A 57,671-nucleotide genomic window follows, 5' to 3' on the forward strand; every position below is an offset into this window, starting at 1 on the left:
TATCGCAACCATCTTAATTGACGCAAGTGGTGCCATGCATAAACGGGGATATCGTTACCTACATGGAGAAGCCCCTCTTAGAGAAACTCTTGCAGCCGCTCTTATCTATTTAACAAAATGGACACCAGACCGTCCGTTTGTAGACCCGTTTTGCGGTTCTGGAACATTACCGATCGAAGCAGCCTTAATCGGTCAAAATATTGCGCCAGGTTTTAATCGCGAGTATATTTCAGAAGATTGGCCATGGATTCCAAAGTCAGATTGGGATGAAGCACGCTTGGAAGTAGAAGATTTAGCTCGCTATGATCAACAACTCAACATTTTAGGAAGCGATATTGATCATAAGATGGTTGAATTGGCCTCACATAATGCAATGGAGGCGGGGTTTGGTGATTTGATTAAGTTTAAGCAAATGCAGGCAGCGGATTTTACTACACGCGAGGAGTACGGCTGTATGGTAGGGAATCCCCCTTATGGTGAAAGAATGAGCGATATTGAAACCATTCGTAAAGTATGCGGTCAATTAGGCCAAATTTATAAAGAGAATCCTACTTGGTCGTTTTATTTTATCTCTTCATTCGCTGAATTTGAAACTTGTTTTGGAAAAAAAGCATCAAAAAAACGTAAACTCTATAACGGTCGTATACGAACGGACTATTATCAATATTATGGTAAACGACCGCCTAGACAATCTGAATTTGAACACAACGAATAACTTTCTTCTTAAGCAAAGCAGGAATTAGAGGTCATACCGTCGAACGCTTTTTAAAGTAACATTTACATTAATAAAAAGGGTGTGTTTGTAAATGCCTATCCAAGAAGTGGAAAAAGCTTATTTTGAGTATGTAAAGAAAATGATGGACTTTAACGAAGCAATCGCGCTTGCTGCTTGGGACATGCGGACGGGTGCCCCAAAGAATGGAATTGGACAAAGATCAGAAGTTGTAGGTACTTTATCTGACGAAGTTTTTAAACGGTCGATTTCTGATGAAATGAAAGGATACATAGATGCTTTATCTGATCCTGCTGTTCAAGATTCACTAAGTGAGAGAACGAGGAGATCAGTTGAAAAATCACGAGAAGAATACAATCGCAACGTAAATATTCCTCCAGAGGAAAATAAAGCCTATATCATTCTTCAAACAACAGCAGAAAGTGTGTGGGAAGAAGCAAAAGAGAAATCAGATTTTAGTCTATTGCAGCCTTATCTTGAGAAAATGGTAGATTATAAAAAACGCTTTATTCGTTATTGGGGAGAAAAAGGTGGTTCGAAATATAACACCCTTCTTGATTTATATGAGCCTGGAATAACGGTTGACATCATCGACCGAGTTTTCAAACAACTTAGGGAAGGCATTGTTCCACTCGTTAAACAAATAGCTGAAAAAAAGCAGCCTCAGACAGCGTTTTTAAACGAACATTTCCCTAAAGAAAAACAAAGGGAATTTAGTATCCATATGTTAAAGAAAATGGGGTATGACTTTCATTCAGGTCGTTTAGATGAAACCATGCATCCATTTGAAATAACTTTAAATCCAGGCGACGTACGTGTGACCACTCATTATCTTGAAGATGATTTTCAATCGGCTATCTTCGGAACCATCCATGAAGGCGGACATGCTTTATATGAACAGCATATTTCAAAAGACCTCATTGGAACTCCGCTTTGCACGGGAACATCGATGGGTATTCATGAATCTCAATCATTGTTTTTTGAAAATGTGGTCGGGCGAAGTTATGCTTTTTGGGAAGCCCATTATGGCGAACTAAAATCATATAGCAGCGGTCAGTTTGATGATGTTTCTTTAGATGATTTCTACCGGGCTATTAATGTTTCAAAACCGTCGTTTATCCGTATCCATGCGGATGAGTTAACTTATCCGTTGCATATAATGGTTCGATATGAACTAGAGAAGGGTCTTTTTGATGGAGATTTACATGTTAAAGATTTACCAGGTGTTTGGAATGAAAAAATGAAGGAATACTTAGGCATTGTCCCAACGAATGATCGGGAAGGTGTATTACAAGATATTCATTGGCCAGGAGGAGATTTCGGCTATTTTCCATCATACGCCCTTGGGTATGTGTATGCGGCCCAATTCAAACATAGGATGTTAAAAGACATACCTGATTTCGATCATCAATTAAAAAATGGTAACATTGATGCGATACGTTCTTGGTTGACGAAACATATTCATCAATACGGTAGTTTAAAGAAACCGCTAGAAATTATCCTTGATACAACAGGTGAAAACATTAATGCCAGTTATCTAATTAACTATCTCAATGAAAAATATAAGGAAGTTTATGGGCTGTAATTTTAAGAAATTTTTCATTTGAGATTTTAAACATGAGGTGATCACTTTGTCGATTATTCAGCCTAAGGATATTAAAGAGATATTATCGAGGAGCAAGCGGATTGCCGTCGTGGGATTATCAGATAAACCGAATCGAACGAGTTATCAAGTAGCCAACTATATGCGCCAAGCAGGGTATACTATCATACCCGTCAACCCAACAGTCGACGAAGTATTCGGAATAAAGGCTGTTCCGACTTTAAAAGATGTTGATGGCTCAATTGATATTGTGAATGTTTTTAGACGTAGTGATGCTTTGTTAGAGGTTGCAAAAGAAACGGTAGACGTACAAGCAAAAGTTTTTTGGGCTCAACTTGGATTATATCATCAAGAAGCGGAGTCCTATTTAGCAAAGCATCACATTCCAACGATTATGAATCAATGCATTAAAGTGGCTCATCAACACTACATCCTATAAAAAAAGATGGACTTTGCTAAAAAGTAGAGTCTATCTCTTTATTGATTTCAGAAAAGTCAAAATATTGAATTTGACGATTTCAAGGTATTATGCCATAGTAGAATACGTGTTCTTTTATGATGATCATAAATAGAGTCCTTATTTCATAATAAACATTAAAAAGATTGCTCATTTTTAAAGTTACTGGTTTAATACATAAAGAGGTTGTTCAAAAAGTCACCAAATGATAGTGCGAATCTCGGCGCCCGTTTGTTTTTCCGGTCCTCATGTAGCGGATACAAGAGGATTGCTGGCTATAATCGCTCACGTCCTGTGACTGGCGCCAGAAGCTAGCATGTCATGTGGAATGCCGGTCCTAAGGAACTCTTATCCTTCCGACGCCCAGAACGGGCAAGTAACTGGCGTTTCTTGCAGGATGCCAGTGTACTTAGCCAGTAACCCTTTTCATTTGTCAACTTTTTGAAAACGCACATAAAGTGGAATGTACATTTTATTTTTCTTATAAAATTTTTCTTTTTTATAAATGTTTTTTTTTGCAGCATGAAGTGAAGGGAGTTTGAACGATGGTTAAACAAACTTATAATGACGATACGATACAGGTTCTTGAAGGGCTTGAAGCGGTTCGGAAACGACCAGGGATGTATATAGGTTCAACAGATGCCAAAGGATTGCATCATCTTGTTTATGAGATCGTTGATAATGCAGTGGATGAGGCACTTGCTGGTTATGGAGACCAAATCCTCGTAACGATTCATAAAGATAATAGTATCAGTGTACGAGATTATGGTCGCGGAATGCCTACAGGAATGCATCGAACCGGTAAACCAACCCCTGAGGTTATTTTTACCATTCTCCATGCAGGTGGAAAATTTGGGCAAAGTGGTGGTTATAAAACAAGTGGGGGCCTTCATGGTGTAGGTGCCTCCGTTGTGAATGCTTTATCAGAATGGTTAGAAGTGACCATATGGCGAGACGGAGAAAAATTTAAACAACGATTTGAACATGGTGGCCATCCGGCTACAACGCTTGAAAACTTAGGTAAAGCAAAAGGAACCGGGACGCTCATTCACTTTAAACCTGATTCATCCATATTTAGTACGATCGTTTTTAATTTTGACGTCTTAAGCGAACGACTACAAGAAGCCGCTTTCCTACAAAAAGGACTAAAAATTATCCTTAACGATGAGCGGTCAGATAAAGAAGAGACGTATCAATATGAAACAGGTATCCAGGCCTTTATTGAGTATTTGAATGAAGATAAGGATACTTTGCATCCTGTTGTTTCTTTCTCAGGTCATTCAGGTGGAATCGAAAGCGATATTGCCTTTCAATTTAACGATGGGTATTCAGAAAATATCCTCTCCTTTGTCAATAACGTCAGGACACGTGATGGTGGAACGCATGAATCCGGTTTTAAAACGGCGATTACACGTGCATTTAATGATTATGCAAGGAAGAGTGGCCTACTTAAAGAAAAAGACAAGAATCTTGACGGAACAGACATTCGCGAGGGATTTACAGGGATTGTGTCTGTAAGGGTACCAGAAGAAAAGCTTCAGTTTGAAGGTCAAACCAAAGGAAAATTGGGGACGAATGAAGCACGTTCAGCAGTGGATGCCATCGTCTCCGAACAATTAAGTTATTTTTTAGAAGAAAACCCGAAAATCAGTGAAATGTTGATAAAAAAAGCAGTCAAAGCCTCTCAAGCTCGCGAAGCTGCAAGAAAAGCTCGCGAGGAGGCGAGAAATGGGAAAAAGGGGAAAAGAAGAGAAACCGTCTTAAGTGGTAAGCTCACTCCAGCTTCTTCAAAAAATCCTGAACGTAATGAACTGTATCTTGTGGAAGGAGACTCAGCTGGTGGATCGGCTAAGCAAGGGAGGGACCGCAAATTTCAAGCTGTTTTGCCTCTTCGCGGAAAAGTCATCAACACTGAGAAAGCAAAACTTGCTGATATTCTTAAAAACGAAGAAATAAATACCATTATCCATGCCATTGGTGCTGGGGTTGGACCTGACTTTAACCTAGCTGATACAAACTACGACAAAGTGGTGATCATGACTGATGCAGATAATGACGGGGCACATATTCAAGTCTTGTTACTGACCTTTTTCTATCGTTATATGCGACCGTTACTAGAAGCAGGAAAAGTTTATATCGCGCTCCCACCTCTTTATAAAGTTAGCAAAGGGTCCGGAAAAAAAGAAGTGTTAAAGTATGCTTGGGACGAACGAGGGTTGAAAGAAGCAATTAAAGAAATTGGAAAAGGGTATATCTTGCAGAGATACAAAGGATTAGGTGAAATGAACGCCGATCAATTATGGGAGACAACCATGAACCCAGAAACAAGAACGCTCATCCGAGTTAAAATTGATGATCCCGCACATGCAGAAAGACGTGTAACCACACTTATGGGCGATAAAGTGGAACCAAGACGGAAATGGATTGAATCTCATGTTGCTTTCGGTTTAGATGAAGAAACAAATATTTTAGAAAATGAAAATATCTCTGTTACTGAAGGAGAGAGACCATAATGGCGAGTCAAGAAAAACTACTCGATTTACCTCTTGAAGAAGTCATTGGTGATCGATTTGGTATTTATAGTAAATATATTATTCAGGAAAGGGCTTTACCTGATGTAAGGGATGGTTTGAAACCCGTTCAAAGGCGAATTTTATATGCCATGTATCAAGATGGCAACACGTTTGAAAAACCGTTTCGGAAGTCAGCTAAAACAGTAGGTAATGTTATTGGTAATTACCATCCTCATGGAGACTCTTCTGTTTATGATGCCATGGTTCGTATGAGTCAAGATTGGAAAGTGCGAAATGTTTTAATCCAAATGCATGGTAATAATGGGAGCTTAGATGGTGATCCACCTGCAGCGATGCGTTATACAGAAGCAAGATTGTCATCCATTTCAAGTGAACTCTTGAGAGACATCGATAAACAAACGGTTGACTTTGTTTCAAACTTTGACGATACAACCGAAGAGCCGATTGTTTTACCTTCCCGATATCCAAATCTTCTCGTGAATGGTTCGACAGGAATATCAGCAGGGTATGCTACAGAAATTCCTCCTCATCATTTGGGTGAAATTATAGATGCGACTATCTTACAAATGGAAAAACCGGATTGTACATTAGATGAATTAATGGCCATTGTAAAAGGCCCTGATTTTCCTACAGGCGGAATTGTACAAGGACTTGAAGGTATTCGCAAAGCATATCGTACTGGCAAAGGAAAAATTATCGTACGTGGTCGCGCAGAGGTAGAACCATTACGTGGTGGCCGGGAGCAGATTGTGATTAATGAATTACCATATGAAGTCAATAAAGCAAACCTTGTGAAAAAAATGGAAGAATTGCGTTTAGATCGAAAAGTTGAAGGTGTGGCTGAAGTTCGTGACGAAACCGATCGTACCGGTACAAGGATCATCATCGAGTTAAAAAAAGAAGCCGATGCCAATGGTATTCTAAACTACTACTATAAAAATACCGATCTACAAATCACATATAACTTTAATATGATTGCGATTAATCGTAAAACACCTGAATTGATGGGTCTTAAAGACATTTTAAAAGCTTATGTTGATCATCAAAAAGAAGTTGTCATCAATCGATCAAAATATGACTTGAAGAAAAGCGTGGATCGTGAACATATCGTTCAAGGGTTAATTAGAGCTGTTTCTATTTTGGATGAAGTGATAGCAACCATCCGTGCATCCAAAGATAAAAAAGATGCTAAATTGCACTTATCTGAACAATTTGGTTTTACAGAACCACAATCAGAAGCTATTGTTAATTTACAATTGTATCGCTTAACAAATACAGATGTTGTGACATTAGAAAAAGAAGCTGAAGAATTGAAGAAAAATATAGCAAGCTTGCAGAAAATATTATCTTCAGATAAAGTTCTTGTGAATGTGATAAAAAAAGAGCTGCTCGCCACGAAGAAAAAGTATGAAGATCAAAGACGTACAACCATTGAAAATGAGATTGAGGAAATAAAAATTGATCTTGAAGTCATGGTAGCTTCAGAAGATGTTATGGTTTCACTTACCAAACATGGTTATGTAAAACGTTCAAGCCTACGCTCTTATGCAGCGAGTAATGACAATGATATTTCGATGAAAGATGATGATTACTTGTTGTTTAAACAAGGAATGAATACGACAAATACCTTGTTGATATTCACTAAGAAAGGCCATTATCTTTACCTTCCTGTACATGAAATTCCAGATAAGCGATGGAAAGATATGGGCCAGCATGTAGCAAACATCATCCCAATTCAATCTGACGATTCGGTGATATGTGCTTATCCAATTGTCGATTTTAAAGAACCATTATACCTTAATTTCATTACTGAGCTTGGCATGATCAAACGAACAGAGCTGATGCAGTATCAAGCTCAACGTCATTCTAAACCTCTCATGGCCTTGAAATTGAAAAAAGGCGATCAATTAGTTGATGTTCATTTAACAGATGGACAAGCGAATGTATTGATTGCCACAAAGCATGGCTTTGGATTATGGTTTGACGAGGCTGAAGCTGGAACAGTGGGTCAAAGAGCAAGTGGCGTCAAAGCGATTAATTTAAAAGATAACGATGTCGTGATTGGCAGCGCAGTCTTTGGTGTAGGCCAAAACCCAGAAATAATTCTTGTTACACAACGCGGAGCAGTTAAAAAAATGTCGATCTATCATCAATTAGAAAAGACTTCTCGTGCAAGAAGAGGGGCCATGATGTTACGTGAACTAAAAAAATCACCGCATCGACTGGTTGGTGTGTCATTAATTGATAGCAGCGATCATCTCATGATTCTTACCGAAAATGGGGAAAGAGTCGAAGTAAATGCAAGTGATATCCGCTCTAGTGATCGATTAAGCAATGGATCCTATGTACTGGATCAAAATGACACCGGTGATGCGATATCTATCTGGAAAAAATTAATGGATAAACAAGAGGATAAATAAATACCTAAATTTAAAATAACAGGGTCTATGCTTGCCATAGACCCTGTTTCAAATCGTCTGGTTTAGCCATTTACTTATTATAATTGCTGCCAACATCTTATGTTAACGATATAAAAGAGAGCGTTGACAAACTATTTGTGTTAACTTAATATAAAATTAAGTTAACATGAGGAGATTAAGATGAAAACAAAAACTTTAGTACTTATATCATTATTTGTTGCTTTTATGGCCGTTTTAGGATTTATGCCAGGAATTCCAGTACCAGTGATTAGTGTATCAATTACTCTGCAAACTTTAGGTGTCATGCTGATTGGCGGAGTACTTGGGGCTAAAAAAGGATTTACCACGCTCTTTGTCTTTACTTTACTTGTCGCTATTGGAGCTCCTTTTTTAGCAGGGGGTCGTGGAGGATTATCATCACTTGTGGGTCCTTCTGGTGGCTATATTCTTTCTTGGCCAGTAGCAGCTTTCGTCATCGGTCTATTATCAAACTTCGTAAAACCAGGTCGCTATCAAGTTGTCAAATATTTTGGGATTAATGTGTTAGGTGGTATTATCCTTGTCTATGCTGCAGGAATTATGTATTACTCAATGATTACATCTTCGCCAATTATCCCGGTAACGGCTGCCAACTTGGCGTTTATTCCTGGTGATGTGATTAAGGCAATTGTAAGCGCCGTTTTGACAGTGCAACTTAGAAAAAGACTAAAACTATCTAATAATACAAAAATGGCTGCATAGCTTAAACAGCCATAATAAAACATAAAGTAAAGTAAAAACTCTCTGGATCTACTTAATACCAGAGAGTTTATTCATGTCATTAACCAGACTGCTATTCTATAGCTACGATTAAACCGAGGTAAGCTAAGAAAAGGCCGACTAAATAGGTTAAAGTCAGATAAAGACCGAATGCTTTCCATTTTTTACTTTTTAATAGTTGAATTAACTCTAAGTTCAACGTTGAAAAAGTCGTGAAGGCTCCCATAAATCCTGTTCCTAAAATTAGTACCCAAGTTAAAGTAAAATCACTCCCGGCTATGAAACCTAATAAGAATGATCCTATCCAGTTAATGCATAACGTACCTATTGGTAAAGTAGATGATATGTTTTTCTTAGCCATGTTACTGATAAAAAAACGAGCGGTTGCACCTAGGAAACCACCTATTGAGACTTGAAGTAGATGTAATATCATTCGTCATCTTCCTTAACTTTTAACGTGTAATTGAACATCATTCGTTCTCCTAATTGATAACCCAACCAGGATGTAAATAATCCGCCTAATAGACTTAGTAGGATATAGACAAGTGATAGACTATAATAGCCTGTTTTTAAAAGTGAGATACTTTCAACACTAAATGTAGAGAAGGTCGTAAAGGCACCAATATATCCTGTTCCTATTCCTATCACAACATCACGAGGGAAGATCTTGCGCCGAGAAAGGTAGGTTGTTAACCAGCTTAGTAAGAAGCAACCAATTAAATTAATCAACAAGGTAGGTAGTGGAAACGAATGTTGCCATACATGTGTGAACGAAATTCCAAAAAAATAACGAGTTAAGGCTCCGAATACACCGCCTAAACCAACAATAAAATATAGCATACCTAACTGCTCCTTAAGTTTGCACAAAAAGATAGACTCCTACCAGCTAAAGATTAACTAGTAGGAGTCATCAGCGCAAGTGCATTTAATGGCGAACTCCATCGCCTATTTTAACTGTCATTAGTTTATCAAAGCTCATACACCGTGTCAACGGTGTCTAATTGTTTGTTTTTATGAAATAGCCGAGAACACTCGTGACTTTAGTCATGAGTGGTTCAGAATGTGGTTAATGATTGTATTATTTATCGCTTATTGTAATAAATATCTTTTATATGCACTCTAATCGAAAAAAGATTTTACATCAGGATACAACTGTATTAAACTACTTTAAGGAGAAATAAAGTGATGTTTAGAACGGAAACGAGGGAAGAAAGACTATGAAGAAGAAAATTGTATTTACTGGCGGGGGATCGGCAGGGCACGTAACACCGAATCTTGCACTAATAGATCATTTAAAGAAAGACTGGGATATTCATTACATAGGCTCAAAAACAGGGATTGAAAAAGATCTCGTTGAAGCTCAAAATATAAAATATGACGGCATCTCTAGTGGGAAATTACGCCGTTATTTTGATTTAAAAAACTTTAAAGATCCTTTTAAAGTTCTAGGCGGGGTCATGCAAGCGTATTTTATTATCAAAAAGATAAAACCAACGGTTATTTTCTCAAAAGGTGGTTTTGTTTCAGTTCCTGTCGTGATTGCTGGATGGCTGAATCGGATTCCTGTTTACATTCATGAATCGGATATAACCCCTGGGCTCGCTAACCGAATTGCCATTAAGTTTGCAAGTAAACTATTTGTTACGTTTGAAGAAGCGGCTAGCCATTTTCCACAAGAAAAAGTGGTTCATACTGGGGCGCCTATTCGAGATAAATTACTAAATGGGCGCAAACAAGCAGGACTTGATTTTCTAGGGTTCAAATCGTCAAAACCGATCCTCCTGATGATGGGTGGAAGTCTTGGAGCAAAAAAAATTAATGACGTCTTAAGATCATCCTTAGACGACCTACTTAAAAAATTTCAAGTCGTTCATCTATGCGGGAAAGGTCATTTAGTACCTGAAAAGGAAGGTTTAGATGGATATCGACAGTTTGAATATATTAATGAAGAACTTCCTGATGTATTAGCGGCATCCAGTATTATTTTGTCTCGAGCGGGTTCAAATGCAATTTTCGAGTTCTTAGCGTTAAAGAAACCGATGATTTTGATTCCCTTACCTTTAAGATCGAGTCGTGGAGATCAAATTTTAAATGCAAAATCTTTTAAGCAAAAAGGATTTTGTGAAATCTTAGACGATGATACATTATCAGAAGATCAGCTTATCAAAACCATTGAAAAAGTGTATCACGATCGGTATGAGTATATTGATCGGATGAATAAAGCACCTAACACCACTAATGGTATTGAAAAAATATTAAAATTGATCACTAATAGTTAGAAAAAAGTAGAAACCAAGGAAGAATCAAAAAATAATTTCTTGGTTTCTACATTTTTTTTGAATATAAATGAGTCTTATGAATAAAAAGACAGCCCCTGAAGCAAGACCAATAATTAATCCAATCCAATAACTAAAAGGACCTAGATCTGTGATATGGAGAAGAAGTAGTCCACAAGGAAGTCCCATCCCCCAATATGAAATTAGAGCCACAATAAATGTAACATTGACATCTTTATAGCCTCTTAATGCTCCTTGTATAGGTGCTGCGACAGCATCAGAAAGTTGAAAGAAAATGGCATAAAGCAGAAAATGCTGAATCATTTTCACAGCTTGTGGCGATGAAGCATAAAGGTGAGCGATAGAACCCTTTGTAAAAAATAATCCAAATGAGAAGATGAGACCAATCGATATGGCCATAATGATGCCGATTTTACTATACAAGGCGGCGTGATGGACACGTTTTGCACCAATTTCAAAACTAACAGAAATGGTCATCGCCATTGAAATACTGTACGGGACCATATATAGTAGCGATGCAACATTTATTGCCGCTTGATGAGCAGCGATAATGACCGTATCAAATTCACTCATCAATAAAGTGATGGCTGAAAAGATACTTGTTTCAAGAAAAATAGCAAGACCAATTGGCACACCAACAACAAGCAATTTTTTCCATATTTTAATAGAGATAGGGTATAATTTAGTCCCAAATTGATAGAGAATAAAGGGTTGTCCTTTTATTAAAAAGATAAAAGAAATCATTGCCATGAGCCAGTAGGTGATCGCTGTAGCGATACCTGCTCCAACTCCACCAAGACGTGGAAAGTCAAATGTTCCAAAAATAAATACGTAATTCAAACAGACATTCACAGGAAGGCCTAAGAGCGTAATGATCATCGTCATTCTGGTTATTCCGTGAGCATCAATGAAGTTACGACATACGGTATAAATAAATAAAGGAATAATTCCAATCGATAAAGCAAGTAAATAATGGGAGGCAATTGTTTGTACCTCAGGAGATAAACCCATATAATTCAAGATAGGATGAATCGATAGTAAGCCGAGAAAAAATAAAACAATGGAAATGACGACAGCGAGATAGATAGCTTGAAAGAATATAAATGGAATCTCTTTCAAATTCTCAGCACCCTTTAAATGTGAAATAATGGGCGTAATACTATACAATATACCGCCAAGTCCAGTGAAAACAGGCATCCAGAGACTCGATCCGATGGCGACGCCGGCGAGATCATTTGTACTTGCCTGACCTGACATGATCGTATCGGCCACATTCATGGCACTAATACTCAACTGAGTAACCAAAATGGGACCTAGAATTGAAATTAAAAGGGATATTTTACTTCCTATTGAATGTGTTTTATACAAGACGTACTCAATCCTTATCTGTAGAACTTGCCGATGCAAAATTTAAACCTTACATGAGTATAACATAACTTATTAAAGTATGAATATAGAAATGAGGAGTGGTTGGATGACGTATCAACTCTATTATCAAGACCCATACATAAAAGAGTTTGAAGCTATGATAAAGAGAACAGAGATTGATGAAGAAGGGAGATCTTATGTTGTTCTAGATCAAACAGCTTTTTATCCCAATGGTGGTGGGCAACCTTGTGATCTAGGAACAATCAACGGTATACCCGTGACGAATGTAGAGAAGGAAGAAAATGAAATTCGTCATTTTTTAAGTCAGCCTTTAAATGACACCTATTCCCAAGTTAAAGGAATAATTAATTGGGAACGTAGGTTTGACCATATGCAACAGCATTTGGCACAGCATATATTAACGGCTGCGTTTGTTGAAAGATTAGGTATTGAAACACTCTCATTTCATTTAGGGTTGGAAGATGTAACGATTGACTTAGATGTCAAATCATTGGATAAAGAACAACTTAGTATGGTTGAGGAACGTGCTAATCAAATTATTGAACAGAATCAACCGATCCGAACAGAATGGATTGATGAAAGTCAGTTGACAAAGTATCCCCTTCGAAAAAAACCAAGTGTTCATGAAAATATCCGGCTCGTTATTATAGATGATTTTGATTACAATCCTTGTGGAGGTACACATCCTCATACAACAGGAGAATGCCAGATGGTGCTTATAAAGGGAATGGAGCGACATCGAGGAAAAATTAGGATCCATTTTGTTGCAGGACACAGAGTTCGTAATCAATTTCACGCTCAATTTGATGTCCTTAAACAACTGGGTGATAGGTTAAGTTCTGGTCAGGATGAACTGCCAAAACGGCTTGAACAAGTCATTGAAAAAAATACTTTGTTAGAAGACCAAATAAAGACGATGGTATCTGAAAGGTTAGATGATGAGTCGGATACCTTAATCGCAAATGGTGAAGAAATAGGCGTGCTTAAATTAATTGTTAAACATTTTCACAAGGGAGACTTTAAGTACATTCAAAGCTTGACTCGGCACTTACAGCAGAAGGATGAACACGCGATATGTTTATTTTCTTTAAAAAAAGAAAATCGACTTCATCTTATATGTGGTAAAGGCCAATCAGTCCCTTTAAATATGAACCAATTAATTAAAGACACTCTTCCGATGATTGATGGAAAGGGTGGAGGAAAACCTGAAATGGCACAAGGAGCAGGCTATGTGCCAGAGGATGAAACAGCACCTCTTCAATTCCTACGTGAGAAGCTTTTTGAACAAGTCAATAAAATTTAAGACTCTTAGCTAATTCAACCAACTCGGGTAGGTTGAATTAGCTTTTTTATTAAAATAAAATAAAAAAATTCACAAAACTAACACCATTAGTTATAATACTAATATAATTAGTTAATTAGATGAATAAGGAGGTTTATCGAAATTGAAAATAACAAGAGAAGGCACTGTGATTCAATTAAGTTTTTTCTCAACCTGGTTTCCGATAAATTGTTACCTCATCGATGAAAGGGAAACATTCACTCTTATTGATACTGGACTACCATTTTTTTATAAAGGAATATTAAAAGTAGCCCATAACGAAGGAAAGCCGATTTCTAGAATTATTTTGACGCATGGACATGGTGACCATGTTGGTGCACTTGATCATTTAAAAGAGTTATTACCAAATGTTGAAGTGATCATTTCTCAGAGAGATGCAAAGTTATTAAGGGGCGATGTTACATTAGAAGAAAATGAAACGCCATTACCGATCAAAGGTGATATACCAAAAAAAATAAAAACCGTTCCTGACAGACTTGTATCTGATGGAGATAGGATTGGACACCTGCGGGTTTTCGAGACAGCTGGGCATACCCCTGGTCATATCGCTCTTTTAGACGAAAGAAATCATTCGCTCATTGCGGGTGATGCTTTTCAAGTCAAAGGGGGAATCGCAGTATCAGGAGTATTCAAACCTTTATTTCCATTTCCAGCTATGGCAACATGGAATAAACATGAGGCTTTATTAAGCGCCAAAAAGCTTGAACAGTTGTCACCTTCTCTTTTGGCTGTAGGACATGGTCGAATGATTAAAAATCCAATTCAAGATATGAATAAAGCTATTTTGCAAGCTGAACATAAGTTACAGAGGATAAAAAATGAGAAAAAAAATTACGAAAAAAATCATTCTTGATATAAGCGTAGAGATCATTGCCGAAGAAGGTTATGATGCACTAACACTTAGCAGACTTGCCAAATCACTTGGAATAAGAACGCCATCACTTTATAACCATATCTCAAATTTAAATCAACTGAGACAGGAGATCGCTATCAAGGCATTTAGTCACTTGCATGAAACTTTAACGGACGCAGTCATTGGAAGGAGTGGTGAAGCCGCTCTAAAAGAAATTTTTCATTCATATGTCAGTTTTATGAGAAGTCATCCAGGTTTATATGCAGCAATAACTAGAGTCCCTGATCCTGCGGATGAACATATTAAAGAGATAGCAGACAACTCAATTGATGTCATTTTCCGTATTTTAGAACCATATCAGCTGAATAAGAAAGACGAAGTTCACATGGTAAGGGGATTGCGTGCAATGGCCCATGGTTTTGTTTTTATCGACATGCAAGGTGGTTTTAATATGGATGTTGACATTAAACAATCAATGAATGAGTCTATTGAGACATTCCTTATAGGATTAAAAGAGGTATCTCTTAATAACAAAAATTAAGATTATATTTAGAAGAACAAAAGGTTCTTCTTTTTTATTCTTAATAGTTAAATCAACCAATTGGTAAAGTTAATTTTGTTTAATATAACTCGTGACATATCTCACACAATGTACTAAAATCATAAATAGAATTAATATTATAAAAATTGTAAATGATTTAGGCAATTATGCGGTAGGTGTTATCGATGGTCAGTTTATCTAAAAAAAGTCTTGCAATAATCAACAACGAAATCAATAAACAAATCTTTAATATCGGTGTGCAGGACCAAAAAATAGATATTTTGGATAATAAAATTCTTATTATAGCGAGAACAAAACGTATTCCGGCTTTGAGTATTTTAGAAGAAGACTATCACCCATTAGTTTCATCGGTCGATTCGGCTTTATCGGTAAAGTATAAGCAGTTGTTAAAAGAAAAGATCGAAAAAGCGTTTGATCTGAAAATAACCTACTTGTTTAGAGATTATGATCCATTGGTTGAAAGAACGTGTATTGTTCTTTGTTTCGGATAAACCAGTCACTGAATAATGCTACTTTGAGTCATTTATGTGTTAAACAAATGAAACTTTAGAGGGGATTTCCCCGATATGTTTCTGATAATTTAAGCTTTAGTCTGATGACCCGTTAATAAGAGATGAAGATATTGTAGGGTAAGCGTATCATCGTTTTTCCTATAATTTGAAAGAGTGATTGCGGATGCTTAACTTCTGTTATACGGAAGAAAAGAGCCGTGAAGATAGATATGGACTGTCTATCTTCACGGCTCTTTTCTTATTTTATCCCACCTTAATGGAAGTTTCACCTTATCGTTAAGTATCTTAACTTATAAAACCTTCGAAAGGAAGAGACAAATGAAAGAACCTTTGACACTTAAAAACAAACAAATGATCGATTATCCAAAAGACTGTACCTTTAGTAAAGAAGACTGGGAGGTATTAAGTAAGTATTGGTTCCCGGTCGCAGAAAGTCATGAGGTCACTGATAAACCAATATCGATTAAACTGCTAGATGTTAATTTAGTCGTCTATCGTACCAAACATAAAGTTGTGGTTGCCCGTGATCTTTGTGTTCATCGCGGAACGCCGCTCAGCATGGGCTGGGTAGATGGAGAAGATATTGTTTGTCCTTATCATGGATTTAGATATGGAACAGACGGAAAATGCACGTCCATTCCCGCACATCCTGACGCGAAAATTTCACCACGTCTATGCATGAGTGTCTTTCCTGTCATTGAACGATTTGGACTTATTTGGACATCGTTATTAGGAGAAGAAGATAATCTACCCCACTTTGATGCTTGGGACGATGATGATTTTCAACAAATCGTTTGCCCTCCATTTGATATTAAAGGTTCAGCAGGAAGGCAAATGGAAGGGTTTCTAGATGTCGCTCATTTTGCTTGGGTCCATACTGAATCATTTGGAGATCGAAATAATGCTTTTGTTCCGCGATACCAGGTTGATCACACAGATTATGGTCTTCATGTAGAGTATTTAAGTACTGTAAGCAACTATCCTAAAGATCAACAATATCGTGCACCAGAGGATTTTAAATGGCTCCGTGTATTTGACGTTTATCCTCCATTTGGGGCAACATTGAAGGTTTATTTTCCAAATGGCGGTGAGTTATGGATTATGAATGCTGTCTGTCCGATTTCTGCACGCGAAACAAGATTGTTTGTTCCAATTGCGAGAAATTTTGATAAAGACTCACCAATCGAAGACGTCTATGCTTTTAATCTTCAAGTTTTTACGGAAGATAGCGAAATGGTTGAAAACCAAAAACCAGAAGAGTTGCCTCTTGATTTACAGATGGAAGCTCATATTATGGCAGATCGGACATCCGTAGCTTACCGGAAACTACTTAAAAAAATGGGATTGGGAGCTATTTATACAAGTTAATGAGTTAACGAAAAGAAATGTTTGAATAATCAATATAGAGGTTGTTCAAAAAGTCACCAAATGATAAGCTACGAATCTCGGCGTTGGCTTGTTTTTCCAGTCCTCATGTAGCAAAAACCTACATTCCGGTCCTCAAAACAGCGCCGCCTTGATCTTCTTGCTTCTAATTTGTCACCTTTTTGAACACGCACATATAGTAAAACAATATGCTTGATTAGATCCTATTTTAGAAATATGAGCAGTGAAAGGAGAAAGTTATATGCCTAAATATACCATTGTTGATAAGGATACTTGTATAGCGTGCGGTGCTTGCGGAGCTGCTGCACCCGATATCTTCGATTACGATGAAGCGGGTTATTCTGAAGTTGTGATCGATAAAAACAAAGGAACGATCCCGGTTTTGGAAGATTTAGAGGATGATTTAATTGATGCAAGAGATGGCTGTCCAACAGAGTCTATTAAAGTCTCTGATGAACCCTTTCTTTCTAAAATATTAAATAACTAATAAGATTAATTACATATTGGGAGGGATAACGAATGGGAACCGACAAAAGACATGAAATAGACCCTGTTTTAGCTAGTGAGTGGTTACCTATTGCCTATGCTCATGACATAGCTGATCAACCCATACAAGTGACTATATTAGAAGAGAGAGTGGTCTTGTTTCGAACAGATGATGGCATTAAAGCTTTTAAAGATTTATGTATTCATCGCGGGGCGGAGCTATCATTAGGAAAAGTTGTTAACAATTGTCTCGTATGTCCTTATCACGGCTGGGAGTACAACCAAGAAGGTAAGTGTGTAAAGATACCTCAACAGCCTGCAAGGCGAGTTATTCCCCCTAAGGCTAAAGCGGTCGTTTTTCCTTGTATGGAACGGTATGGTCTCGTCTGGGTCAAACTGAATAAGGAGGAAACAATGGCTTCAACATTACCAGAGTATGAAGAGTTTGACGATCCATCATTTAAGACGGTTTATGCCAATCCGCATATTATCAACGCAGCCGCCCCAAGGGTCGTAGAAAACTTTTTGGATGTGAGTCACCTTGCCTTTGTACATGAAGGAAGTCTAGGAGATTCTGATCATGCTGAAATTCCAGATTACAAAGTTCATTGGAAAGATAATCGGTATGTGTCGGATGTCATACCGGTATATGCCGATCCAGATGGTACAGGGAAATGGTCGATCTTGAATTATACCTTTGAGATATTAAGACCGTTGCTTGCCAGGCTAAAAAAAGTCAATGAGGAGACAAATGAAATTTTCTCGATGTTATTTGCTGTCCAGCCACAAGCTGAAAGGAAATCAAAGATTTTTGCCTTAGTGTCTAGGAATTACGATTTAGAGACACCTGATCAGTATTATATCGATTTTCAACAACTGATTATTGACCAAGATACGGCTGTAGTTGAAAGTCAAAGACCCGAAGAATTGCCACTAGATTTGCAAGCTGAGCTTCACCTTCCGCCAGATAGAGTTAGTATTGCTTATCGAAGATGGCTCAGTGAACTTGGGGTAACTTACGGTAGTGAAGTAAAGAAACACAAACAAATGAAATGATAAAATAATGACAGATTGATGGGGGAAGATGGATGACAAATTTAGAGAAATCAGGAGAAAAAGAAATCGTTAAAACGAAAGCTAATCCAGTCTGGTTAGAAAAGCTTTTTCATTTAACAGAGCGAGAAACAAATGTTAAAACAGAAATTATTGCTGGGATCACGACATTTATGGCCATGAGTTATATTATCTTCGTGAATCCAATGATATTATCAGATGCTGGCATTCCAAGGGAAGCAGCCATTGGGGCAACCATTTTCGCAAGTGTATTAGCAACGGTATTATTTGCACTATGGGCTAACATGCCCATTGCAGTTGCCCCTGGGATGGGGCTTAATGCCTTTTTCGCATATACTGTCGTCTTAGGTCATGGACTAAATTGGCAAACTGGGTTAGGTGCTGTCTTCATTTCTGGCGTGGTATTCTTTGTTCTGACGATAACGGGATTACGTAAAAAAATCATCCAGTGTATTCCCAATGTACTAAAGAGTGCGATCTCAGTAGGAATAGGACTCTTTATTGCTTTTATCGGTTTTAAACAAGCTGGGATTATTGTTAGTCATAAAGAAAATCTTGTGGCTCTTGGTGAGATAACAAAACCAGAACCTCTGCTCGCGCTAATCGGATTTATTGTGGTGGCCGTTCTCACGGTTCGCAAAGTCAAAGGAGCAGCGATTATGAGTATCTTTTTAGTGACGATCTTAGGTATGATAATTGGAATCGTCCATCCACCTAAAAGTATCATATCGTTTTCTCTTCCTAGTATATCTGATACTTTTCTAAAGATGGATATCTTAGCTGCGCTCCATTATGGGTTATTTTCAATTATTTTTTCCTTTACTATGGTGGAGTTATTTGACAATTTGGGCTCAATGGTTGGATTATCCAAGAAAGCGGGTCTAATGGATGAAAAAGGGAATATAGAAGGTTTAGATAAGGCATTAATAGCTGATTCAATGGCAACCATGGCGAGTGCTGCGATGGGATCTACTGCGATGAATGCCTATGTTGAAAACGCCACAGGGATAGCAGAAGGTGGTAAAACAGGTCTTAAAGCCCTTGTTGTTGCTTTCCTCTTTCTTTTAAGCCTTTTGTTTACACCTTTAATTGGAGTGATCCCTTCATTCGCCACATCGCCTGTTCTTATTTTAGTAGGCGCTTTTATGTTAACTGAAATTAAGAATATTTCATTGAATGACTATTCTGATGCCATACCTGTTTTTCTAACCATTGTTCTTATGCCACTAACATTTAGTATCGGAGAAGGACTAACGTTCGGTTTCTTATCTTATACGATCATTAAGCTATTAACCAATCGAGCAAAAGAAATTCATTGGTTAATGTACATCATAAGCGCGGCTTTTATCTTAAGTTTTATTTTTCAAGTTTAATTGGTAGTGGATGGTGACGTAATTTAGTGTCTCTATCCTCATTATGCACGGTCTCATGAGTCATGCTAAGAACGACAATTTCTCGAAGTCGATGGAAAGTCAAATGATATCTAGCACTTTGAAAGTCATTTAAATCACTAATAAAGCATCTACTAAAAATACGTTGTTTATAGAGGTTGTTCAAAAAGTCACCAAATGATAGTGCGAATCTCGGCGCCGGCTTGTTTATTCCGGTCCTCATGTAGCAAAAACCTACATTCCGGTCCTCAAAACAGCGCCGCCTTGATCTTCTTGCTTCTAATTTGTCTCCTATTTGAACACGCACTTATAAATAATTCTTGACACTGTAAATTTTACGTACCAAAATACAGAGGTATAGATCTAAACATGTGAAAAACGATTGTGTTTTTCGTCTGAATCTTTTACATTTTTGTTCAATGGGGGTCAAGGAATGATTCCTACGCGTATGATGAGGTGATGTGATGGATGTGATTCATTTTGCGGATGTGCGAGTCTTTATTAGAGACGTAGAGGCATTCTTACTTGAGAAAGAAGTCGAAAACAATTTAATTCTAGGCATTTGTTATAAACAAATTCAAGATAAAATGTATTTTAGCAATGAAATTATGACGACTGTAAACGATCAAAATCGATGTATTCTATCATTGTTTATGAGCAAGAAAAACAGACTCGTTATTTCAGGGGATATATCTAACAATAATATTGACCAAGCCATCGTGTTAGCGATAAAAGCCATTATTAATCGTTTAATATATGTTAGAAGTGTGATCGGAGAGAAAGAACTTGTTTCGTTATTTGCTGAGATAGCAAAACGTTTTTTACGGAAACCCTTTAAGGAATTTCGACATGAACAAATTTACCAGCTTCAAAAATTAAATCATATCACGCATCCAAAAGGTCTTTTTCGTAAGGCGAATGAAAAAGATATGGTAAAAATTAAACATTGGATTCAAACGTTTAGCGAATCAATCAACGAACCCTTAGCTGATTCAGAAATTGATATGATGGCGGAATCCTATATTACTAGACAGTCTTTATATGTTTGGGAAAAGGATAACACCATTGTTTCAATGGCTAATTTAATAAGACCACTGAAGAGCGGAGCCGGCATTAACCTTGTTTATACGGCCCCTGAGCATAGAGGGCAAGGTTACTCCACCGGTTGCGTAAGTTCTTTATGTCAAGAAATATTAAGCCATGGTTATAATTTTTGTTATTTATACGCAGATCGAGCCAATCCTATTTCAAATGCAGTCTACCAAAAAATTGGATTTATGCCTGTAATTGAGTGCTTACATCTGACCAATTAATAGGCAGATCAAAATCATATATAGTGGAATAGTTGATAAATTTAATATAAAATAAAGTAATTGAGAAGTAATTGAGAATCAAAATGTCTAAATAGGTATCTACTATAAGTGCATGTTCAAAAAGGTGACAAACGAAAAGGGTTACTGTCTAAGTACGCTGGCATCCTGCAAGAAACGCAGTTACTTGCCCGTCCTGGGCGTCGGAAGGCTAAGAGCGGCGCTGTTTTCTTTGGACCGGCATTCCTCGGTTGTGGTAGCTTCAGGCGCCAGCCACAGGACGTGAGCGCTTTTAGCCAGCGATCCTCTTGTATCCGCTACATGAGGACCGGAAAAACAAGCGGGCGCCGAGATTCGCACGATCATTTGGTGACTTTTTGAACAACCTCGATAAATAGGATGAAAGATACAGAGCTCAATTAGACTAGAAACCATCTTTAAGGAAAAAGAGATGTTGGAGGGTGAAGAATGACAGAAAGTACAGAACAATTTGATGTAACCATCATTGGGGGAGGACCCACTGGATTATTTGCTGCGTTTTATGCAGGTATGCGAGATATGAAAGTCAAGATTATTGAGAGCATGCCCCAGCTAGGAGGACAGCTTGGCGCATTATATCCTGAAAAAGATATATATGACGTGGCTGGATTCCCGAAAATTAAAGCTAAAGACCTTGTCAATAACTTAAAAGAACAAGCTCTGAAATTTAGTCCAACGATTATCTTAGAACAAACCGTTGAAAAGTTAGAGCATCTTGAGGATCAAACGATTAAGTTAACGTCAACGACAGGAGAAACGCATTTTACAAAAGCGGTTATTATTACAGCCGGTGTTGGAGCGTTCCAGCCTAGACGGATCGATACTGAAAATGCAAAACAATATGAAGGACAAAATCTTCATTATTTTGTTGAAGATTTAGAGGTGTTCCGAGATAAAAAAGTGGTCATTTTAGGTGGAGGAGACTCTGCGGTAGATTGGGCTAATATGCTAGACTCTATTGCAAAAGAAGTCATTCTTGTCCATAGACGTGATAAATTCCGTGCTCATGAACATAGTGTTGATTTGTTAAAAAAATCGTCCGTTATCTTAAAAACGCCTTTTCAAGTGAAAGAGCTTGTCGGTGATGAAACGAATATTAAGCAATTAGTCATTCAAGAAGTACGTGGAGAGAAGACAGAAACGTTAGATTTAGATGCTTTAATTTGTAACTATGGTTTTGTTTCTTCTCTCGGCGCGATCAAAGATTGGAATCTCAACATAGAAAAAAATGCCATTGTCGTCAATAGTAAAATGGAAACCAATTTACCAGGTGTCTATGCGGCTGGGGATGTTGCTACTTATGATGGTAAAGTAAAATTAATCGCCACTGGCTTTGGAGAAGCACCAACGGCGGTTAATAATGTAAAACATTATATTGACCCGAAATCCCGCACACAACCGATGCATAGTACAAGCTTATTTAATTAAAAAGAAAATAGTGAAGTTTAAGACATCTCAAATTTTGAGGTGTCTTTATTTTTATGAAATAGCCGAGAACACTCGTGACTTTAGTCATGAGAGGTTCAGAGTCTATTTCTACTAGCTGTCAGATAATCTAACGTAATACATGTTAAGTAACCTTACGTAAAAAAAGCGTGTTTTATGACTTTGTTTTTCTCAATTTATAAACTTGAAAAAATCATATATTTTTTTATACTTTTTTTAAAAAAAGTAGTGCGAAAATTCCCTATTGGTGCTATTATTACAGACGTTAGCCCTTTTTTAAAAAATAGGAGTGTGAAAGTTATGCAATGGTTTTTATTACTAATTATTATTATTATGAACATTGGGGTGTTGCCTCTCGTGAACCGAGTGCATCCCATTATCATTGGGATGCCTTTTTTTCTGTTCTGGTATCTTTTAAGTATGATCGTAACCCCCATTCTTTCATGGTGGATATATGCGATTGGTAAAAAGAAACATGATAGTGATGTAAGGAGTGCTGAAAAATGACTGCGTTAGTTGTGACTTGTTTGATTGTTTTAGCGGTAATATTCGTTGGCTTTTTAGCCGGTAGAGACAAAGCTGCCCGTAGTTCTATTGAACAATGGAGTATTGGCGGACGAAATTTTGGTAGTTTATTAGTATGGTTTTTAGTTGGAGCGGATATTTATACGGCTTATGCTTTCTTAGGGATGACGGGATATGCTTATAGTTTTGGCGCACCAGCTTTCTTCTCTATCGCGTATGCTGTTATGTGTTTCCCAATTGCTTATTTTATTATCCCTAAAATCTGGCGATATGCATCAAAACATAATTTAACGACGCTCGCGGATTATGCACGTGAAAGATTTCAAAGTAAATTACTTGGTGTATGTGTTGCAATTGTTGGTATTGTCTTTTTAATTCCATACATTTGTTTGCAATTATCAGGTATTACGGGTGTGGTTCAAGTTGCTGGGCAAGGTGTTTTTGAAAATCCTAAGGCTGTAGGTACAATTGCACTTATTATTTCTTTTATATTAGTTGCTTTATATACTTTCTTCAGTGGACTTCGTGCACCAGCTTGGACAGGCGTTATTAAAGATCTCTTGGTTTGGATCGTTCTTATCGGCATGATTGTGACGATTCCATATATTTGGTTTGATGGATGGGGAGATATGCTACATCAAGTCGTAACAAAATATCCTGAAAAATTAACCCTTCCAGGTACAAGTCCAAATGGAATGTTAAACAGTTTCTGGTTTGGAACAGCGTCATTCATTTCAGCCCTAGCTCTATTTATGTGGCCGCACGGAGCGACAGGGGCATTAAGTGCTAAATCTGAAGATTCTGTTCGTAAAAATACGGTTTTCTTATCTTTTTATAATATTCTCTTGTTCTTTGTAACATTGCTTGGGCTTATTGCCTTCATGGTCTTGCCAAAGCATCCAGAAGATCCATCGTTTGCAAACTTTGCTCTGCTTCACTTGATTGATGCATCTTATTCAAACCCAATTGTTCAAGGTGTTATGTTTTCAACCATCGCTCTTGCTAGCCTTGTTCCAGCATCAATCATGGTTCTGGCAGCAAGTAACTTAGTGGCAACAAACATTGTAAAAGATATCTTTGTACCAAATATTTCAGGTGAAAAACAAACATTAATTGCACGCTGTTTTGTATTTGTGATTACTGGTCTTGCCTTGCTCTTTGGTATTTTATTCCCGAACTACCTAGTTCAACTTCAACTTGAAGGCGTAAGTGGAACGGCACAATTATTGCCCGCTATTTTCCTAAGTTTATATTGGAAGAACTTAGCCACAACTCCTGTTCTTGTTGGTTTAATCTCAGGAATTGCTTTCGTCTTCCTTAATCACTTTATTTTCCAATTACCTGGATATGATGGGTTCTGGGGTCTCATTGTCAATGTGGTTGTTGTCGTCATTCTTAATCTCTTCTTTGCACATCAAGCAAAAGAGAATATCAGAACAAATAAAATGTTAGCTAATGATAAGTAAGATTTGAAGGTAAACATGTGGGCGTGACATATAAAGGTGTCACGCCCTTTGTTTATTTTAATCAATGATCATAGTATCTGATTATATTCTTTCTAAAAGAGTGATGGCTTGAAGATATAAGCGATCACTCTTTTAGAATTAATAAAGGCAATAGAGAAGTTGGCAGATATTAAATGCATCTGATAAGATAAACGATGTATTCTTTTGAAATCAACCATTTAAGGAGAAACAATGAAAACCAAAGAGGCGTTAAATTCAAAATTACAACCTATTCTATCTATTCTTGATCAAGAGTCTATTGCTTACACCATTGAGGGAGCGGCCTCATGCCTCTTGCAAGATGTTGAAGTTTCTGTAACAGATCCAATCGATATTGCCGTTCAATGGGACTTCTGCGCTAAAGTTCATGAACTTTTTGATAAAAGAAGGCTTCAAAAAGTAATGAAAGATGACCAAAAGACCGTTCTTTCTTATTTACATGAAGATCATCCGTTTCATTTTATATTCTATTTTAATCATGTCATCGTCACAGATCCATTTCGCTTACCAATAAAGATCGATAATAAAACGGTTTGGGTTCGATCATTGGATGCTGAACTGCGTTTCTTAAAAAAGGAAGATTCTCTCTATCAAGCCATTAAAGATCATTTTCGGAAGTTACAAGAATCAAATACGGTTCTAAACGGGGGAGCTTGGAATCAAGAAGTTTATCAGGCATGGATTGAGCGATTTGGGAGTCCTAAAGAAATGGCTCATAAACTGCTTTCCCATCCAAAAAGATCATTGTCTCATTTACTTGAGTATTTAGGGGATCTTCAAGGAAAGAAAGTGATTAATCTTCTAGGTAGTCATGGAGCCAAGGCCATTGCCATGGCTATTCTTGGGGCATCATCTACAGTCGTAGATATCTCAAATGAAAATGCTAAATACGCTAGAGAGGTGGCCGATGCTGCTGACGTTCCCTTAAATTATATCATTTCAGATGTTTTATCACTTCCTGAAACCGAAAAAAATTGCTCTTATGATCTTGTTTTGATGGAACTGGGAATTCTTCATTATTTTATTGATTTGGAACCTTTAGCGACTTTGGTTTATCAGCTGCTTGATCAAGGTGGAAAACTCATTCTGCAAGATTTCCATCCTATTTCTACAAAATTAATTACTTCAAAAGGAAAAAAACATAAAGTTACAGGGAACTATTTTGACAAGAAACTTGAAATAAGAGAAGTCGCCTATACAAAACATTTAACGCAATCTCAGGACAATAAACATGACGTTTATTTAAGAAAATGGACGATAGGTGAGATTGTGACAGCTTTTGCTGAAGCAGGATTAACGATCACTCGACTAGATGAATCTCCAAATATCAAAATCAGTGATATTGGCATTCCGAAAGTCTTTACACTTGTGGCTGAAAAAAAGGGTTAATGCTATGACTTGTTAATGTAGCAAGGGAAGACTAAAATGAATAAGAAACTGAAATGAAAGGAATGATGATCGATGTCTTATCCCGATGTTAAAGAGACCATGAAATTAATAAAGGATTTAGTATCTATTCCAAGTCCAACAGGCAACACAGGGAAAGTAATTACGTTTGTTGAAGATCTTTTACATACATATGGTTATGAAACAGCGCGAAATAACAAAGGCGGTCTTCTCATTACTGTTCCTGGTGCTAATTCGTCCAAGCATCGTTTTTTAACGGCTCACGTTGATACGCTAGGCGCCATGGTAAAAGAAATAAAATCAAATGGCAGACTAAAACTATCAATGATTGGTGGTTTTAAATGGAATGCCGTTGAAGGTGAATATTGTACAATTGAGACCTCCTCAGGAAAAACTTATTCCGGAACGATTCTCATGCATCAACAGTCTGTCCATGTCTACAAAGATGCAGGGGATGCCGAACGAAGTAGCGAAAACATTGAAGTTCGCATTGATGAAAAAGTAACAAATGAAGAAGACGTCAGGTCTCTAGGGATTGAAGTTGGGGACTTTGTTTCGTTTGATCCACGTCCTGTAATCACGGAAAGTGGTTTTATTAAATCCCGCCATTTAGATGATAAAGCAAGTGTCGCTATCCTTATTCGTTTATTGAAACATTTAAAAGAAGATAACATCACTTTGCCTTATACAACGCATATCCTTATTTCCAATAATGAAGAAATCGGTTATGGGGGAAATTCCAATATTCCACCAGAGACAGTGGAATACGTTGCTGTTGATATGGGGGCTTTGGGTGACGGCCAATCTTCAGATGAATACACGGTTTCCATTTGTGCGAAAGATTCAAGTGGTCCCTATCACTATGGTTTAAGAAAACATTTTGTAGATCTAGCAAAGGAGAACGATATTGATTATAAAGTGGATATTTATCCTTACTACGGATCTGACGCATCGGCTGCTATATCAGCTGGAAATGATATTATCCATGGATTAATAGGTGCAGGGATTGAATCTTCCCATGCATTTGAGCGGACTCATCAATCTTCCATTTTAAATACGGAAAAATTGGTGTATGCTTATGTTTTATCAGATATGATCAGATAACTTTAAAATAATAGAGAAAAGCTGGCATCTTTATAAAGGTGTCAGCTTTTTTAATCGTAGTAGATTCTTCAATTATCTTGCCGCTTGTTTCGTAGTTATGAATTTTTGAGATCGTGGTCTCGTTGCAATGAAAAATGCATATAAACCGAATAATCCTAAACAAAGAAACAAGAAAGCCATCATAATGGAAGGTAAAAAGGCGCCTAGGATAACCCCGACTGAGCTCATTATTTTGGCACCTTGAAATACAAACCCGTAAATGGCCATATATGAACCCCGCACATTCTCTTTTGTCAGGTCAGCCACAATGGATTGACATACCGGAACGTACATTAATTCCCCTAATGTTGCAACGAGGATGGCAATAAGTAATAAAAACCATAGATTACTAAACCCAAGAACTGTATAACCCAATGTGTAGATGATGATTCCCATATAAAATACACGAAGAGGTTTGAACTTACTCATCCATTGATTCACAAGGATGGTACAAAGAACAACAAGAACTGTATTTTCAACTCGGATCCAGCTTAACATTTTTAATCCGTCTACGGATATAAGGCCAAATAGGTTCGCATGAAATTCATTTTGAAGTCGTATAGCGATATAATTATTCGTCTGAAATTCAAGTGAGAGTGCAAGTAAATTGCCAAGACAAAAAATGAGAAAGTATCTATCTGACATGACATTTCGATAATTATGTCCTATCTCTTTTACGATATCAAGGATATGTTTTGAAGTTGTTTTTTGATTTCCATTATGGCTCTCTGACATCATCCAGGTGATAACTATGAATATGATACAAGAGGTTAGTGTCAATGTTGCAAATAGAGCAAATCGGTGGGTATGAAATAAAAATCCACCGATAATTGTACCAATTGCAATCGATAAATTCGTTGCCCAGTAGTTAATGCTATACATAAAACGTCGATTTTCAGGGGTAGAGACATCTATTAGCATCGCTTCTGCAGCAGGATTCATCAGTCCGCTGCTAATATTTTGAACAAGCATCATGATAAAGGTCAGTATTGCAGAAACAAGCCATGGTGAATTTGCTAATGCCATTAAACCAAAGGCTAGAATTTGAATACCTTGAGCGATAACCATCATTTTTTTACGACCAACCCGATCTGAAACATATCCACCAAATAGACTCGTTGTCATAGTTACGATGACATTGAGAAAAATTAATGCTCCCGCTTTAGCCACACCAAATTCGGTTGCAAAATAGATCGCCATAAAGGGAAATACCATATTTCCAACAAATCGGGATATGAAAGTTGTTATAATCCGAATTTTGATGTTAGGATGTAATGCCATAAATGATTTCAATCGTGTCACACTTCCTTTCTCTCTGTTTATCTATTTTCATCTAAAAAAAAGAGGAAAAAAAGTGTAGAATTAAAATAAAAGTTTCACCTTTTTGGACATTCTCATAAAAGAAAGGAAAAGGAACATGGCATTACTCGATTACTATACAAAACTATATACAGAACTTAACCCAACATCTCCTCAAGCTATTTCAGTAACTATAAGACAATGTGTCTCTTATTTTCATTGTTCTGACAGAAATACAAAATTAATTATTCGACGACTGCATGAAGAGGGGTATATTTCATGGGAAGCTGGACGTGGTAGAGGGAATACTTCTAAAATCACTTTTCTTAAGCCTTTAGATAAAGTGATTAAAGATGAGGTTATGCATGATATTCGAGAAGGAAAATTAGATAAAGCCTTACGATTTTTAAATGAACATGCCCTTCCAGAAACAATTCTCCATGAATGTCATGGATTATTGCAATCGCATTTTGGGTTTCAAGTTGAAAACCAGAAGGAGAAATCGATTGATATTTTACGTATTCCGATGCGCCGGCATTTTGCTACACTTGATCCAGCGTTTGCTGCTATTACAAGTGAAGCACATATAAGTCATCAAATATTTGATTGTTTGATCAATTATAATGTCGTTACAAATCAATTTGAGGAACATCTTGCCCATAGTTGGACAACAAATGTACCAAAGACAGAGTGGACCTTTTATTTACGAAAAGGGATCCTTTTTCATCATGGTAAAGAATGTACATCACAGGATGTAAAGTTTACTTTTCAAAGAATAAGAGATCAGTTGAAGCAAATTCCATGTCGTTGGTATTTAGATGATCTTGATGAATTTAAAACGATCAACGATTATGCCTTTACTCTTATATTTAGAAAGCCAAAAGGTTTTCTTCTTCACTTATTAAGTTCAATCAATTGTGCTATTTTAGCCTCAGATGTTGGTTATGATCATGAGCATAATATTGGAACGAGCCCTTTTCGTATTTTGAAATATGACAAAAAAGGACTTTTGCTTCATCGATTTGAAAACTATTTTAAGGAGCGAGCTCTTTTAGACCGTATCGAATTATTATTTGCCCCTCATTTAGTAAACAAAATGAAAAGGTATGATGTTCCGTCATTATCGTCTAAAGAGAAGGGTTATCATGCAAAAGTACATCAGGAAAATGGCTGTAGTTTTCTATTATTTAACTTCCGAGTGAATGGTATTCAAGAGGATAAAAATGTGAGATGTGCGATTCGTGCATTAATTAATCAGCGGGAGCTTATTTCAAAGCTTAAAGGCAATCGGTTTGCCCCGGCAAGTCGATTTATTCCTTCACATAGTAAGTTACATCCTAGAGCTCAAGAGACATTTGATGATGCTAAACGATATCTTGTGAATAGTTCATACAACGGAGAAACTTTGCATGTGTATTACTTTGATCATAAAGAAACATTAAACGATGCCGTATGGTTGAAGGATAAAGCGGAGAAGATTGGCTTAAATCTATCACTTCATGCTTTCCCGCTGGAGAATTTTTATGAGCATGAAGTGGAAGAGAAAGCAGACATCCTCTTTTGCGGAGAAGTTCTGGAAGAAAATATGGAACTCGGTCTAGCCAATCTATTTAAAAATTCGACGAGTTTACTCCGGCGTTTTTTAAATGATGAACAGAGAAAAACACTTGATCACTTGATGCAATTTTTTATTGAAGAACTGGACTCTGAAAAGCGAATGCAGAAAATTGAAGAGATTGAAAGGTCGCTTACTGAAGACATTAATATTATTTATCTCTATCATAATTTAAGAGAGATGACGTTTCATGCGGCTCTTGCTGGCATAACACTCAATGCCTTTGGCTGGGCTGATTTTAGCAAGCTTTGGATTAAACCATGAGAGGATCATTGAAAATAAAAAAAGAGTTGTTCATCGTGTGTTCATAAAACGAGCGTACAATAACTCGAGATGAATAGGAGAAGTCAATGGATTTTGATTGGAGGAACAACAATGCTAAAATTGTCAAAGTATTTACTCCCTTATAAGTGGTCGATTGTTTTTACGATCATGTTCGTTTTTTTACAATCACTGGCTAATTTATATCTACCAACTTTGATGTCAGATATTGTTGACACTGGGATCGTAAATGGAAATATCGGTTATATTTTAAAAATGGGAATTTATATGCTGCTTATCACGCTTGTGGCAGGAGCTTTCACCATTATAGCCAATTATTTGTCTGCACAGGTGGCGTCTCGATTTGGCAGAGACATCCGTTATCGAATGTTTTCTCATATTGAATCTTTTTCATTAAGTGAATTCGACGATTTAGGAACAGCATCTTTAATTACACGTTCGACAAATGATATTTCTCAAGTTGAACAAGTTTTTCTTATGATTTTAAAATTAATGATTATGGCACCGCTCATGTGTATTGGTGGGATTATTATGGCTTTTTATAGTGATGCCAAACTTTCACTTGTTCTTGTCATGGCCATACCTGTCATCGTCGTGACTATTTTACTCATTGCAAGACGGGGCATCCCTTTGTTTAAACAAATACAAAAGAAAATGGACCGCCTTAATTTGGTTTTACGTGAAGGGTTAACTGGTATACGTGTTGTACGTTCATTCAATCGAGTAGATGATGAACTCAAGCGTTTTGATCAAGCCAATCAAGACATGACCATCACAAGCGTCAAAGTGCAAAAAATAATGGCTGCGATGATGCCGATGATGATGCTGATTATGAATGTGTCAACGATTGCTATTGTCTGGTTCGGTGGTCTTAGAATTAGTCATGGTGCCATGCAAGTCGGGGATCTTATGGCTTTTATACAATATGCCATGCAAATCATGTTTTCTCTTATGATGGGAGCCATGCTTTTTATCATGATACCTAGAGGTCAGGCTTCATCTGTTCGGATTAATGAAGTTTTGGCTACAAAGCCCGATATTACAGATGTTTTAGCGAAAAAAACACAGAATGTAAGTGACATTCCCAATCGCGGTGCTATTGAGTTTAAACACGTCACCTTTCGATATGAAGGGGCGGAAAATCCCGCCGTTATCGATTTGAACTTCACAGCCAATCCTGGTGAAACAACAGCCATAATTGGTGGAACCGGAGCTGGTAAATCGACCATTATGAATTTAATTCCTCGTTTTTATGATATTGAAGACGGTGAAATCCTCGTCGATGGATACAACATTGCAACCATGAAAATCGAAAGCCTTCGTCAAATGATTGGCTACGTTCCACAAAAATCCGTACTTTTTACTGGTACAGTTAAAGATAATATTCGTTACGGTAAGGAAGATGCAACAGATGATGAAATTAAGCAAGCTGCTAAGATGGCTGAAGCGGATAGTTTTATTCAGGATATGAAGGATGGATATGATTCTTTACTAGCTCAAGGCGGGAAAAATGTATCTGGGGGTCAAAAGCAACGTTTATCCATTGCACGTGCGATTGTCAAAAGACCCTTAATTTATCTCTTTGATGATAGTTTTTCAGCGCTTGATTATAAAACGGATGCAAAATTAAGAAAAGCCCTTAAATCCATTACAGCAACGTCAACAACGATTATCGTGGCTCAGCGTATAAGTACGGTCATTGATGCAGATAAAATAATTGTCTTAGATGAAGGGACGATAGCGGGCATCGGTACTCATGAGTCATTGATGGATACCTGTCAGGTTTATCGAGAAATTGTATCGTCTCAAGTGGATAAGGAGGAACTAGCATGAGTAAGGATTCAAAACGTGGGGGTATTCGTCCCGGAGGGTTTGGTCATCACGGGTCTCATCGAGGGATGCCTAAACAAAAAGCGAAGGATTTTAAAGGAACACTAGTGCGCTTCCTTGGTTATTTAAAACCACATCGGAGCATTTTAGTTATCGTGTTTTTCACGGCTATATTAAGCACAATTTTCTCTATTGTTGCTCCCAAAATGCTAGGCATGGCCACAACGAAATTGTTTGAAGGGGTCATGATGAAAATAAAAGGTGTTCCAAATGCATCCATTGATTTTCATTTTATTGGTCGAATTTTGATTACTCTGCTTGTATTCTATCTCATTAGTTCATTATTCATGTATCTGATGCAATATTTAATGAGCGGTGTTGCACAAAAAATAGTCTATGTCCTTCGTAAACAAATAGATGAAAAAATTTCGAGATTACCTCTTAGCTACTTTGACAAAAGAACACATGGCGAAGTCCTCAGCCGTGCTGTTAATGATACTGAGAATATCAGTAATACTTTGCAGCAAGGTTTGACGACGGCCATTACCTCACTCGTAACGTTTATTGGTGTGATTGTGATGATGCTATCAATCAATGTCCTACTAACCGTTCTTTTGATTCTAACGATACCGTTAAGTTTTATTGGGATAAAGTGGATTTCAGGTAAATCTCAGGCTCATTTTATTCAGCAGCAAAAGCAAATTGGGAACTTAAATGGTCATGTTGAAGAAATGTTCACAGGTCACCAGGTTGTTAAAGCTTTTGGACGTGAAAAACAGGCAATTGAAAAGTTTGAGACGATCAACAATACACTTTATCATTCAGCCTGGCGAGCACAATTCTTGTCTGGAATTATGATGCCGTTGATCATGTTTACATCGAATATCGGTTATGTGTTAATCTCTGTGGTTGGCGGGATTTTGGTCACGAAGAGGATGATAGAAATTGGTGATATTCAGGCATTTATTCAATATGCTCGTCAATTTACACAGCCGCTAACGCAAATCGCCAATATTTCAAATTTAATTCAATCCACAATGGCATCAGCAGAACGTGTGTTTGAAGTGCTAGACGAAAAGGAGAATATTCCAGATCGGAAAGATGTAAAAGTCTTATCGTATCCCAAAGGTCATGTGCGGTTTGAAAATGTTTCATTTCGTTATAAGGAAGAAGAAGCGCTTATTGAAGATATGACGATTGAAGCAAAAGCAGGTCAATCTGTTGCGATTGTTGGACCAACAGGTGCAGGAAAAACAACTCTTGTCAATTTATTAATGCGCTTTTATGAGCTCAGATCGGGGCACATTTTCATCGATGGCATCGATATTACGGATATGAAGAGGCAAGACTTACATCAATTATTTGGTATGGTCCTTCAAGAGACTTGGTTATTCAAAGGGACGATTCGAGACAATATAGGCTATGGAAAACAAGGAGCAAGTGAAGAAGATATTATCGCAGCTGCAAAAGCAGCCAATGCAGATCATTTTATCCGAACCCTGCCTGATGGCTATGATACCATTTTAAATGAAGAGGGATCTAATATTTCTCAAGGACAGAAACAACTCTTAACTATTGCGAGAGCGATTTTAGCGAACCCAGCAATACTTATTCTTGATGAAGCAACAAGTAGTGTTGATACACGGACGGAAATGCACATTCAACAGGCCATGAATCAATTAATGAAGGATAGAACCAGTTTTATCATTGCACACCGATTATCAACGATTCAAGATGCTGATCTGATTCTTGTGATGGATAAAGGGCGTGTCATTGAACAAGGAACTCACAAGTTTCTTCTTGAAAAAGGTGGATTCTATGCAGAACTATATCGTAGTCAGTTTTCTGAATCTGATTCGTTCACTGAGTTAAAATCAATTTGATGGATTTCTTTATGTAAAGGATTGATGTATATGAATGAAGTTATTGGATTAGTAGTTGATGACGATCCAAATATCCGTGAGCTTGCTGGCTTATTTTTAAAAAAAGAAGGTTTCACTATCATTGAAGCCGCAAATGGAAGAGAAGCCTTAAATTGCTTTGAAAAACAACCGATAGATTTTGTGATTTTGGATGTGATGATGCCAGATACGGATGGATTTGAAGCTTGTCAGGAAATTAGACATTACTATGGAGATGACCTGCCCATTTTAATGCTGACAGCTAAAGGTGAAACCGTTCATAAAATAAAAGGGTTCCAACTGGGTGCCGACGATTATTTGGTTAAACCATTTGATCCCCTCGAACTTGTTGCTCGAATCAAAGCATTATTAAAACGATATCACATTTTAACATCTCAAATCATTCAACTAGGTCAAGTTAAAATAGATCTTCACTCGCATCAAGTCAAAATAAATGACCGATTTATTCAGATTCCACTTAAGGAATTTGAGCTTTTGTCCAAATTAGCGAGCTCACCAGGAAAGACATTTTCTCGAGAGCAATTGATTGAAGAAGTATGGGGATTTGATTATGAAGGGGATGAACGTACCGTTGATGTACACGTCAAGCGGCTAAGAGAACGGTTTCCGAAAGAAGATTATCCGTTTTGGATTACAACAGTTAGAGGTCTTGGTTATCGTTTTGAGGTTGCCGAATGAAAAAGATCAAAGAACACCTTCATATTATTAAATGGATAATATTGGTTAATGTGTGCCTTATTTGTCTTTGGATATTGACTTATTGGTTAACTTTTTCAATCTACTATGCCTTTGGATTTTGGCCATACGAATGGATTAGGAGCATAATAACTGCTTTTTTGGGGTTTTTTATCTTTGGGATATTAATTAATATTTTAGGACGATGGCGAAAGAAGAAACATGAAAACGTGTGGGCAATTATCATTAATGCCTTAAAAGAGATGTCGAAAGGAAATTTTAATGTAACGGTGAATTGGCCGCATGGTAAAAATACACCCGGTCCATTTTCAGAATTGATCTCAAATATTAATAAAATGGCGCAAGATCTTGGTCAGATTGAAAAGTTAAGACAAGAATTTATCTCCAATGTTTCACATGAAATCCAATCCCCATTAACGTCTATTGGAGGTTTCGCTAGAGCTTTATCTGACGATGATTTATCAAAAGAAGATCGGCGACACTATTTAAGTATTATAGAGATGGAGACCCAGCGTTTATCAAAATTAAGTGATAATCTCCTGAAATTGACAGCTTTAGAGTCCGAGCAACAGCCATTTGAACCTCGGGATTATCGTCTGGATAAGCAATTAAGGCACATTATTTTATCGTGTGAGCCGCAGTGGAGTAAGAAAGATTTACAGCTTGATATTGATTTAGACGAAGTGTTCATCTTTTCTGATGAAGAATTGATGAGTCATGTATGGATAAATCTTATACGAAATAGCATAAAATTCACTGAAGAAAAGGGCTCTTTGTCTATCTATTTATCTCAAGACGCAGAGTTCGCTAAAATCTGTATAAGTGATACCGGAATCGGTATCAGTAGAGAAGACCAATTGCATTTATTTGAACGTTTTTTCAAAGCTGATAAATCTCGTAATCGAGCAGCGGGAGGAAATGGACTTGGTCTGTCTATTGTCAAAAAAATTATAGATATGCATAAAGGATCTATTGAGGTCGAAAGTGAACTAGGAAAAGGGACCTCGTTTACGATATTAGTGCCAAAAAAAATGAAGTATGATAAACGTTCTGAAAAAAGATAAGGTCATTGACTTTATCTTTTTTTGGTTCTTAACAGTCAGATTGTTATATTAATTGAGTCTCGTATGACTATCAAAAATTTAGAATGTTTGTTATAATTTAAATAGGATGGATATTGAGTTAAATAATGGAAATATAGTCTGTGTCCATTAGAGTAGGTGACTATAATATGGCAAAACGAAAAAATAAAAGTGGTATGTGGGGAATAGTATCAATGATTCTCCTATTTCTGGCTAAATTTAAATTTTTATTTATTTTTTTAAAAGCAATTAAATTATCTTCACTTTTGTCATTATTTTTATCACTTGGTGTCTATGCTATGTTCTACGGCTTTAAATTTGCTGTAGCTCTCATGTATTCCCTTGTTTTACATGAGACGGGGCATATGATCGCGGCTAAGCAAAGAGGTATAAGAACATCACCTGTTTTTTTTATCCCATTTATTGGCGCGGCAGTTGGTATAAAGGATGAACTAAAACATTCGAAAGATGAAAGTTATGTTGCTTACGCTGGTCCTTTCCTTGGTATGCTTGCTACACTAGTTGCAATTTTGTTATATCTCTTGACCCATTCGAGTTTATATGCTCTGATGGTCTATTTAGGTAGCATTTTAAATTTATTTAATTTGCTGCCAGTTTCCCCACTTGATGGTGGACGAATTGTCAGTGCCATTTCACCAAGGATATGGCTCATAGGGATTATTCTGCTTGCAGGATTGATGTTTATTATGCCTAATCCAATCATTATTTTGATCTTGATTTTTGGGATCATTAATAGTATCAGTCAATTGAGACAACCTGTTGATCATAGGTATTATCAATATGATATTCGACGTTTGAAAAAACGAGCAGATCTCCTTCAAAGATTTAATCAAATCCAAGATATCTATGTTAAAAATGAAACTCAATATTTAGATAATGAACGTTCTAAACGATTAGCCGAACGAATGGTGGAGATAGATGCCAACCGGGCTATTTCAAAATCGTTTAAAAAGATCCGAAAGCAACTATATAAAAGACAAATGGACATATATAAAAATACGCCGCTCGATCAAAGTGAAGATGGACTGGATTGGTTAGATGAAGAGATAAAGAAAATGCAATATAAGTCCGATCGAGTTGTTAATTATTATAAAACGTCTATGAAACAAAAGATAGCCATAGGGGTTGCTTATGTTATTCTAATAGGTATTCTTGGTTTCTTCTATTATTACAGCCAAGTGATTCTTCCAAATCCAAATCAATTAAGTTAGAATATGTTTTTTTTTAGACAAAAATTCATTGTATTATGGATCGAAAATACGATGAATTGACGAAGATATTAGTAACTAAATAGTTTGTGAAACCATTTGACCTCTTTTTCCGTCTAATATATTTGAAGAAGGGAGTTGTAAAATATAAAATGGGAAGCTTTCAATTAATGGCGAATGGAAACATTAGTTTCCCTCTATTTTTCACAATATTTTTCATCTTTTTTATTTTGATTATTGCGGCGACCATTTTTTATCACATTAAACTCGAATCGTATAAAAATAAACGAGCTCCGTCAAAAGTTGAAGCTGCGGTTTTACAAAAACGAACCCAAGTAAACGATTTGTCAAACCAAAATAACACAGACTATTTTGTCACCTTTCAAGTAGAAAGTGGTGCGCAGATAGAACTTGAAGTTTCAAGCACCGATTATAGACAATTAGTCGATGGAGATCAAGGTTCACTTGTCTATCAAGGTGATCGTTATTTAAGGTTTAGTCGAATTTAAAAATAGGGGGTTAAGCTCTATTTCTATCAAACTAGAATGAAACCTAACTCATTTAATAGAAATAGAGCTTAATTAGAATTAACGCTAGCGTAACCTCTATGTCAACTGTATTATAATCTAAATGCTGCATATGTTTTCGAATAAAACTTATAGGGACCTAGAGATTAGAGGCAGTTTGTGACACCTCGGATTCATAGATCATTGTTCTAATAAAAAAGTCTTCCGCGAATGGAAGACTTTTTTGGCACTTTAAGAGAGTATAAAAATTTAAGGTATAAGTGCAACTAGTCCTCTGCATGCACCTTATAGGCCCCGCAATCGGACAAGTTTTTTATTGGTATAGTGGAAAACGATGATTAATCCCACAAATAAGGTGTTTCTTGATAGACATAATAATTGAGCCAGTTGGAAAATAATAAATGAGCATGTGAGCGCCACCGGTGCAAAGGCTTTTGCCTTGGATCATCATGAGGAAAGTAATGCAGTGGTAATTCCGGATTTAAACCTCGTTCACGATCTCTATTGTATTCATTTAATAATGTATCTTCATCATATTCCAAGTGACCAGTAATCATGATTTGTTTACCATTTTTTGAGCTCATAATGAATGGACCAGCTTCTTCTGACGATGATAAGAGTTTAATGTCTGGACATTTTTCTATTTCATGAATATCTACATCTGTATGACGTGAATGGGGTGCAAGGTAAAGATCATCAAAACCTCTTAATAACTTCTCCGTTCGATCTTCAATAGTATGTTCAAAAATACCCGCACACTTGGCTGGCAATATGAACTTGTCTATACCGAAGTGATAATATAGAGCTGCTTGAGCTCCCCAACAAATATGAAGCGTTGAGGTTACCGAAGACTTTGACCACTCCATAATTTTTGTTAGCTCTTGCCAATAATCAACTTCTTCAAAAGGAAGTAACTCGACTGGAGCACCAGTTATAATCATTCCATCAAATCTTTTATTCTTGATCTCATCAAAACTAGTATAAAATTGGTCCAAATGAAGATGGCTGGTATTTCTTGATTCGTGAGTCATCATTCTTAGGAACGAAACGTTTACCTGCAAAGGAGTGTTCCCTAAGAGCCTTAGTAGCTGTGCTTCACATTTTTGTTTTTCAGGCATTAGATTTAAAATCAATATTTTTAGAGGACGGATATCCTGCGTATTGGCTCTTTCATCTGTCATCACAAATATATTTTCATTCTCTAGTATTTCTTTTGCTGGTAATAGTTCCGGGATCTTAATCGGCAAAGAATCATCTCCTAAAAAAATTTCTGTATATTCATTATAATGATGAATGATTAACTGATCAATTCCTTTTTTTCTTGAAAAATCATCTGATATGTGCATATTTCCATCTAGAAAAGGGAATAGTTAACTCTTAGGCTTTCTGTATGTTATATACGAAAGGGGAAAAGATATGACTAGAATACTAGGAAAAACTAAAGAAGGTGAATTACTCAATAGTTTAACAAGGGAGACTTTACATAATGAAAACATCGCTTGGTTTTGGGCAGATATAGACTTAAAGCAGTCCAATAAAGACGAATTTAAAGACCTTCAACGCGCCTTACACTTTGATTGGCAATCTTTGAACGATCAACAGGGGTTTAGGCGTTCTCAGTTAAAATACGCTAAAGACAACTTTTATTTAGGGGTCTTTGCCGTTGAAGAAAAAAACATCAAAGGATATAAAGTTCATTTTTTTGTCAGTCAGAGTGGTATTGTCTCTGTACATGAAACTGAACTACCGGAAATCAACCATTCATGGAGTTTTTGTTCTAAAGATGAAAATGCTGATAAGTTAATTAATCCAATGGATATTCTCTATTTGACTTTAGATGATATTGTTGATGGTTATTTTCCTATTATTCATGGGTTAGAGGAGAGAATTGAAAAAATTGATCGTAAATCTAAAAATGAGTCCATGAAAAGAGTATTTAATCAAGTCTTTGATATTCGTAGTGACTTGTTAAAATTTAGACATCTTGTTGCTCCATTAGAAGATATTTTACATCGGATGATTGAATCGGATCATGTGAAAATAGAAGATCATAAAATAGAAAAATTCCATAATATTTATAGAAATTTAACGAGACTTTCTCATATGATCGAGTCAGATATGGAAATAACGGCTGATATAAGAGATGGCTATATGTCGCTTACGTCCTACCGAATGAATAATATAATGAAAATTTTAACCGTCTTTTCTAGTATCTTCATGCCTCTAACCTTTATTGTTGGTCTTTATGGTATGAATTTTAAGTATATGCCTGAATTAAATTGGCGGTATGGCTATTTTTTCTCATTAATAGTCATGGCGATTGTTGGATTTAGCATGTATATTTGGTTTAGAAAAAAAGGGTGGTTCCGGGATTAATATACAGAAACGTTCTTTAGGGGTAAGAAGCGAATCGCTGTATGAGAGGCCATTCCGGAAAATTTAGTAATTTAAAAACCTATCTCCGATGATAGGTTTTTTATTTTAGTATAAGAGGTGATTGTACGGTCTATTGCAAATAAAGTTCTTCTTCCAATGCCCACGAAAGAGGATTTGGCAACAATATAGTAAATCGAGAACAACGAAACGTCATTTTCGCTTTGTTCGGATTATCTTCAAATTCGACCATTTAACCAAGAAGAATTAGTGGAACAACAAATCGTATTTTTTGTTATTTTTGCAATAGGGCCAGATCGTATTATGTGGTTAGCCGGTTTTTTCTGGTTGACCTATTTTTTTGGTACGATTCTTAAGGTAGCCGGGATTAAAGAACTGTAAATTAACAATAAGAGTTGTTCCGATAAAGGGGGTAGAATGTTGGGTAAAGCTCTTTGACCTAAAGGTCAGTTCAATAAAGAAAAAAGGTATCTCTTTTGAGGAAGAATACGCTTCTGTGTTGAAAGGAAACAACTTTTTACCACTTTTCTTACTATATTTGTAGTGAACAACATAAACATTCTATAGAAGAAAATTATTTCTATAGGAGGTTTCCATGGATCAAAAGGATCAAAGTCGCCAATTAGACCAAATAAAGCAAATGCAACAAATGTTTAAAGCGAACATGAAAACTCGACCTTATCCCATGTACCCTAACTATGGGAAAATCACACGTTATGAAGAAATTCCGATAAGTTTACCTGAACAGCGACAGCTGCGCCATCCCGGAGTGGAAAAATTTATGGTGCCCCTTCCAATTATCGAAAACCCTAACTATAAAGGGAGTGGAAAGTTAACAGGAAAAGTAGCACTTATTACAGGGGGAGACAGTGGTATTGGTGCAGCAGTAGCAATTGCGTTTGCTAAAGAAGGCGCAGATGTTGCTATTTCATACTTAGATGAACATGAGGATGCAAATAGAACAAAAACAAGGATTGAACAACTCGGACAGCGTTGTTTGCTAATGCCTGGTGACTTGCGAGTCAAACAACAGTGTATCTCAATTGTAGAACAAACAGTAAATACGTTTGGACGTCTCGATATTCTATGTAACCACGTTGGTATTCAATTCCAACAACTAAGTCTGCTTGACATTACAGATGAGCAATTCGATGACACCTTCAAAGTTAATATATACTCTCATTTTTACACAACAAGAGCAGCGCTTCCTTATTTAAAACCAGGCAGCTCAATCATTGGCACTACTTCAGTGGTGACGTATGTAGGTGAGCAGCAAATGATTGATTATACGGCCACAAAAGGCGCAATAGTTGGTTGGACACGTGCTTTGGCTAAAAATGTCGTGAAACAAGGAATCCGTGTTAATGCCGTCGCTCCCGGCCGAATTTGGACCCCACTTATTTCAGCAAGTTTCTCGTCAGACCAAGTCGCTGTATATGGAGCATTTAATCCAATGGAACGAGTTGCCCAACCATTTGAACTCGCGCCAACCTTTGTCTATCTTGCTTCTGATGATTCTCGTTTTGTTACCGGTCAAGTTCTTCATGTTGATGGAGGAGAATCCACACATTCCTAATGGAAGGGGACTACCATTTTGAGATATGAATTTAATCCAGAAGTTAAGCTATTGCTAGTTAATCATTCAAATGAAAAAGTAATGATGGTCTATATGGAGGATTCCTGGCCAATGTCTAAAATAGCACTTAGACCACCATACTATTGCTACCCAAGTTACGAACAGAATTATCCAATAATCTAAATAAAAACAGAAAAAAAGACTTCTATACACAGTGTGAAAGTCCGAATGGCATAAACTTGATAGATGTATCTTGAAGTGATCTTGATTAGCAAGGACTGAGACATGACTCCTTTTTACACACAAAATAACATTATGTAAACTATATATAAATCATCTTAAAAAAACTTTTATACAGTATGTGATTCAAGAAATCAAAGATTAACATAAATGAACTAAAAGGGAAGACAGTCAACTACTTAGATTTAGGAATATTTCCTCAGTTACATGACATCTTTTATCCCAATTTAAGATGGATCTAGTATGAATGATGAAAAATTAAGAAGGGGATAGAAGGAGGGGCATTTTCCGCTCCTTACTATATATAGCTTACTCGTTTGGAAAACGATCTTCGAGATGTTCATCCATTTTATCAACGGCTTTTTTCAATTCATCATTGGAGAGATGGGTGTAAATCATCGTGGTTTGAACAGAAGAGTGCCCGAGTTGACGTCTCAGTTTCGGGATATCATTATTTTCAGCGTGATATCGTGTTGCGAAAGAGTGGCGTAATTTATGAACAGATAGAGAGGGTTTACCAAAAGCTTTTGCATATTTTTGAACCATATTTTCGATAGCCCGAGGACTAAGCCTGCGTGTCGTACCTTTGGGTCCCATGGGTGAAGAAATAAAAAGAGCTTTATTCGATTGGTTGATATCATATTTTTTACTTCGTACAGCTAGATAATCATGCAAATCAAGCATCGCTTGCTCGCTAAAGAAGACATATTGTTCTTTATTTCCTTTACGAATGACTCGAGCTGAGAACTTTTTAAAGTCAATATCATCAACATTCAAACCAACAACTTCGGAAAGTCGAAGTCCAGAACCTAAAATAAGGGAGATAATGGCCGTATCTCGTTCACAGTTTTGCACATGAAAGTTGTAGAGCTTTTTATTATCTTTAAAAACAACACCATAATCATGTGCGACAAATTGCCTAAACTGCTCATATTCGTTATCCCAAAGGATTTTTCCAGCCATTTTTTGAGCGACGGCTTCTTGATCTTCTTTAACTGGATTTAGTTCAATTTTAGCCATCGCATTTCGCTGGATGTAGGGCTTAAGGTCTGAGGTTTCAGCAATATTTTGTAAATAGTGAAAAAGCGACTTTAAAGCGGAAAGCTTACGATTTACGGTAAGAGTTGAATTGTTTAGGCGAAATTGTAAGTGCGAAAGAAAATTTTCGATTTGCTGCGGTGTTAACGATTCTAAACAGCTCAATGGAATATCACTGGTTGACTTGGCATCATGGAAACCTTCAGCAAGCAGCCAATCAAAAAAGATCAGATAATCATGACAATAATTCAATAACGTAGCTGGTGACATGATCCGTTTCTTTTTATTAATGTATTCCATCACATACCAAGGGAGTTTTTGTGATTTTTCATCGATTCGTTCATAAAGATGTAATTTGCGTTCATCATCCATAAAAAAACCTCCGTAAGTAAGATTTTATGTAATTAGGTGTTATTCATAAAAAATGTGTTTGAGGTACGTTTTAATTATACACCTTGAACTTTACTTCGTCAAAATGATATTTTACGTAGTAATTTAGAATGTGTGAAAAACACAAGATTATCCCTCTTTTACATAGGTGTCTGGCGACAGAAACTTGGGGACTTTGTTTCTAGTTTTTTATTTATAGTTCTTTGAATACCTTGCTCAAATGTGTTTAAAATGTGTTTCTTTATTAAGAATTGATTTGTTTTAGATATTTTTGTTAAAGAAAACCAGCATTAAAGTTGCTTAACACTGGTTTTCTTTAATATTACTTTTTATGATTCTTTTTAGAGTGAACTTCTTTAGAGTGAACTTCTCTCACAGCAGTAGTCATAGTTTTAGAGAGCTCTGTGCTGATTTTGCCATTCTGATAGTCTCCCTTAACTTTTTTCCACTTTCCGTTGGTGTCTTTATAGGAATATATTGAAATATTATCTGGTTTCTCTATTTTTGAAGCATCAACGATGTAAGTTATTTCAACTGGTGTCTTGAATTTGGAAACCTCCTGGTCCCCTTGCGTTACCGTAAAGTTATACACTTGTCCGATTACAGCACTGTCTGTCACATCTGTACGATTTGAAATTTTTATTGTTAACGACTGATCGGTCTTCAAGTCTGATGAAGGAAGTTTAAATATGATGTCTCCTTTATTAATTTTAATTATAGTCTTCTTTTTTATCGCATAGGTTATGAGATCGGCGTCTAGGGTTATCGATGCTGAATCTCCTGTTTGTTCTGTGACATCCACATTAAGTACATTATTCTGGATGGCTGGTATGATATCATCCATTAATCTAGGCTTTAACCTATCCCCTGATGCTATGCCTGAGACAGTCACATAATCTCCTTGATGGAAATTCTTAGTCCATTCCTCGTATCTAATTCCAGTTCTACCATCAATTGATACCGTAGTCGTTTGATCACCGTTTACGACATCAAATGCAAAGTTTCCATAACTGTCAGGTACTGAAATTTTACTTATCTTTACATTTTGAAGAGAGACAAATTGATACAGACAACCATCAGAAAGGTTAGAAATGACCTTAGGTGAGAGATTCACATGATCTACAACCTGTGATGCGGTCATATATTTCAATTCGGTCTCGTCGTTATAGGTGAATTTGGTTGCAGTTATTTTCACCTTGTCACCAATTTTCAATCCAGGATCCAGTGATTGGTAGACGTTAATCGCGCCCGTACCATCCTGTAGATAAAAACTTTTATTATTGCCAAATTCGCCTGGTGTCGATGTGACAACACCCTCAACGGTTACCTTGGTATTATCGGCTTGTGCTTTTGCATCGGATATAGAAAGTACTTTGGTATTTGGATCGGGATCTCGTGGGACATAGACTTCAGAAATCCGGCCTTCTGATGTGTAAGCAAGTGGTTTATCAAAACTTTTTACGAAGTCAACCAGAGCATCAACATCGACCGGACCCTGGACCAAGTTTTTACCTGCATCCCCAATGGCCTTATACTTAGCTCCTGTAGCAGTTGCCATAAAGTTGTTGACTGTTAACGTATAGGTTTTATCATTAGAGATTTTGCTACCATCTGGTAGATAGATATCGACGGTTCTCCCTGCATTGGTATCCCAGGTGTATTTAAAACCAGCTACACTGAAATCTGGTCCATAATACGTATTTAATTGGGCATTTAGGATGTCCTGCAGATCCTTCCCGGTAATGTCCATTTTTACTAGTGTGTTACCAAAAGGTAGAATGTTAAAGAGATCATTCCAGGTAATATTCCCTTTATCGAGATTATCACGGATTCCACCTCCATTCATCAGTGCGAAGTCACTATTCATGGCCGATTTCATACTATCGGCAACTAAATTCCCTAACGCATTATCGCCTTTTTCACCCTTGGTCGCATAGCCACCTTCCATGGGTATAGAGGCTTCGCCTTCAACTTCATTGAGCTTAGGTGCCACTTGGGTCTCATATTTATCGAGAATGCTTTTCACCTTAGGATCTGGCTCATCCTTACTATCATCTACAAAGATAATGTCTGCGGATTTCTTAACGATATCATCTGTTACCGGGTCAATCGTTAAATCCACATCACTGAAAGCCTTTCCGTATTCAGAGGCTTGTACTATTAGCTTGTTGTCGACTGTACCATTATCAACAGCATGATTGTGAGCAGCGAAAATGACATCGACGTCATCATCAACACTCTTCGCCAAATCAGCTGCCTCCCCTGTAATAGATCCATCCGATCCTTGTGTTGCTGGAGAGTGAGCGAGAACGACAATAGCATGAACCCCCTTCTTGTGCAATTCACTAACGGATTGATTGATGGCTTCAACTGGATCCGTAAATTTGATATCCTGAATTCCACCGGGCATTACCATATCTGGGGTGCTTTTTGTCGTTACACCTATAAAGCCAATTTGTTCACCGCCAACTGTTTTGATTGCATATGGAGGTAAAATCGGTTGTCCAGAATCTTTGTACACTACATTTGCAGCAAGCTCGGGATAATTCATGCCTTCATATGACCGATTTTCATTATCTTTTGGGTAGTCACCGCCATTAACCATGCGTAGAAGTTCCGTTGTTCCTTCATCAAATTCATGGTTTCCGATTGTGCTAACATCCATCCCCATGGCGTTCATAATATCGACCGTGGGTTCATCTTGGAATAGAGCAGATAATGGCGGGCTGCCACCGATAATATCACCGACACCTACGAGTAGTGAGTTCGGAATGGCTTTTTCACGTTCTTTAATATAGGAAGCAAGATACTCCATTCCTCCATAGATCCCGTCGTTACTTCCGTCTCTATTTAAGTCCAGACTGTAATGCTGATCAATTTTACCATGCAAATCATTAATGCCAAGGAGTTGTACATTGACAGGTGACGATTCAGCATCTATTAAATCTTCCGCTGATCGAGGTTTTATTTGATAGGTATTTTTAAAAATACTCGCCAATCCTGTAATGTTTAACACAGATCCTTCTTTATAGGTCGCGATAAAATCATCATACGTCATGCCACCTCGGCTATCTACTCGTACTCGAGTTGTCGTGTCTCCAATTACAGCATCAAATTCAAATGTCCCATAGCTATCGGTTTTCGAGATGTTCTTTACCGTAGCCTTCTGTAAAGTAACTAATTGACCTTGATTGCTGCTGTCAATAGTCGTAACAACTGACGGAGAGGGAACGGTTCCATCCCCTTCATCAGCAGACTGAATAATGTTGGATAGTTCTATTTCCCCATTATAGGTTGATTTTTGGGCAGTTAATCTAACTTTTTGTCCCACATGATAGTTATCAGTCCCCTGGTAAACGTAAACCCCACCTGTCTGATCTTGAAGATAAAAGCCCTTTGACCCCCATATTCCTGGTTTCGTCGTTATAACGCCTTCCACTGTGACATTGCTCATTTCATCCGCTTGTCTAGCTTTAGCAATAGTTGTGAGCTCTGGAATGGTCGGTGTCGAAGCTTCTTTCTCTGAACCAAATGAGCCCGGCTTGAATGTAGAAGAGTCATACCACTTATAGCCGGAAGGTGGTGTGGTCCATGGCTCATGTTCGGGTTCTGTTGAAAGTGAAGGATCATTTTCATCGTCTCTTAGCGGTGTAGGCTGGCTTAATGGGATCTTTCCTTCAAAGCTAGTATAGTCCTCTTGGTTGGCAAGCCATTCAACTGTATTAACGAAGTAGGTCTTATCCTGTCCTTCTTTTGAAAAACCATCAAAACCCGTTTTTTTTCCACCATTATCTTCACGAAGATATTTTGGTGTAGAATCCTCTGCAGGTGAGGAATCACCAATGAAGGCCGCTTTTCCTTTACCTACCTTCGAGATAGCAGCAAAGGCACCTTCATCAATGCCACCACCGTTGTAAACACCTTCATCTACGGCTGATGACCATTTCGATGGATTTTCTGGAAGATAGATTAAGCCTTTGGCAATATCAGGGTTAATAATGGATAACGTACTACCCGCATGCATCTCAACCGTTGTTACCCCTTGAGTAATTCCGAAAGAGTCACTTGGCGAAACAACTGTTTCTCCATTTGTGATATCCCCAATTGCATTCGTACGGAATCTAACACCAAAGTTATTTTTTAACCAATCAGAGCTGGTTACGTCTTTCATTGCGGCAGAATTTGCTTCTTCAGTTCCCATCCCTTTCGTTGGACTACCCCATGCACCTCGGCGATAGCCATTATAGACTTCGCCTGAGTCCCATCGATTGAGGTTTCGGTCAGAGTTATAGTGGTCGGCGATAAAAAATATACTACCTCCATTTTTCACATAATCAAGCATAGCTTGCTGCTCGGATGCTTTAAAAGGCACATTTGCTTCTCCTAGGATAAATACATCATATTGGCTTAATTTATCCAAAGTAATTGCCTCCGTGCCAAAATCATATGGAATGGAACGGTCTAATTGGTCAACAGTAAAACCGTCAGCTTTTAATGCATCCGCAAAATCTGAAAATCCACCGTTGATGACCCAATCTGCGGCTCCAGATGTTTCACCGTGAGTATTATCAAAGAGAACCTTCTTTCCTGCCCCAGCTAGCGGATCGGTTGAAGTCGGATCCTGTGGAGGTGGATTATCTGAGTCATCGACAAAAGAAATCTCCGTTACCAACTTTAATCCAGGAAAACTATTATAGTCTTGGAAACTTCCAGTTATTTTGACTTCTTTGCCTACAATACTTGGGTTTGATTGAAGCCCAAACTGGTTTCTGTCGCCACTAGGTATTTGAACATCGATAAGTCTGGTTTTATCATGTTCGGTTGGGGAATCAGCTATTAAGAAATTGAAATCATTACTGAAAGGGGCGTTAAAGTTGGCTGTATTAGAACCTGTTGCGTGTCCGACGATGTATCCCTCTACTGTGTCAGTATTCTCTTTATTAATCTCATAACTTGCGAGGGCTTCCGTGACAGTCATGGAACCATCTGAGGTTAGCGCCTCTGCCTGATAATTCCCCCCAGTATTAAAAAGATTAAAAGGAAAGACGAGCAAAAGTGCTAAAAAAACTTTCAATAAAATACTTCTTTTCAAATCAGCTACCTCCTAGTGAGTTAAATAAAAACGAAATGGTTAGAAACAACGGTCTGATCTTGAAATCTATATGTGTTGTTCTATCATTTGACATAGTCATGAAAACCTTTCTTCCCTCTCCTTCACCTTATTTCGCCTCCTTAATTCTTGATCTACTTGTAAATTTTCTGTATATAAAATAAAATTCGATAATTAGACACAATATCCTTTTAAAGTTACGCATAATTAATTGACCGATTTCGACAATTAAGACCATTTCTATCGAATGGTCTCAGTACTTTTCTATAAAAACGGGCTGATATCGCAAGCAAAATTAATGATTAGATTAGTTTTTAAAATAAAAAAAAGACCATAATTTTGGTCTTTTTGGAATGTTTATCTCTTATTATTTAACGTTACTTTTATCAAAAAATAAAGTTAAGGTGGTCGTCTGTTTCTTTAGTCAATTATATAACTAACCTATTTTTTGATTTTCTTTTTGGTTAATGGCGTGAACAATGACATTAATAGCCTCTAAAGAAGATATCTTTGTAGAATACTGCTTTATCCGTTGTTTCATAAAAACTAAGGATTCAGAGTCGTCTAGTAAACTTTGAATTTTATTAATTAGTTCATTTTGATCTTTAGCAACCAATGCTAAGCGTGATTCTAATAAAAAACGTGCATTGTCTTCTTCCTGACCTGGAAGAGGTTTATAGATTAATAGGGGTAATTCCATCGCCAAGGCTTCAGATGTGGTGACCCCACCTGGTTTAGTAATGATTAAATCTGACATAGCCATTAACTCATGAATATTTTCACAGTAGCCCATCAGTAAGACATCATGTTTAAAGTTTATACAGTCTTGCTCTAATCGTTTTTTTAACTTTTTGTTTCTCCCACAAACGATGATCAACTGAACAGAAGGAGATATAGATTCTAATGCTTGAAAGGTTGAGACTCCTTTTCCGAAAAAACCATCCCCTCCACCCATTATAAGGATTGTAAATTTATCGGAATTTATATCGAATTTCTTTATTAACTGTTCACGAGTCGGTGTTTCGAAAAATCTTTTTCTAATGGGTATTCCAGTAATATTAATCTTATATGGCTCAACACCAGCAGAGATTAATCGATCTTTTACCTGACTTGAGCCTACTATATACTGATCGGTTAACGGATGGATCCAGTAAGAATGATCTGTGTAGTCAGTTATGACCGTTACCGAGGGAATATCAATTAACCCTTGCTCTTTTAATTTAGAGATCATTCCAGCTGCAAAAGGATATGTGCAGACAATAATCGATGGTTTCACTCTATGAACTATTTCTAACATCGAATGTATACCTAACATAAAGAGTGATATTAATTTAGTTGAAAAAACACTCTTTACACGAGTCTTTCTATATAAATAACTATAAATTTGAGGGAATTTTTTAATGCTTCTTTTATAAACGTAATTGCTAAGGGGATATAAATATGGATGAATCCATTCCATAATATCTATCGTAATAGTTTCTGTATTAGAAAGTGTATATTCAACGGCCTCACTTATCGCCTTTGCCACTTGTTTATGCCCATCCCCTATGGTTGCTGAGAGTATCAGAATTTTATTTTTGTCTTCATAAGCCATACCGATTTAACTCCTCTAATGGTACATATAGTTGCAAAAAAAGATGACATGTTCATCTTTAGACTTCAAATTTTTACTTATATTTTTTACTGTAACCCTACGAACTGAACTTCTAATTAATTTTTCATTAAAAATTGATTAAAATGTTATTTCCCTTTCTTTTTTTGATAAAATTAACAAATAAAGACAATGTAAACGCTATTAAAAATAATGAACATCCGATGTATTACTGTATTTTATCACTCAAGTATATTTAAAACCATAAAATTTCCCTCAATTAAATTAAAAAACCTCTATTTAAATTTAAAATTTTAATAGAGGTTTTCAATCTATTCATGGTATCTTTGTTTATTTCGTACAATCAACACACGCTTTAATTTTTGTTGTGTTTCTTCAATCGAGCAAGTAATAATCCGCCTTTAAATTGTCTAGGTTCATAAGAAATAATGAAAGCTTTTGGTTCGAATTTTTCTATCGTAGCAAGCAATTCATTTTCTCTATTTCTTTTTGTCAAGATTTCCATTCTTATCCGATGACTATCTCTTCCTTCGCCAATATAGGTGGTTACTCCAAATCCATTATTTCGGAGCATATTAATCAATTCAGTATTTTTATTTTGCGTATTTACGATGACATTAATATAACCAATCGCTAGCTTCTTCTCGATTTTTGTACCTAAAATGATCCCTATACCGAATCCCAGCGCATATACAAACATAGCGATAAAACTTTGATCTCCCCCAAATACAAGCGATAAGCCAAAAACATAAATCAACATCTCAATAATGCCTAGAATAGCTGCGAGAGTTGACATATTTTTTACTAAAAAGATCGTTCTTAATGTATAAATAGGGACATATAGAAGTTGTAACAACAAAATAAGCAGAATATTAAGCAATATCTGTTCCTCCCCCTCTCCTAATCAGTACAACATTAACATATTCTAATGTAAACTTAAAATATTGCAAATCCAATAATTAACAGTATAGTTATGATAAAGTGAAACTTCAATCTATGGGGGATTTTCGACGCACAGGATGTCCTAGTGCAGGCGTTGCGACAGGACGTCGCGTTTTTAGCCTGCTTCATCCCCAACTAATTGTCAGCCTAAACCAATTGGACTTTTACGGACAGTTATCCCCCACTTAGAAATGCTCGTTTACTCATTACCTTGAATTGGTGTTTTTACTCGCCATTAATGCGGGATAAAAGTTGCAATAAAAAAGAAGCTAGAATTGAATCCGCTTCTAAAATGGTCTTATTGTAGTAGTCTTTATGATGGCTATTAATTACTGATTCATCCAAACTTTTTTTGATAATGACTTAACGTAAGAAGTGGCCAAATTAAGTCATAGCTATGGTAGTGAATGTAAAAAGCTCCTGCCATTCCCTTCCCATTCGGATAATGATGGACCCAATCCTCTTGTTCATTGTTTGAGGTTAGAAAGTCTATTCCTTTTCTTATTTCTGGTGTGACGCGTTTTGATGCAGCAATAAGTGCATCTAATGCCCACGCTGTATGTGTTCGCGTACTTGTTGTTAATGGAATATATTGTTTCTTTATATCGCTTCGGCAGGACTCTCCCCAACCACCATCTTTATTCTGAATCGTGAGGATCCATCTTAATGCTTTTTGAATGGCTGGGTGTTTTATATTCACACCGGCAGATACCATTCCGGTTATGGCTGCCCATGTTCCATATAAGTAATATATCCCCCATCGTCCTGGCCAGTAACCCGCATTTTCTTGATGATCTAATAGCCAGTTGATTCCTTGTTTCATGATTGGATGATCTTTCTTTAATGTTGTAGACTCTCCCAAAAAATGCAGGGTACGACCGGTTAGATCTGCTGATGAAGGATCAATTAGGATATCTTCTGCTTCTTCAATGGGCAACCAAGTGAGAAAATGTTTATTTACATTTCTTTCAAAGGCTGGCCAACCACCATCTCGATTCTGCATACTTATGATCCATTGAATGCCTAGTTTCCACGATTGTAGATATGTATGATTATTTTGTGCAGCCGATCGAAAAGCTCTAAGCGCAGCTGATGTATCATCTACATCTGGGTTCATTGTATTAATATGAGAAAAACCCCAGCCTCCTGGTAAAGCGCGAGAATTGTGAATTGCCCAATCTCCAAGTTTTGTATGCTGCCAACTAAGAATATAGTGATTGGCTTTTTGAACCACTGACTCTTGATAGCCTATTCCTGCTTCTTGCAAGGCATAACTAATTAAGGTTGTATTCCATACATTCGCTGTCGTATATTGTACATGGTTATCTCCATCAATCGTACAGACCATAGATTTCAACCCTTGTATTGCATGTGTGATGATGGGATGTTCTTTCTTATAACCGCGGGCCAGCATGGCAAAAACCATCAGAAATGTCGCGCTAAAATAGCTCAACAGAGTCCCATCAGGTTCAATTCGACCCATCATATATTGCTCGGCTTTACTTAAAGCCGCCTCGTGGGCTTCTTTAGGAAGAGACATTAAAGATTCAATGCCTTCTTGAATAAGGTTAACAATTGATCGGTAATTAAGATCATCTGAGAAATCGAGCTTACTTTCTCTCTTTTCCATCAAATCAGATAAGTCAGGTGTGTCAGACCGATTTATCGTATATTTATAATCAGCCAGCATCAGTATAGGGACAAAATTGGCTCTGCAAAATACTGAGACATCAAATAGATTAACAAGGAAAGAGTTTGGGAGCAAAATAAATTCAATGGGGATTTGGATGTTTTCGGGCCATTTATATTGTCCTGAAATAGCTAGCATAATTTTTGTGAATGTATTAGCTTGATGTAACCCGCCTTGGGAAATAATAAATGTCTTGGCAAGCTGCATCTTTGGATTTTGTTCTAGCATCAAACCAGAGAATAATAAAGCGTAATAGGCTTCAATGGTAGCCGATAAATTACCATCTCCCTCATCATGAAAAAGTGACCAAGAGCCATTTGGTCGTTGTTTTTTAATAATTCGATTTGCGAGAGAGTGAATAAGAGTTTCATCCTCTTTATCTAAGAGTCTAAGTAAGATGATCATATAACAGTCAGTGACGATGCCCGTTTCAAAAGGATAGTCCCATGAACCATCCGGTAATTGGTCTTTTTGAAAAATGTTAATAAGCCGATTTATTTCTGATTCAATTTTTTGCATGATGGATGTAATCCTCTCTATAGAAAATATCCTTCTATATCCATATTCTAAAGAGAGCGATCACATTCACTATTTTACTTGTGTTTTTTCCAATCTTGAGCGAGCATCCCATAAATAACGTGATCAACAAAGTGGTCATATAGCCATTCAGCCTGCCTAAATTGGTAAACCCTAATCTTTCTGGAATGGCACGACTTTTCTTATTAAATTCAGCCGCTCTGATTTTAATTCGGTTAAGCTTCAAATCTTGAATTCCATAATGCTGAAAAGTTAGTAGAAATATTAAGAGATTTACCAAATGAAAAACTTTCATTAGTAAATCTCTTCTGGTTTAATTTTAAACTAGTAAATTAAATAACGTAGGATCATTCGTTATTTCCTGATATTTTATACCATGTTCATTCATCCGTTGAATTAAATCGGTGTAATCTTCTTTGTTCGCTAGTTCTAAGCCTACTAAGGCAGGTCCTGTTTGTTTATTTGTCTTCTTGATGTATTCAAACCGGGCAATATCATCATTCGGTCCTAGAACATTATCTAAAAACTCTTTTAATGCCCGTGGACGTTGGGGAAAATTAACGATGAAATAATGTTTTAGTCCTTCATATACGAGTGAAAGTTCCTTGATTTCTTGCATTCTATCAATATCATTGTTACCGCCACTTATCACGCAGACAACCGTTTTTCCTTTAATTTCCTCTTTATAAGAGTCAAGAGCAGCAATAGGAAGAGCACCTGCAGGTTCTGCGACAATCGCATTTTTTGAATATAAATCGAGTATAGCTGAACATACTTTTCCTTCGGGGACAACAACAATATCATCCAGTATATCTTGACATATCTCATACGTTAATTGGCCAGGTTGTTTAACGGCCGCACCATCGACGAACTTATCTATTTTTGGTAATGTTATGACTTTTCCTTGTTTCATAGATTCATGCATACAGGCAGCCCCTTCTGGTTCTACCCCTATTATTTGAGTCGTTGGGCTAATCCCTTTCATATAGGTTCCCGTGCCTGAGATTAATCCACCTCCACCGATGGACATAAAGGCATAGTCGATCGGTTGATCAATATCATTTAACACCTCAACCCCAATTGTCCCTTGTCCCGCAATGACACCAGGATTATCAAATGGGTGAATAAACGTCATTTGATGTTGCTGACAATAATAGACAGCTTCATGATAGGAACTATCAAATGTATCGCCAACTAAAATAACTTCAACAGCAGATCCACCAAAAAAGCGGACTTGATTCACTTTTTGTTTTGGTGTTGTACTAGGCATGAAAATAGCCGCTTTGATGCCTAATTTGTTGCATGTATAAGCGACCCCTTGCGCATGATTGCCAGCACTTGCACAAACAACGCCATTTTTATAATCTTCTTCTGATAAGCTTTGGATACAATTGTACGCACCACGGATTTTAAAGGATCGAACAACTTGTAAGTCTTCTCTTTTTAAGTAAACATCACATTCATACTTGTCAGATAAAATGGGTTCTCTTTGTAATGGTGTTTTTATGACCACATCTTTTAATGTATTATGAGCCACTAAGATATCTTCAATTCGAATAAGTTCCTTCACACTTTTCATCTCTCGTAATTCTCCTTACTCTTCTCTTTTTCTGCCATAATTAGTCTTTCATTTCTAAATGAATGGTCTTAATAAAAAATTATAACGCTAATTCTAATATTACGTAAGTCCTTTTTTATTTGAGTAACTAAAAATGATGGGCTATATCACGATATCCTCATTTCATAAGGATGCAAAACTAAAAAAAGAAGTTATTGATATGTATGTACAACAGTGTCACCTTATGTTCGAATGTCTTATCACCAGATTAAAGAGAAAAATGAATCAATAGAAAAAGAGCTATTGGTTGGTTGACGGAATAAATCATCTAATACTATGAGCGGATATTGATCCAAGAAAAAACGATTGTTCATATGAACAATCGTTTTTTACTTTAGCCTATATCAATGAATAGGTTTAATTATCATGATTCATTCGTATAAGGTAACCAGTTTAAACATCGCATCATTGGCTAATCATTTAAAAAATCATGCAATGCCTGTTGGTTTTTTTGCTGGTCAATTTGGAGAACCAGTCCACTTTCTACAGTTCTAACATTTTCGTATGAATTAGCTACAGGCAACGTTAAGCGTTCAATTTTTGCTGGGTGTTTGAATAAGAAGTCTTTGGCTAATCCCATGCGATCCATGTTTCCTATATTTGTTTGGATATAGGGTTCGATGGTGCCAATCAGTTTAGGTGCTTTAAGTACGCCATTTGTACTAATAAGCTCATCCGCCACCGTTTGTAGGACTTGTTGTTGACGTCTAACACGTCCGAAATCGCCTTCAGCATCGTGTCTAAACCGGGCATATCCAAGTAATTCCTTACCATTCAGTTTTTGCTCGCCCTCATGTAAAGTCACGCCAATATTTTTACTCATATCTTTTTCTACGTTAATCTTAATACCATTTGGTTCAAGTGTATCAATGATTTTTTCAAATCCCTTAAAATCAACCATGACGTAATATTGGATATTGATATTAAATTCTTGCTTAAGCGTTTTTCTTAATAATTCAGGACCGCCTAAGTAATAGGCCGTATTTAATTTATATTCAGAGTACCCAGGTATTGGAACGTACATATCTCGCATTAACGAGACCATCTTGACTTTTCCATTATCAGGATTATATTGAGCTATCATCATAGAATCCGTTCGAGACTTGGTTTCTCCTTTTCTTTTATCGATGCCGAGTAAGAGGACATTTACATTCCCATGCTTGTCTTTTTCACCATTAAATTTAATGTTTTCCTCTCTTTTTGGTTCGGAAGTTTTTTTTCCATCATGATATTGAGCATAACCATAACCAAAAAAGATTAAGAAAAAAATTAAAATGACGAGTAAAACAGCATACTTTTTCTTTAACCTTCTTCTTCGTTTGTTTTGTCGTAATTGCTGCATAATAACCCCTATCTTCTGTTTGTTTTATTCCCAACTCGCTAAGTAAATAAATTCGCCATTCATATCTGATTTTTGTCGTAAAAAATCAGTTGATTCAATTTTATGGTGAAAAATGTCTTTAAATTTGTATAATGAACCAAATCATGGTAACTCTTCACTTATCAGGAATAAAATATTTTTTGAGGGACATTCTAACGACATTAGTACAAACTAATCAAGGAGGAGCTCAGTTGGAAGATAAGAAGAAATTAGACCTTGCATCATTGGCTTCTATTCCACTTGTCATGACCTTAGGTAATTCTATGTTGATTCCTGTTTTACCAATGGCACAAAGAGAACTTGAAATTTCAAAATTTCAGTCTAGCCTCATTATTACGGTCTATTCCGTCGTAGCCATCATTTTTATTCCTGTAGCGGGTTATCTTTCTGATCGCATTGGTCGAAAAAAAATAATTATTCCGAGTCTATTCATTTCAGGCATTGGTGGATTAATCTCTGGTCTCTGTGCCTGGTTCATCCCACATTCATATTGGTTGATTTTACTCGGACGATTCCTACAAGGCATTGGGGCATCCGGTGCCTTCCCTGTCGCAATTCCTACAGTTGGCGACATGTTCAAAAATCAAGATGACGTCAGTAGCGGATTAGGTGTTCTTGAAACATCGAATACATTTGGGAAAGTTCTTAGCCCAATATTGGGGGCCTTTTTAGCCAGTTTCATCTGGTACATCCCTCTTCTTGCGATCCCTGTTTTGAGTTTCGGGTCCTTATTACTTGTTGCTTTTTTTGTCAAGCCACCAAAAGGCGAAAAGAAAGAGGTTGTTACAGTAAAAAAATTCTTATCTAATATTAAAAAGATATTTAAACAGAAATGGAAATGGATCAGTAGTGTTTTTTTGATTGGTGGTATCATCATGCTCATTTTATTTGGAACCTTATTTTACCTCTCTGATTTACTTGAAGAGAAAAATCATATTAATGGTATTAAAAAAGGGTTTGTACTTGCTATCCCTCTCTTTTCCCTATCTCTTTGTTCTTTTATTACAGGTAAAAAAATTGGTGAAAATAAGGCGTTAATGAAATGGTTAACCTTTGGCGGGATGGTCATATTAATGGCGATGATGATTGTATTGAGCTTTAACCCTTCCCTTTATTTTTTTATTGGGTCCCTTTTTATTGCTGGTATTGGCATCGGTTTAACGCTTCCGAGTCTTGATGCTTTTATTACTGAAGGCATCGAAGAAGAGAACCGGGGAACCTTCACTTGCTTATATAGTAGTATGCGTTTTATTGGAGTAGCCTTTGGCCCCCCTCTTTTCGCCTTTTTAATGACGTACCCTATAAGATTAATGTTTTGGTTAAGTGCTTTATTAGCCCTTTTAGCCATTATTGTAACGTTGTTTTTTATTAGACCCAATCAAGTAAATACGAAATAAGTGACTGAAATGGAAGGTGCAGTCATTCGGGCAACCCCATATTTTATAACTGTTAGATACTACTTTTCATATAAGAGGTTGTTCAAAAAGT

General features: G+C 36.8%; 43 protein-coding genes, 1 pseudogene and 1 riboswitch (1 of these 45 only partly in view). Of the genes and pseudogenes, 31 read left to right on the top strand and 13 right to left on the bottom strand.

Annotation, left to right across the window (positions count from 1 at the left end; all coding sequences use genetic code 11):
* From FG390_RS02590 to FG390_RS02615, 6 genes are all read left to right on the top strand, one after another.
* Nucleotides 1–715, top strand: the 3' portion of a protein-coding gene (locus tag FG390_RS02590) for a THUMP domain-containing class I SAM-dependent RNA methyltransferase (protein ID WP_373681516.1). The gene continues 443 nt to the left of window position 1, outside the view; the window shows 715 of its 1,158 coding nt (coding positions 444–1,158); the start codon falls outside the window, past its left edge; it ends in the stop codon at nt 713–715.
* A 91-nt stretch (nt 716–806) separates the two neighbouring features.
* On the top strand, nt 807–2,318 hold the full coding sequence (locus FG390_RS02595) for a carboxypeptidase M32 (protein ID WP_141189437.1): 1,512 nt from the start codon (nt 807–809) through the stop codon (nt 2,316–2,318).
* 40 nt (nt 2,319–2,358) lie between these two features.
* On the top strand, nt 2,359–2,775 hold the full coding sequence (locus FG390_RS02600; RefSeq protein WP_141189562.1) for a CoA-binding protein: 417 nt from the start codon (nt 2,359–2,361) through the stop codon (nt 2,773–2,775).
* A gap of 563 nt (nt 2,776–3,338) precedes the next feature.
* Nucleotides 3,339–5,306, top strand: coding sequence for a DNA topoisomerase IV subunit B (gene parE, locus FG390_RS02605; RefSeq protein WP_141189438.1), 1,968 nt, complete (start codon nt 3,339–3,341; stop codon nt 5,304–5,306).
* Nucleotides 5,306–7,747, top strand: coding sequence for a DNA topoisomerase IV subunit A (gene parC, locus FG390_RS02610; RefSeq protein ID WP_141189439.1), 2,442 nt, complete (start codon nt 5,306–5,308; stop codon nt 7,745–7,747). Before parE ends, parC begins: the two co-directional genes overlap by 1 nt.
* A 180-nt stretch (nt 7,748–7,927) precedes the next feature.
* Nucleotides 7,928–8,488: a biotin transporter BioY gene (locus FG390_RS02615; protein ID WP_141189440.1), complete on the top strand. Its 561-nt coding sequence runs from the start codon at nt 7,928–7,930 to the stop codon at nt 8,486–8,488.
* 91 nt (nt 8,489–8,579) lie between these two features.
* Here the strand turns inward: FG390_RS02615 and crcB (FG390_RS02620) are convergent, their stop codons facing one another.
* Nucleotides 8,580–8,936, bottom strand: coding sequence for a fluoride efflux transporter CrcB (gene crcB, locus FG390_RS02620; RefSeq protein WP_181406346.1), 357 nt, complete (start codon nt 8,934–8,936; stop codon nt 8,580–8,582).
* Nucleotides 8,936–9,346, bottom strand: coding sequence for a fluoride efflux transporter CrcB (crcB, locus tag FG390_RS02625; RefSeq protein WP_141189563.1), 411 nt, complete (start codon nt 9,344–9,346; stop codon nt 8,936–8,938). Before crcB (FG390_RS02625) ends, crcB (FG390_RS02620) begins: the two co-directional genes overlap by 1 nt.
* Nucleotides 9,347–9,400: 54 nt before the next feature.
* Nucleotides 9,401–9,461, bottom strand: a riboswitch (Fluoride riboswitch).
* Nucleotides 9,462–9,723: 262 nt separating this feature from the next.
* Here crcB (FG390_RS02625) and murG point away from each other — a divergent pair.
* On the top strand, nt 9,724–10,785 hold the full coding sequence (gene murG, locus FG390_RS02630) for an undecaprenyldiphospho-muramoylpentapeptide beta-N-acetylglucosaminyltransferase (RefSeq protein ID WP_141189442.1): 1,062 nt from the start codon (nt 9,724–9,726) through the stop codon (nt 10,783–10,785).
* 24 nt (nt 10,786–10,809) lie between these two features.
* Here the strand turns inward: murG and FG390_RS02635 are convergent, their stop codons facing one another.
* Complete coding sequence (locus FG390_RS02635) at nt 10,810–12,171, bottom strand: MATE family efflux transporter (RefSeq protein WP_141189443.1); 1,362 nt, start codon at nt 12,169–12,171, stop codon at nt 10,810–10,812.
* Between the two features lie 106 nt (nt 12,172–12,277).
* Between FG390_RS02635 and FG390_RS02640 the strand changes: the two genes are divergently transcribed.
* The 14 genes from FG390_RS02640 (at nt 12,278) to FG390_RS02705 (ending at nt 27,134) form a co-directional block, all read left to right on the top strand.
* Nucleotides 12,278–13,495: an alanyl-tRNA editing protein gene (locus FG390_RS02640; RefSeq protein ID WP_181406332.1), complete on the top strand. Its 1,218-nt coding sequence runs from the start codon at nt 12,278–12,280 to the stop codon at nt 13,493–13,495.
* Between the two features lie 142 nt (nt 13,496–13,637).
* Nucleotides 13,638–14,387 carry an MBL fold metallo-hydrolase gene (locus tag FG390_RS02645; protein WP_141189445.1) on the top strand — a complete coding sequence of 250 codons (750 nt, stop codon included), beginning with the start codon at nt 13,638–13,640 and terminating at the stop codon, nt 14,385–14,387.
* The gene (locus FG390_RS02650) at nt 14,353–14,928 is read left to right on the top strand and encodes a TetR/AcrR family transcriptional regulator (protein ID WP_141189446.1); all 576 of its coding nucleotides are present in this window, start codon (nt 14,353–14,355) and stop codon (nt 14,926–14,928) included. Before FG390_RS02645 ends, FG390_RS02650 begins: the two co-directional genes overlap by 35 nt.
* A 185-nt stretch (nt 14,929–15,113) precedes the next feature.
* Nucleotides 15,114–15,440 carry a Na-translocating system protein MpsC family protein gene (locus FG390_RS02655; protein WP_141189447.1) on the top strand — a complete coding sequence of 109 codons (327 nt, stop codon included), beginning with the start codon at nt 15,114–15,116 and terminating at the stop codon, nt 15,438–15,440.
* Nucleotides 15,441–15,779: 339 nt separating this feature from the next.
* On the top strand, nt 15,780–16,829 hold the full coding sequence (locus tag FG390_RS02660) for a Rieske 2Fe-2S domain-containing protein (RefSeq protein ID WP_141189448.1): 1,050 nt from the start codon (nt 15,780–15,782) through the stop codon (nt 16,827–16,829).
* A 259-nt stretch (nt 16,830–17,088) separates the two neighbouring features.
* The gene (locus tag FG390_RS02665; RefSeq protein ID WP_141189449.1) at nt 17,089–17,334 is read left to right on the top strand and encodes a ferredoxin; all 246 of its coding nucleotides are present in this window, start codon (nt 17,089–17,091) and stop codon (nt 17,332–17,334) included.
* A gap of 32 nt (nt 17,335–17,366) precedes the next feature.
* Nucleotides 17,367–18,389, top strand: a complete 1,023-nt coding sequence (locus FG390_RS02670) for an aromatic ring-hydroxylating dioxygenase subunit alpha (RefSeq protein ID WP_141189450.1) — start codon at nt 17,367–17,369, stop codon at nt 18,387–18,389.
* Nucleotides 18,390–18,421: 32 nt separating this feature from the next.
* Nucleotides 18,422–19,780: an NCS2 family permease gene (locus FG390_RS02675; protein ID WP_141189451.1), complete on the top strand. Its 1,359-nt coding sequence runs from the start codon at nt 18,422–18,424 to the stop codon at nt 19,778–19,780.
* A gap of 482 nt (nt 19,781–20,262) precedes the next feature.
* Nucleotides 20,263–21,111 carry a GNAT family N-acetyltransferase gene (locus FG390_RS02680; protein WP_141189452.1) on the top strand — a complete coding sequence of 283 codons (849 nt, stop codon included), beginning with the start codon at nt 20,263–20,265 and terminating at the stop codon, nt 21,109–21,111.
* 465 nt (nt 21,112–21,576) lie between these two features.
* Nucleotides 21,577–22,575 carry an NAD(P)/FAD-dependent oxidoreductase gene (locus FG390_RS02685; protein ID WP_141189453.1) on the top strand — a complete coding sequence of 333 codons (999 nt, stop codon included), beginning with the start codon at nt 21,577–21,579 and terminating at the stop codon, nt 22,573–22,575.
* Nucleotides 22,576–22,893: 318 nt separating this feature from the next.
* Nucleotides 22,894–23,100 (top strand): DUF3311 domain-containing protein, encoded by a 207-nt coding sequence (locus FG390_RS02690; RefSeq protein WP_141189454.1) that lies wholly within the window; start codon nt 22,894–22,896, stop codon nt 23,098–23,100.
* Nucleotides 23,097–24,584 (top strand): sodium:solute symporter family protein, encoded by a 1,488-nt coding sequence (locus FG390_RS02695; protein WP_141189455.1) that lies wholly within the window; start codon nt 23,097–23,099, stop codon nt 24,582–24,584. Before FG390_RS02690 ends, FG390_RS02695 begins: the two co-directional genes overlap by 4 nt.
* A 231-nt stretch (nt 24,585–24,815) precedes the next feature.
* Nucleotides 24,816–26,012, top strand: coding sequence for a class I SAM-dependent methyltransferase (locus tag FG390_RS02700; RefSeq protein ID WP_141189456.1), 1,197 nt, complete (start codon nt 24,816–24,818; stop codon nt 26,010–26,012).
* Between the two features lie 72 nt (nt 26,013–26,084).
* Complete coding sequence (locus FG390_RS02705; protein WP_141189457.1) at nt 26,085–27,134, top strand: M42 family metallopeptidase; 1,050 nt, start codon at nt 26,085–26,087, stop codon at nt 27,132–27,134.
* Nucleotides 27,135–27,206: 72 nt separating this feature from the next.
* Here the strand turns inward: FG390_RS02705 and FG390_RS02710 are convergent, their stop codons facing one another.
* Nucleotides 27,207–28,454: an MDR family MFS transporter gene (locus FG390_RS02710; RefSeq protein WP_373681520.1), complete on the bottom strand. Its 1,248-nt coding sequence runs from the start codon at nt 28,452–28,454 to the stop codon at nt 27,207–27,209.
* 136 nt (nt 28,455–28,590) lie between these two features.
* Here FG390_RS02710 and FG390_RS02715 point away from each other — a divergent pair, with 136 nt between their 5' ends.
* The 7 genes from FG390_RS02715 (at nt 28,591) to FG390_RS02745 (ending at nt 37,637) form a co-directional block, all read left to right on the top strand.
* Nucleotides 28,591–30,351 carry an ABC transporter substrate-binding protein gene (locus FG390_RS02715; RefSeq protein ID WP_141189459.1) on the top strand — a complete coding sequence of 587 codons (1,761 nt, stop codon included), beginning with the start codon at nt 28,591–28,593 and terminating at the stop codon, nt 30,349–30,351.
* Between the two features lie 111 nt (nt 30,352–30,462).
* Nucleotides 30,463–32,202, top strand: coding sequence for an ABC transporter ATP-binding protein (locus tag FG390_RS02720; RefSeq protein WP_141189460.1), 1,740 nt, complete (start codon nt 30,463–30,465; stop codon nt 32,200–32,202).
* Nucleotides 32,199–34,082, top strand: a complete 1,884-nt coding sequence (locus FG390_RS02725) for an ABC transporter ATP-binding protein (protein ID WP_141189461.1) — start codon at nt 32,199–32,201, stop codon at nt 34,080–34,082. Before FG390_RS02720 ends, FG390_RS02725 begins: the two co-directional genes overlap by 4 nt.
* A 30-nt stretch (nt 34,083–34,112) precedes the next feature.
* Nucleotides 34,113–34,799 (top strand): response regulator transcription factor, encoded by a 687-nt coding sequence (locus FG390_RS02730; protein ID WP_141189462.1) that lies wholly within the window; start codon nt 34,113–34,115, stop codon nt 34,797–34,799.
* Nucleotides 34,796–35,881 (top strand): sensor histidine kinase, encoded by a 1,086-nt coding sequence (locus FG390_RS02735; protein WP_141189463.1) that lies wholly within the window; start codon nt 34,796–34,798, stop codon nt 35,879–35,881. The genes FG390_RS02730 and FG390_RS02735 overlap by 4 nt, the downstream gene beginning before the upstream one ends.
* A gap of 167 nt (nt 35,882–36,048) precedes the next feature.
* Entirely contained in the window at nt 36,049–37,131 is a 1,083-nt protein-coding gene (locus FG390_RS02740; RefSeq protein WP_141189464.1) for a site-2 protease family protein, read from the top strand.
* A gap of 149 nt (nt 37,132–37,280) precedes the next feature.
* Nucleotides 37,281–37,637, top strand: coding sequence for a DUF2500 domain-containing protein (locus tag FG390_RS02745; RefSeq protein WP_141189465.1), 357 nt, complete (start codon nt 37,281–37,283; stop codon nt 37,635–37,637).
* 356 nt (nt 37,638–37,993) lie between these two features.
* Here the strand turns inward: FG390_RS02745 and metA are convergent, their stop codons facing one another.
* On the bottom strand, nt 37,994–38,902 hold the full coding sequence (gene metA, locus FG390_RS02750) for a homoserine O-acetyltransferase MetA (protein ID WP_141189564.1): 909 nt from the start codon (nt 38,900–38,902) through the stop codon (nt 37,994–37,996).
* A gap of 169 nt (nt 38,903–39,071) precedes the next feature.
* On the opposite strand from metA, the gene corA reads away from it, so the two are divergent.
* The gene (gene corA / locus FG390_RS02755) at nt 39,072–40,031 is read left to right on the top strand and encodes a magnesium/cobalt transporter CorA (RefSeq protein WP_141189466.1); all 960 of its coding nucleotides are present in this window, start codon (nt 39,072–39,074) and stop codon (nt 40,029–40,031) included.
* Nucleotides 40,032–40,644: 613 nt separating this feature from the next.
* The gene (locus tag FG390_RS02760; RefSeq protein ID WP_141189467.1) at nt 40,645–41,625 is read left to right on the top strand and encodes an SDR family oxidoreductase; all 981 of its coding nucleotides are present in this window, start codon (nt 40,645–40,647) and stop codon (nt 41,623–41,625) included.
* 549 nt (nt 41,626–42,174) lie between these two features.
* Here the strand turns inward: FG390_RS02760 and xerS are convergent.
* The 8 genes and pseudogenes from xerS to FG390_RS02800 form a co-directional block, all read right to left on the bottom strand.
* Nucleotides 42,175–43,275, bottom strand: a complete 1,101-nt coding sequence (gene xerS / locus FG390_RS02765; RefSeq protein WP_141189468.1) for a tyrosine recombinase XerS — start codon at nt 43,273–43,275, stop codon at nt 42,175–42,177.
* Between the two features lie 340 nt (nt 43,276–43,615).
* Complete coding sequence (locus FG390_RS02770) at nt 43,616–48,385, bottom strand: 5'-nucleotidase C-terminal domain-containing protein (protein WP_141189469.1); 4,770 nt, start codon at nt 48,383–48,385, stop codon at nt 43,616–43,618.
* A gap of 454 nt (nt 48,386–48,839) precedes the next feature.
* Nucleotides 48,840–49,997, bottom strand: a complete 1,158-nt coding sequence (locus tag FG390_RS02775) for an MGDG synthase family glycosyltransferase (RefSeq protein ID WP_141189470.1) — start codon at nt 49,995–49,997, stop codon at nt 48,840–48,842.
* A gap of 373 nt (nt 49,998–50,370) precedes the next feature.
* Nucleotides 50,371–50,895, bottom strand: a complete 525-nt coding sequence (locus FG390_RS02780; protein WP_141189471.1) for a DUF2179 domain-containing protein — start codon at nt 50,893–50,895, stop codon at nt 50,371–50,373.
* A 399-nt stretch (nt 50,896–51,294) separates the two neighbouring features.
* Nucleotides 51,295–53,166 (bottom strand): terpene cyclase/mutase family protein, encoded by a 1,872-nt coding sequence (locus FG390_RS02785; RefSeq protein WP_141189472.1) that lies wholly within the window; start codon nt 53,164–53,166, stop codon nt 51,295–51,297.
* A gap of 74 nt (nt 53,167–53,240) precedes the next feature.
* Nucleotides 53,241–53,419: pseudogene (locus tag FG390_RS02790) on the bottom strand (GNAT family N-acetyltransferase); the annotation flags it as partial.
* Nucleotides 53,420–53,503: 84 nt separating this feature from the next.
* Complete coding sequence (ilvA, locus tag FG390_RS02795) at nt 53,504–54,763, bottom strand: threonine ammonia-lyase IlvA (RefSeq protein WP_141189473.1); 1,260 nt, start codon at nt 54,761–54,763, stop codon at nt 53,504–53,506.
* Between the two features lie 451 nt (nt 54,764–55,214).
* On the bottom strand, nt 55,215–56,144 hold the full coding sequence (locus FG390_RS02800; RefSeq protein WP_141189474.1) for an LCP family protein: 930 nt from the start codon (nt 56,142–56,144) through the stop codon (nt 55,215–55,217).
* Between the two features lie 230 nt (nt 56,145–56,374).
* Here FG390_RS02800 and FG390_RS02805 point away from each other — a divergent pair, with 230 nt between their 5' ends.
* On the top strand, nt 56,375–57,580 hold the full coding sequence (locus FG390_RS02805) for an MFS transporter (RefSeq protein ID WP_141189475.1): 1,206 nt from the start codon (nt 56,375–56,377) through the stop codon (nt 57,578–57,580).
* Nucleotides 57,581–57,671: the final 91 nt, after the last annotated feature.

The organism is Terrilactibacillus laevilacticus (assembly GCF_006517395.1).
Taxonomy (GTDB): domain Bacteria; phylum Bacillota; class Bacilli; order Bacillales; family Sporolactobacillaceae; genus Terrilactibacillus; species Terrilactibacillus laevilacticus.

Bases quoted from the DNA above. Each gene is read 5' to 3' on its own strand.
- FG390_RS02595 (WP_141189437.1), top strand. From the start codon at position 807: ATGCCTATCCAAGAAGTGGAAAAAGCTTATTTTGAGTATGTAAAGAAA.
- parE (WP_141189438.1), top strand. From the start codon at position 3,339: ATGGTTAAACAAACTTATAATGACGATACGATACAGGTTCTTGAAGGG.
- parC (WP_141189439.1), top strand. From the start codon at position 5,306: ATGGCGAGTCAAGAAAAACTACTCGATTTACCTCTTGAAGAAGTCATT.
- FG390_RS02615 (WP_141189440.1), top strand. From the start codon at position 7,928: ATGAAAACAAAAACTTTAGTACTTATATCATTATTTGTTGCTTTTATG.
- crcB (WP_141189563.1), bottom strand. From the start codon at position 9,346: ATGCTATATTTTATTGTTGGTTTAGGCGGTGTATTCGGAGCCTTAACT.
- murG (WP_141189442.1), top strand. From the start codon at position 9,724: ATGAAGAAGAAAATTGTATTTACTGGCGGGGGATCGGCAGGGCACGTA.
- FG390_RS02640 (WP_181406332.1), top strand. From the start codon at position 12,278: ATGACGTATCAACTCTATTATCAAGACCCATACATAAAAGAGTTTGAA.
- FG390_RS02650 (WP_141189446.1), top strand. From the start codon at position 14,353: ATGAGAAAAAAAATTACGAAAAAAATCATTCTTGATATAAGCGTAGAG.
- FG390_RS02655 (WP_141189447.1), top strand. From the start codon at position 15,114: ATGGTCAGTTTATCTAAAAAAAGTCTTGCAATAATCAACAACGAAATC.
- FG390_RS02660 (WP_141189448.1), top strand. From the start codon at position 15,780: ATGAAAGAACCTTTGACACTTAAAAACAAACAAATGATCGATTATCCA.
- FG390_RS02665 (WP_141189449.1), top strand. From the start codon at position 17,089: ATGCCTAAATATACCATTGTTGATAAGGATACTTGTATAGCGTGCGGT.
- FG390_RS02670 (WP_141189450.1), top strand. From the start codon at position 17,367: ATGGGAACCGACAAAAGACATGAAATAGACCCTGTTTTAGCTAGTGAG.
- FG390_RS02675 (WP_141189451.1), top strand. From the start codon at position 18,422: ATGACAAATTTAGAGAAATCAGGAGAAAAAGAAATCGTTAAAACGAAA.
- FG390_RS02680 (WP_141189452.1), top strand. From the start codon at position 20,263: ATGGATGTGATTCATTTTGCGGATGTGCGAGTCTTTATTAGAGACGTA.
- FG390_RS02685 (WP_141189453.1), top strand. From the start codon at position 21,577: ATGACAGAAAGTACAGAACAATTTGATGTAACCATCATTGGGGGAGGA.
- FG390_RS02690 (WP_141189454.1), top strand. From the start codon at position 22,894: ATGCAATGGTTTTTATTACTAATTATTATTATTATGAACATTGGGGTG.
- FG390_RS02695 (WP_141189455.1), top strand. From the start codon at position 23,097: ATGACTGCGTTAGTTGTGACTTGTTTGATTGTTTTAGCGGTAATATTC.
- FG390_RS02700 (WP_141189456.1), top strand. From the start codon at position 24,816: ATGAAAACCAAAGAGGCGTTAAATTCAAAATTACAACCTATTCTATCT.
- FG390_RS02705 (WP_141189457.1), top strand. From the start codon at position 26,085: ATGTCTTATCCCGATGTTAAAGAGACCATGAAATTAATAAAGGATTTA.
- FG390_RS02710 (WP_373681520.1), bottom strand. From the start codon at position 28,454: ATGGCATTACATCCTAACATCAAAATTCGGATTATAACAACTTTCATA.
- FG390_RS02715 (WP_141189459.1), top strand. From the start codon at position 28,591: ATGGCATTACTCGATTACTATACAAAACTATATACAGAACTTAACCCA.
- FG390_RS02720 (WP_141189460.1), top strand. From the start codon at position 30,463: ATGCTAAAATTGTCAAAGTATTTACTCCCTTATAAGTGGTCGATTGTT.
- FG390_RS02725 (WP_141189461.1), top strand. From the start codon at position 32,199: ATGAGTAAGGATTCAAAACGTGGGGGTATTCGTCCCGGAGGGTTTGGT.
- FG390_RS02730 (WP_141189462.1), top strand. From the start codon at position 34,113: ATGAATGAAGTTATTGGATTAGTAGTTGATGACGATCCAAATATCCGT.
- FG390_RS02735 (WP_141189463.1), top strand. From the start codon at position 34,796: ATGAAAAAGATCAAAGAACACCTTCATATTATTAAATGGATAATATTG.
- FG390_RS02740 (WP_141189464.1), top strand. From the start codon at position 36,049: ATGGCAAAACGAAAAAATAAAAGTGGTATGTGGGGAATAGTATCAATG.
- FG390_RS02745 (WP_141189465.1), top strand. From the start codon at position 37,281: ATGGGAAGCTTTCAATTAATGGCGAATGGAAACATTAGTTTCCCTCTA.
- corA (WP_141189466.1), top strand. From the start codon at position 39,072: ATGACTAGAATACTAGGAAAAACTAAAGAAGGTGAATTACTCAATAGT.
- FG390_RS02760 (WP_141189467.1), top strand. From the start codon at position 40,645: ATGGATCAAAAGGATCAAAGTCGCCAATTAGACCAAATAAAGCAAATG.
- xerS (WP_141189468.1), bottom strand. From the start codon at position 43,275: ATGGATGATGAACGCAAATTACATCTTTATGAACGAATCGATGAAAAA.
- FG390_RS02775 (WP_141189470.1), bottom strand. From the start codon at position 49,997: ATGGCTTATGAAGACAAAAATAAAATTCTGATACTCTCAGCAACCATA.
- FG390_RS02785 (WP_141189472.1), bottom strand. From the start codon at position 53,166: ATGCAAAAAATTGAATCAGAAATAAATCGGCTTATTAACATTTTTCAA.
- ilvA (WP_141189473.1), bottom strand. From the start codon at position 54,763: ATGAAAAGTGTGAAGGAACTTATTCGAATTGAAGATATCTTAGTGGCT.
- FG390_RS02800 (WP_141189474.1), bottom strand. From the start codon at position 56,144: ATGCAGCAATTACGACAAAACAAACGAAGAAGAAGGTTAAAGAAAAAG.